This is a genomic window from Pseudomonas sp. GW821-FHT07G06 (assembly GCF_058986625.1).
On sequence record NZ_JBYSVW010000017.1, the window covers coordinates 1 to 57,671 of the forward strand.

The following is a 57,671-nucleotide window of genomic DNA, read 5'->3' on the forward strand; positions in this document are numbered from 1 at the left end:
CTGCGATCTTTTGATCTTGCTTTTTAAAATCAAGATCAAAAGATCGCAGCCTGCGGCAGCTCCTACAGGGGATCGTTTCGATCCAGGTGAGAACCCTTGCCAATTGACGCCCAACCCTCGCCCATGCTCTCCTACGCATCTTGTTACGGGTGCCCTTCACAGGGTGAAACGGGAAACCGGTGAATCATGTGCTTTACTCTAAAGCCATGTCAGTCCGGTGCTGCCCCCGCAACGGTAAGCGAGCGAAGCATCAGATCCACTGTGCCAATACGGCATGGGAAGGTGATGCTTGCAGGATCAGGCTGATGCCTGCGCCCCTCGTGAGCCCGGAGACCGGCCCGCAACATAAAGTGACCATAACGATCACTGAAACAACAAACCCGCGGTGGGCGGGCGCTGTTTGAAACGCTGCGCGCCTGGTCGTGCAGGTTTTTGCATGCGCTCTTGATTCCCCGCTGACAGACCAGAGGGAAACGCCATGTCGATCATCAGCAGCACCGGCCACACTACAGCCAGCACCACTTCTACCCTGACTCAACGTCTGACCGCCGCCGTCTGCGCGTCGATCCTGGGCGCGTGTCTGGTGTATTTCGCCGGTTTCTCGCACATCGAAGCGGTGCACAATGCCGCCCACGATACCCGTCACAGCTCCGCGTTCCCGTGCCATTGAGACCTGCTGACATGATCAAGCGTATTGCGCAAACCGCAGGTTTCACCGGGCTGCTGGCCGCCCTGTTGCTGACCCTGCTGCAAAGCTTCTGGGTCGCCCCCCTGATCCTGCAGGCCGAAACCTACGAAAATGCCGAACCGGCTGCCGTTGAAATGCATGAACACGCCGATGGCGCGATGGCTGCCCACACCCACGACGCCGAAGCCTGGGAGCCGGAAGACGGCTGGCAGCGCGTGCTGTCGACCACTGGCGGTAATCTGGTCGTGGCCGTCGGTTTCGCCCTGATGCTGGCCGGCCTGTACACCTTGCGTGCGCCGACCAAGACCTCCCAGGGCCTGCTCTGGGGCCTGGCCGGCTATGCGACCTTCGTGCTCGCGCCAACCCTCGGCCTGCCACCTGAACTGCCAGGCACTGCCGCCGCCGATCTGGCACAACGGCAACTGTGGTGGATCGGTACCGCCGCCTCCACCGCCGTCGGTATCGCGCTGATCGTGTTCAGCCGTCACTGGCTGATGAAAGTTCTCGGCGTGGCAATCCTCGCTGTTCCCCATGTGATTGGCGCACCGCAACCGGAGGTGCATTCGATGCTCGCTCCGGAGGCACTGGAAACCCAATTCAAAATCGCTTCGCAACTGACCAACGTGGCGTTCTGGCTGGCCCTGGGCCTGATCAGCGCCTGGTTGTTCCGTCGCAAAAGCGATGGCCAATACCACGCATGACTGACGTCAGCACTGAGCCGACCCTGGTGGTCGGCCTGGGCTGCCAAAAGGGCTGCCCCGTCAGCACCTTGCTGGCGCTGCTCGACCAGGCACTGGAGGCGCACCAGATCGCGCGCCATGAAATCAAGGCGCTGGCCAGCATCGATTCGAAGCGCGACGAACCTGCATTGATCGAACTGGCTCAGCAGCTTGGCCTGGAATTGCTGTACTTCAGCAGCGAACAACTGGCCCCCTATGAGCCGCAACTCAGTCATCAATCGCAAATAGCGTTTGAACGCACCGGTTGCTACGGTGTGGCGGAAAGCGCCGCACTGGCCCTGGCCGAACAACTGGCCCAAGCCCCGGCAAAACTGCTGATTCCCCGACAGAAATATGCCCAGGCAACCCTGGCATTGGCCGGCGCGGCATAAAATCCCCGATAATCCCCGCCTCGATCATGAACATTCTTCATCTGAAGCCCTGTTCAGCCCCTTTCATCCCCACAGGAACCGACGATGACCGTCTACTTCATTGGCGCAGGTCCCGGCGACCCCGAACTGATTACCGTCAAGGGCCAGCGGCTGATTCGCAGTTGCCCGGTGATCATTTATGCCGGCTCGCTGGTGCCAGCCGCCGTACTGGAAGGTCATTGTGCCGAGCAGGTGGTCAACAGCGCCGAACTGCACCTGGAACAGATCATCGACCTGTTCAAGGCCGCCCACGCCAAGGGCCAGGACGTGGCCCGGGTACACTCCGGCGATCCGAGCCTGTATGGCGCCATTGGCGAACAGATTCGCTATCTGCGTGAGCTGGGCATTGGCTTCGAAATCGTTCCGGGCGTGACGGCCACCGCCGCTTGTGCAGCGCTTCTGGGTGCAGAGCTGACGCTGCCGGACGTTTCACAGAGCGTGATCCTGACTCGCTACGCCGACAAGACCGCCATGCCACCCGGAGAGGAATTCGCCAGCCTGGCGCAGCACGGCGCGACCATGGCGATTCATTTGGGGGTCAATCACCTGCCGAAGATCGTTGAGGAACTGCTGCCGCACTACGGCGCCGATTGCCCGATTGCGGTGGTTCACCGCGCGAGCTGGCCGGATCAGGATTGGGTGACGGGAACGCTTGAGGACATTGCCGAAAAGGTTGCCGCCAAAGGGTTTCGGCGCACGGCGTTGATACTGGTAGGCCGGGTGTTGGGCAGTGATCATTTCAGCGAATCGTCACTGTATCGCGCGGGGCATGCGCATCTCTACAGACCGTAATCACCCTGTGTAGGAGCTGCCGCAGGCTGCGATCTTTTGACTTTGATTTTTAAAAGACAAGATCAAAAGATCGCAGCCTTCGGCAGCTCCTACACAGGGGTTTCGGTAGGGCATAAAAAAACGGCGCTCACGGGGCGCCGTTTTTTTGTTTCGCAGCGAACACCTTAGTAGTAGGCGTTTTCTTTCTGCGTGTGGTCGGTCACGTCGCGAACGCCCTTGAGTTCGGGAATACGCTCGAGCAGGGTGCGCTCGATGCCTTCCTTGAGCGTCACGTCGGCCTGGCCGCAGCCCTGGCAACCACCGCCGAACTGCAGGACGGCGATGCCGTCTTCGACCACGTCGATCAGGCTGACCTGACCGCCGTGGCTGGCCAGCCCCGGGTTGATCTCGGTTTGCAGGTAGTAGTTGATGCGCTCGTTGACCGGACTGTCGGCGTTGACCATCGGTACTTTGGCGTTTGGCGCCTTGATGGTCAGCTGGCCGCCCATGCGGTCGGTGGCGTAGTCGACAACGGCATCGTCCAGGAAGGCTTCGCTGAAATGGTCGATGTAGGCGGTGAAGCTTTTCAGCCCCAGCGCGGTGTCTTCGGGTTTTTCTTCGCCCGGCTTGCAGTAGGCAATGCAGGTTTCGGCGTACTGGGTGCCAGGCTGGGTGATGAAGACGCGGATGCCGATGCCCGGGGTGTTCTGCTTGGAGAGCAGATCAGCCAGATAATCGTGGGCGGCGTCGGTAATGGTAATAGCGGTCATGGAAACTCCTCGCAGGCTTGGGCGCAGTTTACGCCAATCGGCGCGCCGGACAAAGTCCCAGTATTTTTGTCGGGAAAGATTCCGACGATATCCTCTGTGTAGGAGCTGCCGCAGGCTGCGATCTTTTGATCTTGTCTTTTAAAAATCAAAGTCAAAAGATCGCAGCCTGCGGCAGCTCCTACACAAGGGCTCGGTGATTGGTCAGAGGTTCTCGAAGCGGTTCATGTCCAGCACGCCCTCTTCCACCGGATCGGTCTCCTGGATGTAGCGGCTCAGGTCATGGAAATACTGCCAGAATTGCGGATGACTGCGCCGTATTCCCCAACGTTCGACGATTTTCTCAAAACTGTCGCTATCCTTGGCGTTCTCCATCGCATCCACAAACGCCGGCACTTGCCCGGCCGGAATGTTGAACATGAAGTTCGGGTAGCTGCTGAGCACACCCGGAAAAATCGTCAGGGTATCGAGCCCCGGCTGATAGCGCAGCGATTCGCCGAGCAGGAACGCCACGTTGCTGTGGGCCCGGTTGCGCAGCAGGCTGTAGACCTCACGCTTGCCGCTGCCGGTTTCGATGCGCAGCATGGTCGCTTCCGGCAGTTGATCAATCACTTTCAACCCCGCCGCCGGACGCGAAGCCAGGCGGCTCAACACCTGCTCGGCATTCTGCAGGTCCGGATCAATGTTCGGCCGCGAACAGTAGGCGCCGTCGCAGCGGTTGATCGGGTCGGGCCTGGCATTGAGGTCGCCATAACGGGTGAGCAATTGCTGGGCGAAATCGCGCTTGGGATCCTGCGGATCAAGCTTCAGCGCAGTCGGCTTGTCATCGTCGATGGACTCGTAGTCCAGCCACATCTTGAATTTGCCACTGTTCTGATACCAGTCGTCGAGGTAGCCCTCCCGCGAATCGGCGGGCATCAGGCGCAGGAAATTCTGCTCGGCGCCGTTACGGATCAAGTCGAAATACAGGCGCGTCTGGGCCTGATGGGACACGTTGCCAAACACATCGAAATTGACTGCCAGTTGATAGTAGGTGCGCTCCAGCAGCGGATAGTCGAACAGCCACATCGTCTGCGGCACTTCGCCGATCAGGCCTTTGGTCACCGAGGCGCTGTCGAAATGGCGAAAGATGCTCAGCAGCGCGTTGTCGTTACCGGCCCACAGAGTCGACCAGCTCGGTGCGGGCTCGTCGGAGTAGCTGTCGCGGCGCAGGGCCTCGTACTCGTTGCGTTTGTCGCGGTAGTCGTGCCACAGGCTCAGGACGCTGCCGACATCATCATTCTGCCCCGGCATCGCCAGCAAGGGCGTGGCCTGCCCGCGATAGTTCGGGTCGGTGATGTAGAGGTCGTGTTCAGGTGCCTGGAACAACGCCCAGAAATTATCGCGAATCACGTCCGTGGCGATCTGCCCACGACACACCGGCCCACGGATAAAGGTGCGCACGAAGTACTCGGCGTTATCGAGCATGAACTGATAGCGCGCCTGGGCCGGGATCGCTTCGAAGGTGGCAAAAGGGTTGGCCCGGCTCTGCGGCCCGTAGCCCGGCAATGCATTGACCTCCCAGTTGCCGCTGTAGAACAGGGATTTGACCCGTGCCAGCTTGGTCGCGCTCAGCGGATAGGTGATGTGGGTCTTGTGCACGATCACGCCCTGCACCGGCCACAAGCGGTAGTAAAACTCCGTGCCCGGATCATCGTTGGGGCGCCGGGTATTGATCAGGTCAATCGGCTGGCCGGTCGGCGTGCGCGAACGCACCCACTGGAAGAAATGCCCGGGCTCCCCCTCCTTGAAGTAAAGATGGGCGAGGAACCAGTGTTCATACAGCCAGCGCCCCACCAGGCTTTGCCGTGCGCCCGGCGAATTGAGCAGGTTTTCCCACTGGATCACTTGTTGCGCTTCTTGCGCACTCGGGGCCAGGGCCTGTTGATCGATAGGTGCGCCTGCGGCCAGCCAGCGTTGCAGCGTCTGGTACTGCGGGTCGGTCAGGCCGGTCACCGCCAGCGGCATGCCTTCCTTCGGGTGCGAAGCGGCGTAGCCATCGAACTGCGCGGGCATGGCACACATGTTCTCCCGGTTCAGGCCCAGGACGATGTCTTGCGGCAGCCTGGCGTTGGGTTGCAAGGGGGTGTTGTGGCCCAGTTCCAGCATCCGCGCCATCAATGCAGCCTGGCTGCCCTGGGCATCGAGCACCGAAAAGAAGCCCTTTTGCTGCCAGGCGGCTTTTCCGGACGCGTCCAGAAACAGCCGCGTCGGCGCCACCGCCTTAGTACGGTCACCGTCGTAAACCGGGACTTTCGTCGCGCCGCGTGCCGCGCCCTCGCCGCTGCCCAGGTTGAGCTGACAGGCGGCGTCGTTGCAGGCGTGGCAGGCTACGCACTTTTCAGTGAAGATCGGTTGAATGTCTCGACTGTAGGAAATGGCAGAGGAGTTCGCCGGACTTTGCGCCGCAGCGCCCCAGCTTAAAAGCATCAACACACTGCTGATGACGAAGCGATAAGACATGTCCCTGGTCCTGGATCCTGAAAAAACGCCGCGATTCTACCGGTCTGTCACCCTTGCCAACATGAACGATATTCATGCAAAACCGAGTCATGCTCTAAAAGCGCACAGGTTTGCTATCATCCCGGCCCTTCGTCATGGCCTTACCGAGTAGTCCAAATGTCCGATCGCAGCGTTCGCCTTCAAGCTCTCAAGCACGCCCTCAAAGAGCGCATCCTGATTCTCGATGGCGGTATGGGCACGATGATCCAGAGCTACAAGCTCGAAGAGCAGGATTACCGTGGCAAACGCTTCGCTGACTGGCCGAGCGATGTCAAAGGCAACAACGACCTGTTGGTACTGACGCGCCCGGACGTGATTGGCGGCATCGAGAAAGCCTACCTCGACGCTGGCGCCGACATTCTGGAAACCAACACCTTCAACGCCACCCAGATCTCCCTGGCCGACTACGGCATGCAGGGCCTGGCGTATGAATTAAACGTAGAAGGCGCTCGCCTGGCACGCAAGGTCGCCGACGCCAAGACCCTGGAAACCCCGGACAAGCCGCGCTTCGTCGCCGGCGTGCTCGGGCCTACGAGTCGCACCTGCTCGTTGTCCCCGGACGTGAACAACCCCGGCTACCGCAACGTGACCTTCGATGAGCTGGTGGAAAACTACACCGAATCGACCAAAGGCCTGATCGAGGGCGGCGCCGACCTGATCCTGATCGAAACCATCTTCGACACCCTCAACGCCAAGGCCGCGATCTTCGCCGTGCAAGGCGTGTTCGAAGAACTGGGCGTCGAACTGCCAATCATGATTTCCGGCACCATCACCGATGCCTCGGGCCGCACCCTGTCGGGCCAGACCACCGAAGCCTTCTGGAACTCCGTGGCCCACGCCAAGCCGATCTCCGTTGGCCTGAACTGCGCCCTCGGCGCCAGCGAGTTGCGCCCGTACCTCGAAGAACTGTCGAACAAGGCAGGCACCCATGTGTCGGCGCACCCGAACGCCGGCCTGCCGAACGAATTCGGCGAGTACGACGAACTGCCGTCGCAAACCGCCAAGGTCATCGAAGAGTTCGCCCAAAGCGGCTTCCTCAACATTGTCGGCGGCTGCTGCGGCACCACGCCGGGCCACATCGAAGCCATCGCCAAGGCCGTGGCCGGTTATGCGCCGCGCCAGATCCCGGACATTCCCAAGGCTTGCCGCCTCTCGGGCCTGGAACCCTTCACCATCGATCGCAGTTCGCTGTTCGTCAACGTCGGCGAGCGCACCAACATCACCGGCTCGGCCAAGTTCGCCCGGCTGATCCGCGAGGACAACTACACCGAAGCCCTGGAAGTCGCCCTGCAGCAGGTCGAGGCCGGCGCCCAGGTGATCGACATCAACATGGACGAAGGGATGCTCGATTCGAAGAAGGCCATGGTGACCTTCCTCAATCTGATTGCCGGCGAACCGGACATCTCCCGCGTACCGATCATGATCGACTCCTCGAAGTGGGAAGTGATCGAAGCCGGCCTGAAATGCATCCAGGGCAAGGGCATCGTCAACTCGATCAGCATGAAAGAAGGCGTCGAGCAGTTCATTCACCACGCCAAACTGTGCAAGCGCTACGGCGCCGCGGTGGTGGTGATGGCCTTCGACGAGGCCGGCCAGGCCGACACCGAAGCGCGCAAGAAGGAAATCTGCAAACGCTCCTATGACATCCTGGTCAACGAAGTGGACTTCCCGCCGGAAGACATCATCTTCGACCCGAACATCTTCGCCGTGGCCACCGGCATCGAAGAGCACAACAATTACGCCGTCGATTTCATCAACGCCTGCGCCTACATCCGTGACGAGCTGCCGTACGCGCTGACGTCCGGTGGCGTGTCCAACGTGTCGTTCTCCTTCCGCGGCAACAACCCGGTGCGTGAGGCGATCCACTCGGTGTTCCTGCTGTACGCCATTCGCTCCGGGCTGACCATGGGTATCGTCAACGCCGGGCAACTGGAGATCTACGACCAGATCCCGGTGGAACTGCGCGACGCCGTCGAAGACGTGATCCTCAATCGCACTCCGGAAGGCACCGACGCCCTCCTCGCCATCGCCGACAAGTACAAGGGCGACGGCAGCGTCAAGGAAGCGGAGACCGAAGAGTGGCGCAACTGGGACGTCAACAAGCGCCTGGAACACGCACTGGTCAAAGGCATTACCACCCACATCGTCGAAGACACCGAAGAATCGCGCCTGTCCTTCAGCCGCCCGATCGAGGTGATCGAAGGCCCGCTGATGGCCGGCATGAACATCGTCGGCGACCTGTTCGGCGCTGGCAAAATGTTCCTGCCCCAGGTGGTGAAATCCGCGCGCGTGATGAAGCAGGCCGTGGCGCACCTGATCCCGTTCATCGAACTGGAAAAAGGCGACAAGCCCGAAGCCAAGGGCAAGATCCTGATGGCGACCGTGAAAGGCGACGTGCACGACATCGGCAAGAACATCGTCGGCGTCGTACTCGGTTGCAACGGCTATGACATCGTCGACCTCGGCGTGATGGTCCCGGCGGAGAAAATCCTCCAGGTGGCCAAGGAGCAGAAGTGCGACATCATCGGCCTGTCCGGCCTGATCACCCCGTCGCTGGATGAGATGGTCCATGTCGCCCGCGAAATGCAGCGCCAGGACTTCCACCTGCCGTTGATGATCGGTGGCGCCACCACCTCCAAGGCGCACACTGCGGTGAAGATCGAGCCGAAGTACAGCAACGACGCGGTGATCTACGTCACCGACGCCTCCCGCGCGGTCGGCGTGGCGACCCAGTTGTTGTCCAAGGAGCTCAAGGCCGGTTTCGTCGAGAAAACCCGTCAGGACTACATCGAGGTTCGCGAACGCACCGCCAACCGCAGCGCCCGCACCGAACGCCTGAGCTATGGCGCGGCCATCGCCAAGAAGCCGCAGTTCGACTGGGCGAACTACACGCCGGTCAAACCGACCTTCACCGGCACCCGGGTACTGGACAACATCGACCTCAACGTTCTGGCCGAGTACATCGACTGGACGCCGTTCTTCATATCCTGGGACCTGGCCGGCAAATTCCCGCGCATCCTTCAGGACGAAGTGGTCGGCGAAGCGGCCACTTCGCTGTACAAGGATGCCCGGGAAATGCTCACCAAACTGATCGACGAGAAGCTGATCAGCGCCCGCGCGGTGTTCGGTTTCTGGCCGGCCAACCAGGTGCATGACGACGACATCGAACTCTATGGCGATGACGGCAAGCCAATGGCCAAGTTGCATCATCTGCGCCAGCAGATCATCAAGACCGACGGCAAGCCGAACTTCTCCCTGGCCGACTTCGTCGCGCCCAAGGACAGTGAAGTGACCGACTACGTGGGTGGCTTCATCACCACCGCCGGCATCGGCGCCGAAGAAGTGGCCAAGGCCTACCAGGACGCTGGCGACGACTACAACTCGATCATGGTCAAGGCCCTGGCCGACCGTCTGGCCGAAGCGTGCGCCGAGTGGCTGCACCAGCAGGTGCGTAAAGACTATTGGGGCTACGCAAAGGATGAAGTGCTGGATAACGAAGCGCTGATCAAGGAGCAATACACCGGCATCCGTCCGGCACCGGGTTATCCGGCCTGCCCGGATCACACCGAAAAAGCCCAATTGTTCGCCCTGCTCGATCCCGAAGCTCAGGAAATGCGCGCAGGCCGCAGCGGCGTGTTCCTCACCGAACACTACGCCATGTTCCCGGCAGCAGCGGTCAGCGGCTGGTACTTCGCTCACCCGCAGGCGCAGTACTTCGCCGTAGGCAAGGTCGACAAGGACCAGGTGCAGAGCTACACCTCGCGTAAAGGCCAGGAGTTGAGCGTGACCGAACGCTGGCTGGCGCCGAACCTGGGTTACGACAACCAGGGCAAGATCAAGAGATCGCAGCCTGCGGCAGCTCCTACAGGGGCTGCGATCTTTTGATGTGAATTGTCTATGCTTGCCTCACACACATTCGTGGCGAGGGTTTTATGGACGATCCGGCCGACAACAAGCCGCCGAGCTTCTGGCAAATGCTGCACAGCGTCATGGCGGCGGCGTTCGGGGTGCAGAGCGGGAAGAACCGGGCCCGTGATTTCACGCACGGCAAGCCCAGTCATTTCGTAATTCTGGGGATCCTGTTCACGGTGGTGTTCGCCTTGACGCTGTTCGGCATCGTCAAGCTGGTGCTACTCCTGGCCGGGGTTTGACGCGGCTCAGTGCATCAGGGTTTGCAGGGTGAACGGGTAGCGCCAGGACGCGGGACGGCCCTTGGCCGAGAGTTTGTGAAAATCCACACCGAAGTCCTGCGTGGCCCCCATCGCCAGCAGTCGCCTGGCCTGTGCCCGGTCGATCAGTTGCAGCAACGGAATCTGCCGGTCACGGCCGCCGTACTGGCTGATGTCCACGCCTTCATCGTAGTCGTGCAATTGCACCAGCGCCCAGCCACCCAGACTGAAGTGCCCGCCCAGCAACACACTCAGGCGACGGTCCAGCAGAGCCTTCAACGCCTCGGGTGAATTGTTGATCGCGCCGAACAGCACGCCCTTGCCTGGCACACCGCCGGCCTCGACGTACGCCTGCATCACACCGAACGCCATCTCGTCGTTCGCGGCCCAGACCAGCGACGTCTGCGGGTAGCGCTTGAACAACAACCTGGCCTGCTCGTAGGCGCGTTGCCGGGTCCAGCCGCCGTACACCAGCTGGCGCAAACGCACTTCGGGGTGCTCGGCCAAGGCGCGCCGCAGGCCTTTCTCGCGATATTGCGCGGACGGAGTGATCTTCAAACCGGAAAAGGCCAGCAGTTCAATCGTCTGGCCGGGGGCCACCGGACCGTGCTGCCGGATCAGTTCCTTGAGCATCAGGTAGCCGCCCTCCTCGTCATTGGGCACCAGGCTGCCGAGCAAATCGGGATACTTGTCAGGCCGCGCGCCAATCAGTTTCATCTGATCCGCCGTCAGGGCGTTGTTGACCATGAACAGCTTCACCCCGCTGCCTTTGGCCAGCCGCAGGATCTCGGGGGCGATGTATTGCTCGTTGACGAAGACCAGGTAGTCGGGACGATGGTCGCCCTGAAGGGCTTCACGAGCCTGGCGGATGGTGTTTTCGGAGACGCGGTCGGAATACTGGATACGCAAGTCCATCCCCAGGTCCGTCGCCGCAGCCTGCATGAACTGCGAGTAACTCGCCCAGAAGGCTTCCGTTGGGGTTCCCGGATTCAGGAACAGCACTGACGCCGCTTGGGCACAAGGTCCCACGACCATGCCCAGCGTCAGTAATACGCCATACAGAAACTTCAACATTGGTCGTCCGAGCCCCCGGAAATTCGCCGCGCATTATAGCCAGCGAGTGTCCGTAAAACGGCGATTTTTCCGGTTTTTGTCGGACAATCGTCGGAACCGGGCCCGGACGGGTCGTTTATTGGTGGCTGACCCAGAAAACCGCCGTCCCCACGACCAGGATGATCAGGAACAAGATTGCCCAGGCATCTACGGTGCTATCGCTTTTCCGTGCTTTGGTTGGGTTGCTCATTGCATCGCCTCTTGTCGGTTTTATCGGTGATTGCATAAAGACTCGAGCAGAGTAAAGACGACGATTGCCCGCATCACAAACAGGGTCTTTGCAACAACGATTCTCATTAGGCGATTTGGTTCTTTACATATGCTCAAACATCACTTTTACGCATAACTGCAAACTGGTATCTTGCCCCGGCTCCGTAGGGAGTGCGCGGCCGTGCGCGCAGAATTGCCGAGGTTTTATCGGACGCCAGCCAGCCAAAAAACGCCGCTGTTTCCGACCGGCCCAAGCCTGAGAACAGGACTTATATGTACGTATACGACGAATACGATCAGCGGATCATCGAGGACCGCGTCAAGCAGTTCCGTGATCAGACCCGACGCTATCTGGCAGGCGAGCTGAGCGAAGAAGAATTCCGCCCCCTGCGCCTGCAAAATGGCCTTTACATCCAGCGTTTCGCACCGATGTTGCGAGTCGCCGTGCCTTACGGCCAACTGACTTCGCGGCAAATGCGAATGATGGCCAAGATCGCCCGGGACTACGACAAGGGCTACGCCCACATCAGTACCCGGCAGAACGTGCAGTTCAACTGGCCGGCCGTGGAAGACATTCCGGACATTCTCGCTGAACTGGCCACCGTGCAGATGCACGCGATCCAGACCAGCGGCAACTGCCTGCGCAACGTCACCACCGACCAGTTTGCCGGTGTCGCCGCCGACGAGTTGATCGACCCGCGCCCATGGTGCGAGATCGTGCGCCAGTGGACGACTTTCCACCCGGAATTCGCCTACCTTCCGCGCAAGTTCAAGATCGCCGTCAACGGTTCGACTTCCGACCGCGCCGCCATCGAAGTCCATGACATCGGCCTTGAGCCGGTGCACAACGCCGCTGGCGAACTGGGCTTCCGTGTGCTGGTCGGTGGTGGCCTGGGCCGTACGCCGGTGGTGGGTGCATTCATCAATGAGTTCCTGCCGTGGCAAGACCTGTTGAGCTACCTCGACGCCATCCTGCGGGTCTACAACCGCTATGGCCGTCGTGACAACAAGTACAAGGCGCGGATCAAGATCCTGGTCAAAGCGCTGACGCCTGAAGTCTTCGCGCAGAAAGTCGACGCGGAAATGGAGCACCTGCGCGGTGGCCAGACCACGCTGACCGAAGCCGAAGTGCAGCGCGTCGCCAAACACTTCGTCGACCCGGACTACAAGGCGCTGGACAACCAGACCGCCGCCCTGGCCGAGCTCGACCTGCAGCACCCGGGCTTCGCCCGCTGGCGCGCACGCAACACCCTGGCCCACAAGAAACCGGGCTACGTGGCCGTGACCTTGTCTCTCAAGCCTACCGGCGTTGCACCAGGCGACATCACCGACAAACAGCTCGACGCCGTGGCCGACCTGGCCGAGCGTTACAGCTTCGGTCAACTGCGTACCTCCCACGAGCAGAACATCATTCTGGCCGACGTCGAGCAGGACAAGCTGTTCGTCCTGTGGGGCGAGCTGCGCGAGCAAGGCTTCGCCACGCCGAACATCGGTTTGCTGACCGACATCATCTGCTGCCCGGGCGGCGACTTCTGCTCCCTGGCCAACGCCAAGTCGATCCCGATCGCCGAATCGATCCAGCGCCGTTTCGACGACCTGGACTACCTGTTCGACATCGGCGAGCTGGACCTGAACATCTCCGGTTGCATGAACGCTTGCGGCCACCACCACGTTGGCCACATCGGCATCCTCGGGGTGGACAAGAAAGGCGAAGAGTTCTATCAGGTTTCCCTCGGCGGCAGCGCCAGCCGTGACGCCAGCCTGGGCAAGATCCTCGGCCCGTCCTTTGCCCAGGAAGCCATGCCTGACGTGATCGAAAAGCTGATCGACGTGTACATCGAACAACGTACCGAAGACGAACGCTTCATCGACACCTATCAGCGTATTGGTATCGACCTCTTCAAGGAGCGTGTCTATGCAGCGAATCATTAAGAACAACGAGGTCGTCGACGAGACCTGGCACCTGCTGCCCAAGGACTTCAGCATCGACGAGATCACCAATTGCGACGACTACATCGTCCCGTTGCAGTTGTGGCGCGAACACAGCCGCATGCTCCTGGCCCGCGACGGCGGCCTGGGCATCTGGCTTGACGCCGATGAAGAAGCCGAGGAAATCGGTGAAGACGTCGCGCAGTTCCAGGTCATTGCCCTGAACTTCCCGGCATTCACCGATGGCCGCAACTACTCCAACGCCCGCTTGCTGCGTGACCGCTACGGTTTCAAGGGCGAATTGCGGGCCATTGGCGACGTGCTGCGTGACCAGTTGTTCTACATGCATCGCTGCGGTTTCGATGCCTTTGCTGTACGCCCCGACAAGGATCCGCACGAAGCCCTTGAAGGTCTCAAGGACTTCTCGGTGACCTATCAGGCCGCGACCGACGAACCGCTGCCGCTGTTCCGTCGCCGCTGACCGTCACCCCTTGAACCCCGGCCCCGGGGTTCAAGGGGTTTTACCCTTCGGCTAGGAAACCGGATGATCCGCCAGCGGAATCGGCCGCCCCATGGCGACCCAGTCGCGGTACAGCCGAACTCGATCTTCCAGCACCACGAACATCCTGAACGGGTTTTCCGCATCGCCAACCCGCGTATCGACACTCTGACGCAACCAGCCCCACAACTCTTCTGACGTATCCGCTTCGTGCAGCAAGTGCCACACACGCGCCTGCAGCGACCGATAGCCGACCTGGAAATCCGCCGTCAGGCGCAATCCATCCATGACCCGCAGCAACGTACTGCCCGATGGCTTGACGGCCAGTCGTTGCCAGATCTGTTGCCGCGCCTCGCGCACGCTTTCATCGCCCTCCTCCAGCCAGGGCGTCGCACTGCCGTAATCGGCACCCGGTTCACTCAGCCACAGATTGATGCCGGTACGCTCGCGATGATCGACCAGGCGCAGCAAGGTGTCTTCATCCGTCAGCGGATTACCCCAGAGTTTCACCCGGTCCCGGGAGACCGCCTGATTCAGTATCGATTGGGGAACCCGGCTGATCCGGTTGCCTTGCAAGTCGAGCGAGGTGAAGTACGGCTGATCGGTGATGCCTATCGGACAACGGCTGATCCCGGTGTTTCTCAAGTTCAATACACGCAACTCATTGAGGCCCAGGACAACGGGCGGGACGGTCAAAGGGTTGTCACTCAGGTCCAGCGTTTGCAAGCTCACCAGATCACCAAACTGTGCAGCCGTGTTCTCCTGAAGCTGCAGCAAAGTGGAACTCAGGTTCAGCGTAGTGAGACGGGTCATTTGCCGAATCGGTGGAGGCAGCACACCTTCCAGTACATCGTTTGCGTTGAGACGACGCAGGTCGACACGCTCCAGGTTCAGGGAACGCAGGTTCGGAAAACTTTCGAGAAAAGCGCTCAGGCTCTCGCGCTCGATCAGGTGCAAGCCCAGCATCGATAACTCGACGACTTCATTGAAGCGTACGCTCATCGTCGGCAACCGATGGTAGTCCTCGAAAGCCAGGTCCAGCCTGTACCCGGAGAACACCTCACCCGACATCACTCGATTGATCCGGGGCGGGCATTTTTGCCAGATGCTCATCAGTTCATCGCCCAGCTCGGTTCGAGATTCACGCTCGAAATCGATCACGGTTTGCAGCAGCTCGACATTGTGCGCCGCCACCTGCTCGGGGCTCATGCCCGCTGCATCATCATCGCCCACGGCCAGAAAATCGATGTCCATGTCATCGGCATCCAGCACGGACTGGTGGATCCACTGGCGCAAATCGGCCTGCAACTGCTGCATCTGCGCAATCAGGCGATCCAGCAGTGCCTGAGCCCCGGCACCCGCTTCAGTCAGCAACTCATCCGCCTGGGCATCGGTGAAATCCGGATACAGATCCTTGACCTGCAGACGCATGACTCCATGGGTCAGCGCTGCGGCCTGTGGCGTGTTCGGGAAGCCGCCACCGCGCAATCCCCCGGCTTCGAAAGGCAACCGCGAATCCATTCGATTCAGGCCGAGTATCAACTCGGAACGGGCCAAGGCATGGCCGCCAATGCGCAACCGCAACTCGCTGGCAGCATCCGGCGAACGAAGCGACATCGCCGTACGCTCCTCCACGGACAAGAGGTCGAGCAGCGCGGTAAACAGGTCCGAACCCTCGCTGTCGGTAGCCGCCACGGTGGAATACCGGTAGCGGTCACCGACCTTGATCAATTGCCGGCAATCCGTGGAATCGAGCGGACCGCAGCGGTCGAGGACACGGCCGCTGATTGCCCCGTCGAGCACCTCGATACGCAGGCCTTGCGGCCAGTCGGGCAGGCGCTGCAGGGAGTGCAGTGCCAGGACATCGGTTTCGGGATGCCGGACCGAGCGCAAGTACAAGCCTTCATAGGCCCGGTTGAGTCGCACATGCTGTTGGTAGTCCCGCGATTTGTTGTCCAGTCGCTTGAGCAATTGCAGCGCCTCGTCAGCGTCGAAGGGCCGATGGATATCAACTCCCGAACGGTCGAGGATTTGCTCCACGACGTTTTTCGGCAATCCTTGGTATTCGCGTTGAAACAGACGAACCCATTCCTGCTCCGAGTGCTGGAGCGCCTGATAGCGGGTGTTGAACAATCCGGCCCGTGCTTGCGCATCGGCGACGGTTTCCAGTTCCTGATCGAGCTTGAAGCGTGTGATGGTATCGGCCAGTAACGGCGTTGGTGGGCGTCCCGCCTGCATCAGGCGCAGCATGTCGTCGTCGACCGTGCTGACCCGGGCGATCTGCCCCAGTACCTCATCACTGAAGGCAGCATGGGGTGCGCACACCTCACGCAACAGCGCTATGCGAGTCGACAACGGCGCCGCAACCGATCCGGCTACGGGCTTGGCCGGCGTTCCGGGATGCGGTTCGCTCGCGGGCTCCCCAGGCTCGTGCAGGGTTGCGGCGATTTTTTCTTCGCCCTTGAGTGCCACCACAGCCCCGACCAGCGGGAGCGCATTGAGCAAGCCGAACACGCTGCGCGACACGCCCTCGGAGCGCTGCTCCGGCGTCTTGCCGTTAATGGCCTGATCGAGGCCATAACCGGTATCGATCAGGCCGGCCAGCACCAGCACGCCCTCGCCTCCCGGAATGAACAGTGCCAATGGCCCCAACCGGTTGATCCAGCGCACCAGCGGTTCCACCACCGCGCTCAAGTTGTTGCGATTGACCTGGGCATCGTCACGGATGGTTTTGACGCTGGCCATCGAGGCCTGCTTCATGGACAGCACCAGTTGCGCGAACGGATCGGTGTCGGAGTGAGCTCGCTCAAGATCGATGTAATCCTGCGGGTCCCAGAAACCGTCGTCGTTGAAGAGCCCGGCGCTCCTTTTCAGCCAGTGTTCGTTCGGGTAAACCGCCATGCCCTCCAGTGCGGTCAACACGCCCGCATGGAAGGTGCCGTCTTCCCGATCGTCCTCGGCAAAATGCGCGAGCAGCGCCTGGCGTGTGGCCGGCACCCGGCCCTGGGCCACAATCCATTGGCGCAGGTGCCGCCAGTCGGTGAATTCATGCAAGGGTGAGGAGTTGCCCGGGATATTCAGCAGGATCCGGCCGCTGTGACGGTGGCGATAACACCAGATATCGTCCGAGGTGTAGCGATAGATCGTCAGCCGACCGGCCTCGATCGGCGCGCTGACACGCGTCGGCGCCTGGAGCTGATCGAGGGTCAGCGCACTCCACGCCTGCCCCGCAGGCAAGCCGGCGGCCTGCATGGCCAGGGCCAGGCCTTCCTGACTCAAACTGCCCTCCTGGTGTTGCAGGCAGGCGCTCATGATGAAGGCGGCCTTGGCCGAGGTTCTCAGGTCGTAAGGCTGCGCCTGGACGATTCGCTTGTCAGAGGGCCAGGCACGATCAAGGTAAGCCTGATAACGGGTTTGCAAATCCAGCTCCCACACCCACTGTTTGAACGCCGCCGGCCTGAGGGCAATTTGTGTTGCCGGCCCATATACCTGGGGCGTGGTCCGGCGATAGATGCCTTCGTAGGTATGGTGGTTGCCATTGCCGTGGTCGGCGAATTCATCGACATGCTCCACGATGCGAATGGACGGGCCGACATCGGGCGGTGTGTACAAGCCAAACGCGCTTTCGGCGAAGCGCCCGTCGCCGACGGTCTGGTAGTTCTCCAGCAACGCCTGGACCAGGGTTTGGGTGCTTGCCACCTGACCTTGCTCGATGCCGTCCTGCGGCGGGTGCCCGCGGTAGCGGTAATCCAGGGTGACCAACAGCGCGGTTGGCGGGTCGATGTCTTGCCCCCATTTCTCCCTGATCAACTGTGCACCGAACTGCTCGGGGGACTGCGGTAAAGCCGCGCTCACCACAGACTGCAGTGTTTCGCGCAACGGCGCAGGCTGGGGATTTAGCGGTGTGTGATGATCATTCATGTGCATTCCATGGCAACTATTTTTGGAACACCAACATAACCAGCCGCCGCGTTGCCGAAAGCAGGAACGATCACCTGCTGCCTACAGAGATTTCGCCGCGCCGTGGAAGACATCGGGCAAGCGTTCGCAGGCAAAAAAATTCTTCACCCCCTCCCGAGAAGATGTAGGAGCCAGCCTGCTGGCGATGGACTCAAGCGCGCCGCGTTCATCCAGTTGACCCGCGTTATCGTTAACGACCATCGCTGGCAGGCCAGCTCCTACAAAGGACCGCGTACATCCAGTTCACACGCGTTATCGTTAACAACCATCGCTGGCAAGCCAGCTCCCACAAAGGACCGCGCCCACGCTGAAACTGTAGGAGCCAGCCTGCTGGCGATGGACTCCAGTGCGCCGCGTTCATCCGGCTCACACGCGTTATCGTTAACAACCATCGCTGAAATTGAATTGCCCTCCAAACCAGTGAAAACACCCAAAAAAAACCGGGGCAAATGCCCCGGCTGGATGTTTGGCAAAATTTCCTGGCCTGTTACCAGAAACGTTGCTGGGTCAAACGGCTCCACCAACTCAACAGCACGCGATCGACCGAGCCGCTGGCGGCCATGCCGATGCGCTCCGGCAGGCTTTTGCGTTCGGCGTAATGCAAGTGATAGAGCTCGGACTTGCTGGCGCGCTCGGCGAGGTATTCATCGCTGGTCTTGAGTTCGTCGACCAGATGCTTGTCCAGCGCCGCGACGCCGAGCCAGATTTCGCCGGTGGCCACTTCATCGATCGCCAGTTGCGGGCGGTAGCGCGAGACGAAGTTCTTGAACAGTTGATGGGTGATGTCCAGGTCTTGCTGGAACTTCTCCCGGCCCTTCTCGGTGTTTTCGCCGAACACGGTCAAGGTACGTTTGTATTCACCGGCGGTCAGCACTTCGAAGTCGATGTCGTGCTTTTTCAGCAGGCGATTGACGTTGGGCAACTGCGCCACCACGCCAATCGAGCCGAGGATCGCGAACGGTGCGCTGATGATTTTCTGGCCGATGCACGCCATCATGTAGCCACCGCTGGCCGCGACCTTGTCGATGCACACGGTCAGGGGCACGCCGGCTTCGCGGATACGCGCCAGTTGCGAGGAGGCCAGGCCATAGCTGTGAACCATGCCGCCGCCGCTTTCCAGGCGCAGGACCACTTCGTCCTTGGGTGTGGCGAGGGTCAGCAAGGCCGTGATTTCGTGGCGCAGGCTTTCGGTGGCCGAAGCCTTGATATCGCCGTTGAAATCGAGCACGAACACCCGGGGTTTGACCTCGGTTTTTTTCTTCTGCTTCTTGTCGGTCTTGGCCTGGGTCTTGCGCAGGGCCTTGAGCTGGTCCTTGTCGAGCAAGGTTTGCTCCAGGCGCTCGCGCAACCCTTTGTAGAAATCATTGAGCTTGCTGACCTGCAACTGCCCGGACGACTTGCGCCGCCCCTTGCTGCGCAGGGCCGCAAAACTGGCCAGGACCACCAGAATGGCGATCACCAGGGTCACGGTCTTGGCCAGAAAAATGGCGTACTCGGAAAAAAACTCCACGGGGACTCCTCAAACGATGCGCGGCTCGAACGCGCGCGGGATACCTCCAGCATACCCATGCGCCGACCTTGCGACCAGCCGTGAAACCTCTGGCAACGGGCCTGTAACGAACATTTCAAACAAGCGTATGTTTTTTCATTGACAGCTCACCGCCATCCTCATAACCTCGCCAAACCTTCAACGTACCGGGATGACGCGGACGTGGGCAGTATCTATTTGATTCGACATGGCCAGGCCTCCTTCGGTGCAGACGACTACGACGTCCTGTCGCCGACCGGCATCCGTCAGGCTGAAATCCTTGGCCGGCACCTGGCCGAACTCGGGATCAGCTTCGACCGCTGCCTGGCAGGGGATCTGCGCCGCCAGCAGCACACGGCCAACAGCGCGCTGGAACAATTCGCCGCGGCGGGCCTGCCGGTGCCGCTGCTGGAAACCGACTCCGCCTTCAACGAATTCGACGCCGATGCGGTGATCCGCGCGCTGTTGCCGGCCATGTTGCCGGACGAACCCGAAGCGCTGGACATCCTGCGCAACGCCGCGCAAAACCGTGGTGAGTTCCAGCGTATCTTCGCCCTGATCATCGAACGCTGGCTCGCCGGTACCTACGACACACCGGGCCTGGAAAGCTGGCTGGGGTTTGTCGAGCGGGTGCGGGGCGGCTTGCATCGCATCCTCGACCAGGCCGACAACACCCAGAAAATCGCCGTGTTCACCTCCGGCGGTACCATCACCGCCCTGCTCCACCTGATTACGCAAATGCCTGCCCGGCAGGCCTTTGAATTGAACTGGCAAATCGTCAACACCTCGCTCAACCAGCTGAAGTTTCGTGGTCGCGAGGTGTCGCTGGCTTCCTTCAACAGTCATGCGCACCTGCAACTGTTGAAGGCCCCGGAACTCATCACGTTTCGCTGAGTCCGGACTATTGTGACCCTGGCAGTAATCACCCAGCTCTAATTACCCAAGAAAGGATCGAACCATGACCTCCGTAGCAGACGCCGTACAAGCAATGAAAGCCAAGTTCAACCCAGCCGCTGCTGCCGGTCTGGACCTGGTCTTCGGTTTCCGCATCGACGACACCAAGAACTTCTCGCTGATCGTCAAGAACAGCACTTGCGAGCTGCAGGAAGGCGAGAACCCGGACGCTCAGGTGACTCTGGTGATGGACGGCGAAACCCTGGAAGGCATCGTCGACGGTTCGACCGACGGCATGCAAGCGTTCATGGGCGGTAAACTGCGCGCTGAAGGCGACATGATGCTGGCCATGAAACTGTCCGAGCTGTTCCCGTCCTAAGCACCTGGCTCCCGATCTTCGGGAGCGTGCAAGGCCGCAATCGAATCCCGCCCCTTGTGGCGGGATTCGTCGTTTTTGCCTGCCCTGTGGCGAGGGGGCTTGCCCCCGTTCGGCTGCGAAGCAGTCGTCAATCCGACGCCCCGCTATGTTTGAGCGGGTCTAAAGGGCCGCTTCGCGCCCCAACGGGGGCAAGCCCCCTCGCCACAGGGTATGAGTGGTGCCTGTGAGGTTTGTGCTCTTACAATGCCTCAACCTCCCACACCGGCCGCCCCATGGACATCGACCTCGCCCGCACCTTCCTCGAAATCGTCCGCCATGGCAGCCTGGCTGCCGCCGCGCAAAAGCTCCATGTCACCCAGACCGCGATCACCGCACGGGTGCAGAAACTCGAGAGCCAACTGGGCAGTACCCTGTTCGTACGCAACCGTGCCGGTGCTCGCCTGACGCCCAACGGTGAAGCGTTCGTGGTGTACGCCAACCAACTGGTGCAAACCTGGGACGCCGCGCGGCGTGATCTGCCCTTGCCCGAGGGTTATCGCGATGTGCTGCACATCGGTGGCGAGGTGAGCCTGTGTAACCCGCTGATGCTCGGCTGGGCCGGCGCAATCCGCAAGCAGATCCCCAGCCACGCCCTGCGCATGGAAATCCATGACGGCGAAAACCTCCTGCGCCAACTGGAACTGGGCGTTCTGGATGCCGCGCTGGTGTATCAGCCCGAGTATTGGCCGCGTCTGCAGGTCGAACAGGTGCTCGAAGAAAAACTGATTCTCGTGCGCCTGGCCGACAGACCCGATCCTTATGTGTACATCGATTGGGGCGCCGAATTCCGACGCCAGCACGATGCCGCCCTGCCGGAAAAAGCCAAGGCGGCACTGAGTTTCAATCTTGGTCCGTTGGGCTTGCAGTACCTTCTTGAAAACGGCGGTAGCGGTTACTTCCGCACCCGTGTCGTGCAGAGTTATCTCGATAGCGGTGCCCTGGAACGGGTGCCCAAGGCTCCGGAGTTCAGCTACCCGACCTATCTGGTCTACTCCCGCGATCGTGACTCGCCGACGCTGCAACGCGCCTTCGACCTGCTGCGCGAAGTGATCAATTCCGACGAAGACTGGTCGCAACGCTGGGACCCGCTGACGTGAGACCGGTTTGCACCGGATCATGGCCGTTGTGTCCTCAAGGTTCGCCACGCCAAAACAGCGGAATCGACTAATCTGCAGGAGATAACAATAACGACAGGTGATTGCAGTGAGGCAGACCACCGAAGGATTCCGCAGCCGTTACCGCGCCGCCATTCATCCGCTCTACAACCCTTGGCTGCACGGCGCTTTTGTCCTGTTGTTCGGGGCACTGGCGATCAGCGCTTTCTGGAGCAACGTGCATCAGGTACAGCCGGCGCAATGGCTTGCGGTGCCCGTCACGCTGCTAGTGTTCAACCTCGGCGTGTACGTGGTGCATCGCCACCTGGGGCATCATAAAAAGCGCTTCGCCCGGCTGTTTTATGCCCGTCACGCCGGCGACCACCACAGTTTTTTCACCCCTGGCCACATGACCTACGACAGCGCCCGCGACTGGCGGGTGATCCTGTTTCCGGCCTGGCTGATCGTACTGCACACGCTCGCCGTGGCCCTGCCCCTCTGGTGGCTGCTCAAGCACTTCGATAGCAACGTCGCCGGACTGGTCGGCGGTGTTCTTGTCCTCGGCTACCTGGCCTATGAAGTGTTCCATGCCTGCGAGCATCTGCCGTCGCACAATCCGCTCACACGGCTGCCGTGGATCCGACAGATGCGCCGGCTGCACGAACTGCACCACCGCCGCGAACGGATGCAGGAGCGCAATTTCAACATCGTTTTCCCGCTGATGGACTACCTGTTCGGCACCCTCTATTGGGAGCCGGAACCTGCGCCGCTCAACCCGACGAGAACGCCCATGACCCGCATGCAGCATCAGATTGTCATTGCCGGACACCCGATCGATGTATTGGCCTACGCCAGCACCGTGACCCTTTGGCCGCAATGGCACCCGTCGTCGCTGCATATCGATGGGCCCAAAGGTCCATTGCATGCCGGCGCACGTTTCGAGGAGGACATCCGCGCCGGCGGCCGTGAAGGACACTTGAGCTGGGAAGTGGCGCAGTACCTGCCCGGCCAGCGCTGGAGCGCGCGTGCCCAGGGTGACCATGGCCTGTCGCTGGTGGTGACCTACGAATGCGAAGCCGTGGACAAGGACACACGTTTCGTCCGCACCCTGGAATACCGGTTCAGCGGTCTGGCGATGCGGATTGCCAACCGGTTATTGCTCAAGCAGCGCATCGACCGGGAATCGGCGGCGTCAATGCAAGCGTTGCGCGAGATGGCGCAGAAATACCTGGTGGCAACCGGAGTCAACGCGTGAGCAGAATCCTCAAATGCCTGCTGCTGGTCATGGTCGTCATCGGCGCCTTCCTGCTGCTGATGCCGACCAAGGTGCAACCGGTGGCCTGGACGCCACAACCTGCGCCATCCCTCTCCAGCGGCATCTACGCCGACAATCAACGGCTCAAAGGTGTGGAGCGCGTCGGTGCCGCCGACATCGACGGGCCGGAAGCCCTGCTGCTGGAAAACGACACGCTCATCACCGGCTTGCACGACGGGCGCCTGATCCGCACCAGCCTGGATGGCAAGACCACCAAAGTCCTGGCCGACACCGGTGGCCGGCCACTGGGCCTGGCCCGGCATCCCAATGGTCTGCTGGTGATCGCCGATGCCGTCAAAGGTTTGTTGTCCCTCGACGCCCAGGGTCGCCTGGTGGCCTTGACCACAGAGGCCGGCGGCGTTCCCTTCGGTTTTACCGACGATGTGGTCATCGACAAACCCGGTCACTACGCTTATTTCAGCGATGCTTCGAGCCGCTTCGGTTATGGCCACGACGGTGAGGCCGTGCTCGAACACGGTGGTGACGGTCGATTGCTGCGCTACGACTTCCAGACCGGCAAAACGTCGGTTGTGCTGGACAAGCTGGAGTTTGCCAACGGCGTGACCCTGGGACCGGACGATGCCTACGTGCTGGTCAATGAAACCGGCGCCTACCGCATCAGCCGCTATTGGCTAAGCGGCCCCAAGGCCGGCACCCAAGACCTGTTCATCGACAACCTGCCGGGCTTGCCGGACAACCTGTCGTTCAATGGTCACGACCGGTTCTGGGTGGCATTGTATGCCCCCCGCAATGCCCTGCTTGACGGCACGGCGGCGCATCCGTTCGTGCGCAAGATGATCGTGCGAGCCATGACTGTCCTGCCCAAACCCGTGGAAAAGCGCGGGTTTGCCCTGGGCCTGGACCTTGAAGGCAAGGTGATCGCCAACCTGCAGGACGGCAGCACCGATAACTACTCACCGATTACCACGGTGCGCGAGTATGGGGACTGGTTGTATTTCGGTTCACTGAAGGCGCAGAACATGGCGCGGTTGCCTTTGAACAAGGCGCTGCAATGATCTGTTGAGTTCAACCAAGCACCAATGTGGGAGCGAGCTTGCTCGCGATGGCGCCCGACCAGTCCGCATTTATATCGACTGACCTACCGCTATCGCGAGCAAGCTCGCTCCCACAGGGGACGGTGTTCACTCTGGATCGATGTCGACACCTTCATCCTCCGGCCATTCATCAATGCCCGGCTCTTCCTCGGGATTGACCGTGGTGTGTTCGGGGCTCAGCGGTTCGGGATGAGTGGGTATCGGGTCGTAGCCACCCTGTTGTTCACTGGGATATTTGGGCTGGGTCATGAGGCACCTCGTTGAGAGCCGTGATATCGGTCTCTGAGCATTCGAGGTGCCGGTTCTGGTGGCCGTTCCAACTTTCCAGTCACCGATCGTCGGTGTCAGGCACGCTGGATCAGGACCGCAACTGGAGTTGTTTGACGATCTTGTCCTTGACCTCCAAGCGCTTCGCCTTGAGCTTCGTCACCGCATCATCGCTGGATTTGGCCTCCTCCGCTTTCACCACTTCGGCATCAGCCAGGGAATACTTGTTGATCAGTGAATCCAGTAACGGATCCTTGGTGCGTTTCTGCTGGATTTCTTCCTTTGTGCAACTCAGATCCTGAAAAAGGTCATGGGGCACCGGCATGGAACACCTCCGTTTGTTAATCGGTAGCAAACGCCGACTGATTGCGTTCACCAACTATCAGAATGGCCTCGGTTGGCCCGTTCTGTCGACCATCTGTCAGACCAGCGGTGCCCGTTCGTCGTCCTGTCGCAAATGCGATAAAACCTTTGCCTGCGCCGCCTCCACCGGTTGACGATCACTCGATCACCTTTGAAAACCTGTGCGGAGAATCACCAATGGACCGACTCAACGTGCGTCACCTGGCCCTGGTTATTGCAATGAGCAGCTGCATGGGCAGTGCCCTGGCTGCCACTTCCAATGACTTTGTCGACAAAGCGGCCGCCGGCGGCATCGCCGAAGTCGAGACCAGCCGGCTGGCCCTGGAAAAAAGTGCATCAGCCGACGTCAAGAAATTCGCCAACATGATGATTACCGATCATTCCAAGGCCAACGATGAACTGGCCGCCCTGGCGAAAAAATTCGACATCGAAGTGCCGGACAGCACGACGCTGACCAAGCAAGCCAAGGAAAAAATCCTCGACATGCGCGACGAATCCTTCGACGCGGCCTATGCCGACAACCAGGTCAAGGCCCATGAAGAAACCATCGACCTTTTCAAGAAGGAAGCCAATACGGTGACGGACGACCGGGTCAAGGGCGCCACCGAGCTCAAGGGCTTTGCGCAAAAAATGCTGCCGGCGCTGGAAAAACACCTGAAAATGGCGAAAAAACTCCAGGCGGCCCATCCGAGCAAGTAGCTGCGTCATCCATGCATCCTTGTGGAAGCTGGTTTGCTCATGAAAGCGAGGAAACATCCAACATCATTACTGCCTGACACTCCACCTTCGCGAGCAAGGCCGACCTGGTACTGATGGGAGAGTGTATCCCTGTAGGAGCTGCCGCAGGCTGCGATCTTTTGATCTTGATTTTTGACAATGTCGAAGGGGGGAAGATCAAGATCAAAAGATCGCAGCCTGCGGCAGCTCCTACACGGGGAGTGCGTTTAGCCGAACGGTGTACACAAACGCTCTTCACCACTCAACAGGCCGAGCGTTAGCTCGCCTGCCGCTCTTGATCTTGATCCACCCGCCCCCTCGGCAGGCTGAGCGGAGGTGTTCATCCAGGGATGGGCGCGCAGCGCCGTTCGACGCAGTCGAACTCATTGCATGCAGGTCGAAGCGAAGCCGACCGGAGGGCAATGCCCCCGGATGAATACCGGAGCGAAGGTACCCCGAGCCTCAGCGAGGGGCCGTACGTAAGGGCGAAACCATAAGCCGCCGTTACCGCAGCAATGGATATGTACACAGTCACCAAAAGACAGGCCGCCTGCGGAAATGTTGTCAGCCGCCAAGAACTGTCCGCACCATCTGCGTCAACGCTTCAGGACTGTAGGGTTTGCTGAGCAAATGAGTATCCGGGCTAAGCTGGTGATTACGCGAGATGATGTCGCGGGTATGCCCCGAAGTGAACAGCACCGCCACCGGCGGCTCCTGCACCTTCGCCCAGGCCGCCAGGTCCGAACTCTTGATCAGGCCGGGCATGACCACGTCGGTGAATATCAGGTCCACCGACACCCCTTCCAGCAACATTTGCATGGCGACGTCTGCGTTGGTAGCCGTGAGGACTTGATAGCCCTCCTCACCCAACAACTCCACCGCCGACACTCTCACAGCCTCATTGTCCTCGACCACCAGGATGCGCTCGTGCCCGCCCCGTTGCGGCATATCGGGGCCCGGCGTTTCACTGGGTACCGCGCGCATGGTACGCGGAAAGTACAACTGCACCCGGGTCCCCCGCCCCACGTCACTGGCGATTTCGATATGACCGCCACTCTGCTTGACGAAGCCAAACACCATGCTCAAGCCCAATCCGGTGCCCTGTCCGTCGGCCTTGGTGGTGAAGAATGGCTCGAACACCTGAGCCAGCACCTGCGGCGGCATGCCGACGCCGGTATCCGTCACGGACACCCGCACATAGTCCCCCGGGGCAATACCCCTACCGGCGCAAAACGTGCGATCGAGGACGAGGTTTTCCGCGCACAGGTCAATCCTGCCCTCGCCTTGAAGGGCGTCACGGGCATTGATCGCCAGATTGAGAATGGCGTTTTCCAGTTGGTTGCGATCAACAAACACATTCCAGGAATCTTCGGGTGCCGTCATGTGAACCTGAAGGGTTTCACCCAGTGCACGCAGTAACAACTCCGCCAGGCCATCGAAAATCTCCCGCAATGTGAAGACCGCGGGCGACAACGGTTGGCGGCGGGCGAACGCCAGCAATTGCGAGGACAGCTTGGCACCGCGCTCGACGGCGGCAATCGACGCCGAGACCCGGCGCTGCACATTGGCGTTACCCCGCTCATGGCGCGCCAGCAAGTGCAGGTTGCCGGCGATCACTTGCAACAGGTTGTTGAAGTCATGGGCCACACCGCCAGTGAGGCCGCCGATGGCTTCCAGCTTCTGTGACTGGCGCAATTGATCCTCCGCCGCCAGCCGCGCCTCGACCTCATCGGCCACCCGCTGCTCCAGGTTGCGGGTGAACTTGAGCAAGGACTCTTCGGCGGTCTTGCGTTCGTGGATGTCGATCAGCACGCCGGGGAAACGAAACGCCTCGCCCTGTTCATTGAACTCGCAACAGCCACTGGCGAGTACCCAGAGGTAACTGCCGTCGGGGCGCTGGATGCGGTATTCGACGTTGTAGGGCTCGCCCGTCTCCACCGACAACGTGACGCGTTCCCGGACCCAGCTGCGATCATCTGGATGGATGCGGCTTTCTGCGATTTCCTGGGACAGGTTTTCCAGGTCTTGCCCGAGGGGATAGGAAAACGTGCGGGCAAAACGCTCATCGCCCGACAGCACGTCGGCCTTGATGTCCCAGACAAAGGAGCCGAGCAATGCACCGGCGTTCAGCGCCAGGCGCACCCGTTCGTTGTCGGCGCGGTAGGCGTTTTCAGCCGCCTGTCGCCGTTGTTCGGAGATCACCCGATCCGTGGTTTCCACCACCATGGCCATGACCCCGGACGGGCGTCCGTCATCGTCGGCTACCGGGCTGTAGTAGAGGTCCATCCAGACATCTTCCGGAACCCCGTCACGCAGCAGCACCAGCTCTTTGTTGCGATAGGACAAGGTGCCGCCCGCCAGGCAGGTGTCGACCACGTGGCGATTGAATTCGGCGACTTCTGGCCAACCCAGTTCCACAGTGGAGCCGAGCAGGTACGGATGACGCCCACCGGCAAACTTGGAATAAGCGTCGTTATAGATCATGTACCCGGACTGGCCCCAGAGCATCACCATCGGCAGTGGCGAGGCGAGCATCAACTGCACCGCGCTGCTCAGACTCCTGGACCATGAGTCGAGCGGGCCAAGTTCGGTCTGGCTCCAGTCGAACGCACGAATGCGCCCGGCCATTTCGCCGTTCCACCCGGCACACCCGTGGCTATCCGCTAGAAACTGCATCGGCTGGCTCTATCCCGGTAAATGGCACCCGTTTGTTTCGAGCATTCCGGGCGCGATTCGTTTCATAGAGGTATAGCTGATGCGATGAAATGGGTACCCCCTGTAGGAGCTGCCGCAGGCTGCGATCTTTTGATTTTGATTTTTTAACAACAAGATCAAAAGATCGCAGCCTTCGGCAGCTCCTACACCTCAATCACATGCAGGTATAGCTGATGCAAAGAAATAGGTACCCCTGTAGGAGCTGCCGCAGGCTGCGATCTTTTGATTTTGATTTTTAACAACAAGATCAAAAGATCGCAGCCTTCGGCAGCTCCTACACCTCAATCACATGCAGGTATAGCCGATGCAATGAAATAGGTACCCCTGTAGGAGCTGCCGCAGGCTGCGATCTTTTGACTTTGACTTTTGCCTTCGGCAGCGCCTACACCTCAATCAGGTGCTTGAGCGGGTTGTAACTGCTTTTCAGGGTGGCCGCGACATCGAGAATGGCCTTCTCGATGCCATTCAAATGCATGCAGGTCAGCTCGATGGCCGCGCTCTGGTTGCCCGCTTCGATGTACTCGATCAATCGCAGGTGTTCATCGTCGCGGCAGGCTTCGTGGCTGTCGTCATCGAGCGCGGCGGCATACAGCGAGGCCCGGGAAATCAGCTTCTGGAACCAGTCGAGCAGCACCGGGTTGTTCAGGCTGCGAGCCAGCTTGATGTGGAACTCGCCGAGCAGGTGAATCAGCCGTTCGTGATCACCGCTTTGATGCGCTTCATCTTCCAGCAGCAGGTGATCGCGCAGATCCTGGGTCACCGCCGTATCCCGGCGACGGCACAGTTCACTGACGATGCCGATCTCGACCAGGCGCCGGGTTTCGAACAGCGAGCGAATCTCCTCGTCACTGGGCAATGACACCGATGCACCTTTATTGGGCTCGGTGGTGACCAACCCATCGGCCTCCAACTGCTTGAGCGCGGCCCGCACAGACGTGCGGCTGACGTTGAACAGTTCGGCCAGCGAGGCTTCGCCCAGCTTCATCCCCGGACGCAACGAGCGCTTGCTGATCGCCTCGTAAACCCCTTGGTAGACGCGGTCGACCGTGGTTTCCAGTTTCTTTTCCGTCATTCATCAACTCCTTGCGCCCTGTGCAAACAATCCTGGCGAATGATCAGCCTTTGAAAAAGGGGCTTGCACGGGCAGGTTAATCCGGGTATTTCTAAATTGCATCCAGATTTTGCATACAATAATTAGAGGAATGCACCATTATGGGTCATCCAGTTGCAATTGAAGTGCGAAACGTCTCCAAGCGATATTCCGACGACCCCGGGCTGGCACCAGCCCTGGACAATGTTTCCGTCGACATCGCCGACAACGAATTCTTCACCCTGCTCGGCCCCTCGGGCTGTGGCAAGACCACCCTGCTGCGCACCATTGCCGGCTTCGAACACGTCAGCGACGGTGAGATCCGCCTCGCAGGCGAGCCGGTCAACGATTTGCCGCCGTTCAAGCGTCGGGTCAACACAGTGTTCCAGAGTTACGCGCTGTTTCCGCACATGAGTGTTGCGCAGAATATCGCCTTCGGCCTCGAGATGCAGGGCCTTGATCGTAAACTGATCCCGCAGCGGGTCGAGGAAATGCTCGCGCTGGTGCAAATGCAGCACCTGGCCAAACGCAAACCGGCCGAACTGTCCGGCGGCCAACAGCAACGGGTGGCTCTGGCCCGGGCCCTGGCGCCGAAACCGAAAGTGCTGTTGCTCGACGAGCCGCTGTCGGCGCTGGACCTCAAGCTGCGCAAGGAAATGCAGGTCGAACTCAAGCGCGTGCAAAAAGAAGCCGGGATCACCTTCATTTTCGTCACCCATGATCAGGAAGAAGCGCTGACCCTGTCCGATCGCATTGCCGTGATGTCCGCCGGCAAGATCCTGCAAATCGGTACGCCCAACGAAATCTACGAGCGTCCGCAGCACCAGTTCGTCGCGCAATTCATCGGCGACATCAACTTCCTCCCCGGACACCTCAAGCGCGGCCAGCAGAACGAAAAGCTCTTCGTGCCCAACGGCATGCCCGTGGAAATCCCCTGCCCGGCCCAGGGCTTTGACGGCAGCAAGGTGCAACTGGCGTTCCGCCCCGAGCGTTCGCAACTGGTCGAGCCGTCGCAGCCCCATCACCTGCGCGGCGTGATCGAGGCCGTGCTGTACGTCGGCACGGCCACGCTCTATCAGTGCCGCTTGAACAACGACATCAAGGTCATGCTGCGCGAGAACAACGAAGGCCTGAGCCACGGGCGGGTGGTGGGCGATCGCGTCGCGGTCAACCTGCCGCCCCACGCCTGCCTGTTGATGGAGGCCTGAGATGAGCGTCAGCAGCACTTCCCCGGCCCTCAACCGCGCGCTGTTGCTCAGCCCGGTCGTCCTGACCCTGCTGGCCCTGATCGCCATTCCGCTGGGCATCATGGGCTACATCAGCCTGCTGCCGCGCAACGTCTATGGCGGCGTCGACTGGCAGGCCGACTGGCAATTGCAAAGTTATGTGCAGCTGTTCTTCCAGGAAGGTTTCGACGGCGAACTGGAACTGAACTGGGTCTACGCCCAGGCGTTGCTGCGCTCGGTGTTCCAGGCCGGCGGTACCACGGTCCTTTGTTTCCTGTTCGGCTTCCCAGTGGCGTTGTGGATGTCGAGCCTGACGCCGCGCCGACGCAACCTGATGGTGTTGCTGATCACCATCCCGTTCTGGACCAACCTGCTGATTCGCAACTATGCGTGGCTGATCATCCTGCGCGAACACGGCTGGGTCGCCCAGAGCCTCAACGCGCTGTTCCCCCAGGCCGGTGGCATCACCCTGCTCTACAACGACTTCGCGGTCAGCGTCGGCCTGGTCTACAGCTTCCTGCCGTTCATGATCCTGCCGATCTACTCGACCCTGGAAAAGCTCGACTGGCGCCTGGTGGAAGCCGCCTACGACCTGGGCGCCAATCGCTGGCATGCGTTGCGGCGGATCATCTTGCCGCTGTCGATGCCGGGGGTGATTGCCGGTGCCTTGCTGGTGTTCGTGCCGAGCCTGGGTGCCTTCATTACCCCGGCGATCCTCGGTGGCGGCAAGACGCTGATGATCGGCAACCTGATCCAGCAGCAGTTCGGCACCGCGCGCAACTGGCCGCTGGGCAGTTCGCTGTCGTTCCTGCTGCTGGGGATCATGTTGCTGTCCCTGGTGCTCTACGCCCTCTATAGCCGCAACGCCGCCAGGACCCAACGCCCAGGAGCCCAAGCATGATTGCCCTGCACCTGAAGAAACTGCCGCTGACCCGCGAAGTCAGCCTGTTGATGCTGGCCTATCTGTACCTGCCGATCTTCGTGCTGATCGCCTACAGCTTCAACGCCAACCGTTCGGCGACGGTGTGGACCGAGTTCTCGTTCGCCTGGTACGGACGCATCCTGGCCAACCCGTCGATCCAGACCGCGGCGTTGAACTCGATCATCGTCGCCAGCATCGCCACGGTCTGTGCCACGGCGATTGCCCTGCTCGCGGCGCTGGCGACGTACCGGCCGTTCTACGGACAGAAAATGGTCGAAGGCGGGATCAACCTGCCGCTGATCCTGCCGGAGATCGTCACGGCCGTCGCCACCCTGCTGCTGTTCATGGCGCTGGGAATCAAGCTCGGTCTGCTGACGGTGATCGTCGCCCACATCGGTTTTTGCATCCCCTTTGCCTACCTGCCGATCCGCGCGCGGCTCAATGACCTGGACAAGAGCCTGCTGGAAGCGGCGAACGACCTGTACGCCAACCCCTGGCAGGTGTTTCGCCGGGTGACCTTGCCGCTGCTGTGGCCGGCGGTGCTGTCCGGTTCGGTGCTGGCGTTCGTGGTCAGCCTCGACGATTTCATCATGACCTTCTTTGTCGCCGGGCCGGGTTCAACGACCTTGCCCGTGTACATCTTCTCGGCGATCAAGGCCGGCGTGACGCCGGAGATCAATGCGATCTCGACCCTGATGCTGGTGATATCCATCGTGCTGGTGGTGCTGGCCTTCTGGCTGGGACAGCGCGGCAAAAACCAATGAACCTGGAGCGCGCTCTATGAAAAATAAAAACATGCGTTACGGCATTGCCGGTCTGGCCCTCAGTTGCTTCACCGTTTTTACCGCCCAGGCCGCCGAGCCCAAGGAGCTGTTCTTCTACAACTGGACCGATTATTACCCGGTCGACCTGCTGGCCAAGTTCGAAAAGGAGACCGGCATCAAGGTCACCATGGACGGCTACGACAGCAACGAAACCCTGCTGGCCAAACTGCAGGCCGGCGGCGCGGCGTACGACGTGATCGTGCCGTCGCAATCGATCATGCGCACCCTGATCAACCAGGACCTGCTGCTGGAAATCGACGCCTCGGCCCTGCCCAACTTCCAGTACGTCAAGCCGGCGTTCCGCGACCCGAGTTTCGACCCGGGCCGCAAGTTCTCGGCGCCGTACCTGTGGGGCACCACCGGGTTCTCCTATGACAGCGCCCGGGTGCCCGGCGGCAAGCTCGACGACTCGTGGAAAGAGTTCTTCGAGCCGCGCAAGGAACTGCAAGGCCAGCTCGCCGCCCTCGACACCTCCAGCAGCGTGATCAACGCCGCCAGCCACTACCTGAATGTCGACGAATGCAGCGAAAACCCGCAGGACGCCAAGCGCATCCTCGAACTGCTGCAGAAACAGAAACCCTTCCTGAAGATGTACAGCTCGGACAACACCGTCGACCGCATGGCCTCCGGTGAAGTGATCATGATGCAGAACTGGAACGGCTCCACTGCCCGCGCCACCCTGCAAAAAAGCACCATCAAGTACGTCTATCCGAAGGAAGGCCTGGCGATGTTCCAGGACAACTTCGCCGTACCGAAGAGCGCGCCACACCCCGGCAACGCAAAGATTTTCATCGACTGGATGATGAAACCGGAAAACGCCGCCGCCGTGTCCAACGCCATCGCCTACGACAACGGCATCCAGAGCGACAAGCTGATCGACGCCAAATGGCGGGTGATGGATGCCATCAACATGCCCGACGAATTCGCCTCGCGCCTGCGTCCTGAAAAGGAATGCAGCAACAAGGCGCGGGAACTACAGGACCGCATTTGGGCGAAGCTCAAGGGCTGATCCGAAACCGAGTCGCGGCCTTCGCGAGCAGGCTCGCTCCCACATTTGAAATGCATTCCATTGTGGGAGCGAGCCTGCTCGCGAAGACGCCCGTCCAGACAACATCGAATTTGAGGTTTGTATGACCCACCCCCGCTGGCTACGCAACGTACGCCCCTACGGCACCCCCGCCGAAGACCTGCTGATCGAAAACGGCCGGTTCACCCAACGCCGTCCGGCTTCGAACGAGGCCCTGGCCGCCACCGACATCGACGGCCAGGACCAGTTGCTCACCCCCGCCCTGGTGGAAAGCCACGTACACCTGGACAAAACCCTCTGGGGCCAGCCCTGGCGCCCCAACAGCGCCGGTCCGACCCTCAAGGACTACATCGCCAACGAACGGCGCATCCTGCGTGAAGTCACCACCCCCATCGCCCAACGGGCCGGCGCCCTGCTGGAAAACTGCATCGCCCGTGGCTCGCTGACCATGCGTTGCCACGTCGACATCGACCCGGAATTCGGCCTGCGCCATGTCGAGGCCATGCAGCAACTGCGCGAACAATACCGCGACCTGATCGACCTGCAACTGGTGGTGTTCCCGCAAACCGGCCTGATCAGCCGCCCCGGCACCGCCGAGCTGATGCGCGAAGCCATGGCCCTGGGCGTGGAGAACGTCGGTGGCCTGGACCCGTGCGGCATCGACAACGACCCGATTGCCCAACTGGATTTCGTCTTCCAGCTGGCCAGCGAATTTGACCGTGGCGTCGACATTCACCTGCATGACAAGGGCGAGCTGGGCCTGTGGCAGATCGCCCTGATCGCCGACTACGCCGAGCGTTTCAGCCGTCAAGGTCGAGTGATGATCAGCCATGCCTACTGCCTCGGCATGCTGCCGTGGAGCCAGGTCAAACCGGTGGCCGAGCGCCTGGCGACACTGGGTATTTCGCTGATGAGCTCGGCCCCGGCCGATTGCGCGGTGCCGCCGTTCCTGGCCCTGCACGAAACCGGCGTAAATGTATGTTTGGGCTCGGACGGCATTCGTGATGCCTGGTCGCCCATGGGCAACGGCGACATGCTGGAGCGCGCTATGCTGCTGGCGTTCCGTTTCGATTTGAACAAGGACGAAGAACTGGCAGCGGCGTTCGACGCGGCAACCGTCAATGGCGCCCAGGCGCTGGGTTGCGAAGCCAATCGCCTGCAGATCGGCCAGCCGGCGGACTTCCTGCTGATGCCCGTGCAAACGTTGGGTGAAGCGGTGGTTTCGCGACCGCCGCGTCAAGTCTATCGCGCGGGTCGTTTGATCGCTGCGGGTGGTCGTTTGCTGGAAAGCCGCCTGTGAAGCGCATCGGCTTGCGGGCCAGTTGCGTGGTCGGCTTCGACGGCACGCAGCATGTGCTGTGGCGCGACGGCGAAGTGGTGTTCGAAGGCTCGCGCATCGAGTTTGTCGGGCGCGGTTATCCGGGCCCGGTGGATCAGTGGATCGATTACGGCAACGCACTGATCGGCCCCGGCTTCATCGATCTGGATGCCCTTGGCGATCTCGACTCCACGGTATTGACCCTGGACAACGGCGACGAGCGCGACATGGGCCGGATGTGGTCGGCGCAGTATCTGGCGCGCGGATCGCGGGAAAGTTACAGCCCCGAAGAAGAAGTCTTCAAATACCGCTACGCCTTCACGCAACTGATCCGCAACGGCATCACCACGGCCATGCCGATCACCTCGATGTATTACCGCGAGTGGGCCGAGACCTACGACGAGTTTGCGGCGGTCGCCGGCGTGGCGGCCGAGTTGGGACTGCGCACTTACCTGGGGCCTTGCTATATGAGCGGCATGAGTTACTGGCGCGCCGATGGCACCCTGGCGCACCACTGGGACGAAACCCGGGGCATGGCCGGTCTCGATGCCGCCGAACGGTTTTTCCGGGATTTCGACGGCGCGAACAACGGCCTGATTCGTGGTGCACTGTTGCCCGATCGCATCCAGACCTGCACCCCGGCGCTGCTGCAACGCACCGCCGCGCTGAGTCGGGAACTGAACGCACCAATGCGCCTGCACTGCTGCCAGGGCCTCGGTGAAGTGGCGATGGTCGAGCAACTGCGCGGCACCTCGCCGTTGGGCTGGTTGCAGCAACTCGGGCTGCTGAACCCGCGCAGCCTGCTGCCCCATGGCATCTACACCCAGGGCGATGACGACCTGCAACGTGTGGTGGATGGCGGCGCGAGCCTGGTGCATTGCCCGGTGGTGTTTGCCCGGGACGGCGAGGCCTTGAATTCGTTTGGCCGCTATCGGGCCAGGGGCGTCAACTTCGCCCTCGGTACCGATACCTGGCCGGCGGACTTGCTCGACAACATGCGCCAGGGCCTGAACATCGCCCGACTGATGGAGGGCGGCAACTCACTGACCAGCACACTCGATATGTACAACGCCGCGACCCTCGGCGGCGCCAGGGCTCTGGGCCGCGACGATCTCGGCCGACTGGCACCGGGCTGCAAGGCCGACATCAGCGTGTTCAACCTGCGCGGGATGCACCTTGGGCCTTTGTTCGACCCGCTGAAAAATCTTGTACTGGCCGGTCGCGGCGACGACTGCATCGCCAGCTACATCGATGGCCGCTGTGTGATGCAGGACGGCCAGGTCGAGGGCGTCGACTACCCCACCCTGCAACGCCAGGCCCAACGCCAATTCGAAAAACTGATGCGCAGCCACAGCGACCGGGCCTTCGGCCAACCGGACTGGAAAAGCCTGTTCCAGCCGGCCATCCCGTTCGCCGACGACTACAGCGCACAGACGCCACTGAGCGCGATCGAGCCTCTCCTTTAGGGAATTCTGCCTATGCAAAGCTTTGACTTCAGCACACTGAGCCCACGGGACAAATACAAGATTCTGATCGGCAGCGTCGTGCCCCGACCGATTGCCCTGGTCACCACCGTCGACGGCGAAGGCCGGATCAACGCGGCGCCATTCAGCTTTTTCAATGCACTGTCGGCCGATCCGCCCATCCTCGCCCTTGGCGTGGAAAACTACGGCGACCAAAGTCCCAAGGACACCACCCGCAATATCCAGCTCAATCAGGAATTCACCGTGAACATTGTCAGCGACGCGCTGGTGGAGGCCATGAACGTCTGTGCCGTGCCCTTCGCCCCCGGCTTCGACGAACTGACCGCCGCCGGCCTCACTGCCATCCCCGGCACCACGGTCAAATGCCCGCGCATCGGCGAAGCCCCGGTGGCGCTGGAGTGCCGGCGGATGATGGCGCTGTCCATCGGCCAATCCCGGGAGATCATCTTTGGTGAAGTGTTGATGGCGCATGTGCGTGACGAACTGATCGACCCGAAAACCCTGTACATCGATCAGTTGGGACTTGATGCCATCGGACGCATGGGTGGCCATGGCTATGCGCGCACGCGGGATTACTTCGATTTGCCGACGCGCTCGTTACAGGCGTGGACGGATGCCCCGGGCGGTGGCGAGCGGTTTTGGCCACTGGCCAAATAATTTCTGCATAGATTCCATGTAGGAGCTGCCGAAGGCTGCGATCTTTTGATCTTGCTTCTGGCGGCTTCAAGACCGCTGAAGATCAAAAGATCGCAGCCTCCGGCAGCTCCTACAGAGGTTGCGGCAGGCGCGGGCAGGCTGTCACCCTTAAAGTTGCAACCACTTGCCCATGATCGAACGCCCTGTGGCAACAGGCCAGCTACTCACCGACTTTGCTGCCGACACTCAACGCCCTGAAGCCCTGTGACTCAATGAAAGTCCCGGCTACGCACAGTGATGCCATCGAGCAACGCACTCAGGTCACTCAAGCGCCCGGCTATCAGATGCCGGACCTCGCCCTCCTTCTCCCAGCGCCCATCGACCTTGAGCAGCTGCGAGCCGACCAGCACCTGGCGCTGGCGCTCGGCCAGGTCGCGCCATACCACCACGTTGACGTTGCCGAACTCGTCCTCGAGGGTGACGAAGGTCACGCCGCTGGCGGTGGCCGGGCGTTGCCGGCCGGTGACCAGCCCGGCGACGCTGACCGGCCGACCGTGATCGACGTCCAGCAATTCTTTCGAACTGCGGCAGCGCCGCGCCTTCAACTCACCCCGCAACAGGGCCAGCGGATGCGGCCCGAGGGTGGTGCCGACACTGGCGTAATCGGCTTGCAGGTCCTCGCCCACGGTGGGTTTGGGCAGCGCCACCGCGTCCTCCTCCTGGCTCGGCAGGCCGGCAAACAACCCCAGCTGCTTTTGTACCCCGGCCACTTCCCAGCGTGCCCGGTGGCGGTCGCCGGCCAGGCCACGCAACGCACCGGCATCGGCCAGTTGCTCTTGGGCGCGGGCATCGAGTCGCGCCCGCTCGCCGAGGTCGGCGATGTCGGCGAACGCGCCTTGCGAACGGGCCGCTTCGATGCGTCGGGCATCGTCCTCGCGAAAGCCCTTGATCATGCGCAGCCCCAAGCGAATCGCCGGTTGCGCACCGCTGATCGGTTCCAGGCTGCAGTCCCAGTCACTGGCGCGCACGTCCACCGGGCGAACCTGCAAATGATGACGCCGAACGTCCTGCAGAATCTGGTCCGGGCTGTAGAACCCCATCGGCCAGCTGTTGATCAGCGCACAGGCGAAGGCCGCCGGCTCGTGGCATTTCAACCAGCAACTGGCGTAAGTCAGCAAGGCAAAGCTGGCGGCGTGGGACTCGGGGAAACCGTAGCTGCCAAAGCCCTTGATCTGCTCGAAGATCTGCGCGGCGAACTCGGCGGTGTAGCCGTTTTTCTTCATGCCGGCGGCCAGCCGCTCCTTGTGCGGTTCGAGCCCGCCGTGACGTTTCCACGCGGCCATGGAGCGGCGTAGCTGATCGGCCTCGCCGGGGCTGTAGTCGGCGGCGACGATAGCAATCTGCATCACCTGCTCCTGAAACAGCGGCACGCCCAGGGTACGCTTGAGCACCACTTCCAGTTCCGGCGACGGGTACGCCTCCGGCTCTTCCTTGTTCCGTCGCCGCAGGTACGGGTGCACCATGCCGCCCTGGATCGGCCCCGGCCGAACGATGGCGACCTCGATCACCAGGTCGTAAAACGTCTTGGGCCTGAGCCTCGGCAACATCGACATCTGCGCCCGGGACTCGATCTGGAACACGCCGATGGTGTCGGCCCGACCGATCATTTCGTAGGTGGCCGCATCCTCGGCCGGGATGGTCGCCAGACTCAGGTCCAGGCCCCGGTGCCGGCGCAGCAGATCGAAACATCGACGAATCGCGCTGAGCATGCCCAGCGCCAGGATATCGACCTTGAGCAGGCCCACGGCGTCGAGGTCATCCTTGTCCCACTGGATGATGGTGCGCTCGGCCATGGCGGCGTTTTCCACCGGCACCAGACTGTCCAGCGGCTGCTCGGAAATCACGAAACCGCCGGGGTGCTGGGACAAATGCCGGGGGAAGCCGATCAACTGCCCCGTCAGGCTCAGCACCCGGTGCAGCACCGGGCTCTCCGGGTCAAAACCACCTTCACGCAGGCGTTCGACGGGGGGCGTTTCATCGCTCCAGTGACCGCAGCAATCGGCCAGGGCGTTGATCTGGTCCGGCGGCAAGCCCAATGCCTTGGCCACATCCCGTACCGCACCGGCGGCGTGGTAAGTGCTGACCACCGCCGTCAGCGCGGCGCGAGCCCGGCCATAACGCTGGAACACGTACTGCAAGACTTCTTCGCGGCGTTCATGTTCGAAATCGACGTCGATGTCCGGCGGTTCGTTACGTTCCTTGGACAGAAAGCGCTCGAACAACAACGTGGTGCGATCCGGATCGATTTCGGTGATCCCCAGGGCGAAGCACACTGCCGAGTTGGCGGCAGAACCACGACCCTGACAAAGAATCTGTTGCTGGCGGGCAAAGCGAACGATGTCGTGGACCGTCAGGAAATAACTTTCATAGCCCAGTTCCGCGATCAGTTGCAGCTCTTTATCGATCTGCACCAACACTTCGCTTTTCGGCCCTTTTGGCCAGCGCCACTCGATGCCTTCCTCGGCCAAATGACGCAGCCACGAGGTGGCCGAGTGCCCTTGCGGCACCAGTTCGCGGGGGTATTGATAACGCAGCTGGCCGAGGTCGAAGGTGCAGCGCCGGGCAATGACCAGCGTTTGCGCCAGCAAGTCTGGCGGGTAAAACGCCTGCAGCACATCGAGACTGCGCAGATGGCGCTCGCCGTTGGGGTGCAGGCGCAACCCGGCATCGGCCACCGGCAGGTGGTGACGGATCGCGGTCATGGTGTCCTGCAAGGCCCGGCGCCCGCGTGCGTGCATGTGCACATCGCCACTGGCCACGGCTGGAATTCGCAGTTCCCGAGCCAGTGTGAGCAAATCGTTCAGGCGTTGCCCATCGTCCTGACCGCGATGCAACTGCACCGCCAGCCACAGGCGTTCGCCGAAGACCTGCTTGAGCCAGTGGCCCTGTGCAAAGGCATCGACAGTGTCCGGCACCCACAACGCCAATAGCCCCGGCAACGGTTCGCCGAAGTCTTCGCGCAGCACCTGATACTGGCCTTTGTGCGTGCGGCGCCGGGCGCGGGTGATCAATCGGCACAGCGCCTGATAGCCCTCGAGGCTCTCCACCAGCAGCACCAGTTTCGGACCGTTCTCGATGCGTATTTCACTGCCGATGATCAGCGGCAACTCCACGGACTTCGCCGCTTGCCAGGCACGAACGATGCCCGCCAGGGTGCATTCGTCGGTGATCGCCAGGGCTTGGTAACCCTGTTTTTTCGCGCGCTGGAACAGCTCGAGGGCACTGGAGGCACCGCGCTGGAAACTGAAGTTCGACAGGCAGTGCAATTCGGCATACTCGCGGCTCATGCGAACCAGCCCTGCAACCACAACGGGCCGTCCTCGCCGACCGCCCGGTAGGCCCAGCCCTGTTGGCCGGCACGGGTTTCGATCAGGTAATAGTCGCGGCGTACGTCGTCACCGTCCCACCAGCCGGACTCGATACGCTCCGGCCCCATGAGGATGCGCGCCGACCCCTGATGCACGGCCAGCGGCTCGGTCAGCAGCCAGCCCGGCCGTTTCACGGCGCCCGGCGCTGCGCAAGGCTGGCTGTCGGCACTGGCCTGCCACGCGCACTCGGGGCGGTGATCGGCCTGGAAGCGCAGGCCATGCACCGCGTCATCCCCCAGCCGTGCCCGCAGGCGTTCGCGCAGTTGCTCCCAGGGCAAGGACTGCTGCGGGCGATCGTCGAACAGTTCCTGATGCTGGGGCACGAAGGTCGGCAAATCCTCGGCACACAAGCGAAAGCCGCGCACCGGCGCCTCGACCTGGACGTGCTCCAGCCGCCCCCGGGCCAGTTCGAAGAGCATCGCCGGATCGCGCTCGGCGCTGAGCAGGCCGACCTTGATCAGCGTATCCGGCAACCCGGCGTGCTCCAGACGCAGGTCGAAACGCTGTACGCCGCTGTCGCGACCGCACAGGAACGCCGACAGGTCGCCCGTCAACCGGCGCAACGGAAACAGCAGGGCTTGATGGGACTGCACATCGAAATTGAGCTCGATACGCACATCGAAGCGGTCCGGCGGCAGGTAAAACGCCAGCGCCAGCCGCCGCACACCCAACAGGGCATCCAGATGCTTGAGCACCTGGGCCTCGAAACGCCGGGCCAGGCTCTGCCGGGGCAACGCCTGCACCTGGCTCAAGGTGCGCAGGCCCATGCGCGACAAGGCCGTGGCGACCTGTGCTTCGAGGCCGATCCGGTCGACGGGCATCTGCCCCAGGTGATGCTGCAAGGCTTGATCATCCGGTACCACCAGGCCGTCATAGGCATTGGCCAGCACCCGCGCCGCCACCGGGTTGGGCGCGGCCACGATGCGGTGCCGAAACCCCAGTTCGCCGAGCTCACGGCGCAAAAGCGCTTCGAATTGCGGCCAGGCGCCGAACAGGCCGAGGCTGGATTCGATCTCGAACACCACGGCCCGGGGGTAATGCACGCTGACCTGGGAACTGAAGCGATAGGCCCAGGCGGCGAGAAACTGCTGCCAGCGCTCGATTTCACCGGCGTCGTATTCAGCCGTGGCAAACCCCTTGCTCAAGGCCTGTGCCGCGCTCATGGACTGGCCGGGACGCAAACCCAGCGCCCGCGCCGCAGCGTTGACGGCCTGCAGCACCCGGCGCTGGGCCGGGCCGGTCAGCAACGCCAGGGGCTCATCAGGATCGGCGCGCTGACGCAATGCCGCGTCCAGCGCCAGTTGCGGGAAAACAATGCAGACCCAGCGCATGGCAACCTCAATGCCCCACGGCGAAGGCGATCGGCGCCGAACGGGCCAGGCCGCCACGGCACTTGAGCACGCGCAGCTGTGCCGGCCGGGCATCGATGGCGATGCGCAGGGCCGCCGGCGAAGGGTTGATCGCTTCACTGAGGGGGCGATAGGCGAAGGCCAGGGTCTGGCCGGTTTCCGCCGCCACCTGCAAGCGGCGCAAGGCGCGGTCGTCGGCCTTGTGCGGCCAGCACAGCACCGCGCCGCAACTGCCCGAACGCAGGCATTGCTCCGCGGCCCACAGCGCATCGCGCTCGCTGGCCCGGATGATCGACAGCTGACGCAGATCGACCCCGGCGCCCTGCCACGCCTGGGGATACGGCACATGAGGCGGCGCCACCAGCACGATGCGTTCGCCCGCCGCCGACAGCCGTGCCAGCGTCGGCCACACCAGTTGCAACTCGCCCACGCCCTGCCCGGCCAGCAGGATTTCCGTCAGCGCCGCCTCCGGCCAGCCGCCGCTGGGCAATGCCGCGTCCAGTGCGGCATGCCCGGTGGGCTGCGGGCTGGCGGCCGGCGGCGCAGCCCGGCCCCTCCAGACCTGGCCGCCATTGAACAGCGTATCCAGCGCAACGACGGCCCCCATCAGCCTTGCCTCACCAGGCCACAGAACACGCCTTCGATGGCCAGGTCCTGATCGGCGTGCACAATGATCGGCTGGTAGGCCGGGTTGCGCGGCAGCAGGCGAACCACATCGCCGACCCGCTCGAAGCGCTTGATGGTGACTTCACCGTCGAGCCGCGCCACGACGATCTGGCCGTTGAGCGCCTCGGGGTTGCGGTGCACGCCCACCAGATCGCCGTCGAGAATGCCGTCCTCGATCATCGAGTCACCGCGCACCCGCAACATGTAGTCCGGCACCCGCGAGAAAATCGACGGATCGAGCAGCAAGCGGCTATGGACTTGCGCATCGACCCCGATGGGCGCACCGGCCGCCACCCGACCAAGCACCGGGATGTCCAGCAACTCGGGACGCGGCGGCCGCCCGAGCAGGCGAATGCCCCGGGCCTGATGCGGGTTGACCTCGATAAACCCGGCTTCGGTCAGCGCCAGCACATGCTTGCGCGCCACGCTGCGGGAGGCGAAACCGAACGCCTCGCTGATCTCGGCGAGGCTCGGAGGCTGACCGTGCTCGGCGATGCGATCGCGGATAAAGGTCAGGATGGCGGTACGGCGGGGAGTCAGAGTCGTCATGGAGTACATTTGTACTCTTTTGGCTTTTGCCTGGCAAGAACCGTCAATCATCTGGTGGCAGGACCAGTGACCTGTGGGAGCGAGCTTGCTCGCGATGGTCTTTCATTCAACATGTGTATCGACTGACCGGGCCTCATCGCGAGCAAGCTCGCTCCCACATTGGATTTCAGTGACTCAAGAGGTGAGTTGCGCCAGATACGCCCATGGATAAATCCCCCGCTCATGCCCATCGCTGAAGACCAGTTGCAGGTCATCCCCTGCGAGGGCAACTCGATAACCCGCAGACGTAAAGCCCAGCGCTCCTTACTCGAACAAAACGGACAATCAAAAAACAAGGCCTACCGTTCGTCGCATTTTTTAAAAAAATAGCTTCTGAAGAAAATAAAAATCCATAAAAAAAGTACAAAACGCACATTTACTCCTACAGAAATATTTTACTCAGCACAGCAAGATCATTTCTGCCTTCCGAAAACTAAAATACAGTTTCAAAAAGGAATTCTACAGATCCACACTAGAAACAAACCTCACTAAAACTAAACCAAACCACTAAGGTTCCGAACATCATGTAGGACGTATCTTTAAAACATGCAGGAATCCCCCTACAACACAAAATTCTCTCGCTTGCACCCAACAATAAATTCAACTAATTCTTGCAGCACCACTTAATACCAAGTGGCAAATACAACGAGTAAGAACAAAATGAAAAACAACGAACTTGGAAAAGTGCTATTCAACTTTAGAAGTAATGTTGGATCAAACCCCAATCCGCAAGTCGCTGGTGGCTCTGGAGGTGCAGGAGGTTGCGGGGGCAGCGGTGGATGTGGTGGGGGTGGCGGATGCAGCGGTGGTAGTGGTGGAGGAAATGGTGGCTGTGGCGGAGCAGGAGGCACTGGCGGTGGTGGCACCGGTGGCTGTAGAGGTATGTAGTTGAAGCCGATAATAAAACTGCCTACTAGCTTCCTAGACTAAAAGGATCTTTCAAAGCGGAAGATCCTTTAGGAGGAGATAAATGCAACTGATATTTTCAGAATTTGACATTATAAGCCTACCTAACGAATCACTAATCATATCTACCAATGGCGCATCAAAAACCGACTCAAAAAAACTATTAATCGTACTGCAGGAACTAAAAAAACAACAACCACCCAGGATACCAAAAGCGCTATTCGATAAAATAGTATCCGACCAAAAACTACCTACAAAAGAAACCTATACGTTCTTAAATCTCGCCATAGGACTTAGAGATCAACCATCGGAAATATACTTCAAAAAAGTATTAATAGCACATGACTGGAGCAACCGAGAAGAATTCAAAACGCTCATTGATCAAGAGGTAAAATTCGATCACGAAATAGTGAACGACTTGGAATCATTAGTTGACCGAGCCCGAGACAATTCATTTCTAATTAAAATAGTCTGCATGCAATACAATTATTCGAAACTTAAAAATCTATACTTTTGCTTAGCAGATTCGTCCCCAAACAGCGCCATCTCAATAGCATACTTAAGCGGGGATGTTTTTCGCATAAGTCAACCATACATTCCCAACATTGGAAATGCCTGCCACTTTTGCCTTATAGAGAGGCAATTGCACTATGAAAAGATCAACGAAAGTAAAAACACCTGGTCTGCCTTGTTGAATTTCTGCGCTGACCGAAACATTACTATACCTGCGCAAAACTTAAGCCTGTTACAGAGAAACCTAGCATTAGGTACTCTGATGAAAAAAATCAAGCTTCATACGGAGCATAATCAAGGCTTCAGATATCAAGATAACTCTCTTGCATCGATGACTATAAATTTAAACAGCGGACTGATTACGGAAGAGTTGAGCCCTCACTGGCATTCCTGTACCTGCCTGAGATCTAAACATGAAAAATATCCCACATGATTACTATCTGAAATTTCTCGACCAGAAAGTCATTGAGGACACCCTGGAATTCCACAATAAAGGCAACTTCACAATCCATGACTGCGTTAAAAATATTTCCTTACTGCACAACCTTCCACCACAGCTACTTTCAGATCTAACAGGTAACGAACTGCAATTATATCCCGACATGGATATCACTACAGAAGGGGTAAAACTCGAAGCGCTAGATCCTACAAGCCCTTTACATCGAAATCAATCATGCGATTTCTTCGACGATCGATACATAACATTCGAGTCGATAAAGAAATTAATCAGCCCACTATTAAGCATTGGCGAAAACACTCATAAAAGAGGATACCCCAGCGCAGGAGCTCTATATTCAGTAGAGATATTCTGCTGCTCCCTATCACCTAAAAACATATGGCCATGCCCTGAAAAAATTTTACACCTACTACCACACTCAAGAAAATTTGAAATAATGCAGGGGAGTTACGATACCAGTGTAATAAAAGAGGCTATTTTGCCCACAGGAAGCAAAATTGGAAATCCCAGCCTGGCAATAATTTATGTAATGTACATGCCAAAAACACTCTTCAAATATCGTTATCGCGGATACAGATTAGCGCTAATGGAAACCGGATCAATATATATGCTAGTTGATCTTCAGTGCAAACAATTAAACATCAAAAGCCGTCAGTGGTCTGGGTACACCGACAACATGCTGTGTAAGGCCATCGGTTTAAATCCAACTCTATTTTTTCCTGCATGCGTACACTTGATAGGAGGCTAAATTGAAAATTTCAAGTTACAGCAATGATCCCTCACTGCCTGCGGAAATGTGGTGCCAGCCCCCATGTATTTTCGACTTCCCTTTTTGCTCGGAAATTGGCGATCAATGGAGCTCAATAGGTTCAGGGATAGGCACAAGCTCAACATCAATAAAAACCGCCTTGGGTGAATACTTCGAGAGACGTCACTTCTATTTAGAAATATTACCCGACAGCTTTTCGCCCCTAGAGAATGGTCTTACGCCAAAAGAGGTAGAAAACTTCATCAAAGCGTTCAGTCAAACCGCTGCGAAAAGCACAAACCTAGATAATCTGGCAAGTCGTAAATTTAACATGAACTCCGCCATACGCATTTCTGATTTTTCATGTTGCTCAATTCCTACTGTATGTATCTCTCTGACCCACCATAACAGCGACGACGACAATATCTACCCGAGTCGTGACACTTGTGGATGCAGCTTTCATTGGAATCCAGAACTTGCCGTTCTTGGCTCTATTAAAGAATCATTAGAACGTCAATTTCTCACTCGATTCTGGCTAACTAAGCAATGCATAGGAACGATCAAACCAGCCGAAATATCAACTGCGATAAAAACGCTCCCTTCATATGGCCTATTCAACGCACTGACAAAATCAGGACAACTATTAATAATAGACATCTCTGATGATGATTTTCCAGGAGTATGCCTACTAACAGTTTACGGGAACAATGACCCTACTAGAAACGTTCACTACTGCGCAGGAATGTCTTACTCAGAAAATCGAGCGGAAGCACTAAATAAGTCAATTTTGGAATTATGGCAAACATTTCGATTCATGAATTTATTTAGCGTTTTTCACGGCAACCCAGACTCTCTTAAGGACTCTTATATCCGCCACTTCGTAAAGTGCAACCACTATAAGACATTTGAGGAAATCACATCACAACTAAACTACCACCCACACACCTCACGCAAAAAAATCCAAACTTGCAAACTGGACACTGAAAACTTGATTAAAAGCTTGAGAAACAAAAACCTCGAAGGATACCTCTACATAAAAACAACTCAAATAGATGGAGCCAACTACACATTTTGTAAATTTACTTCGCCATCTTTATTTATGCACATGAACAACTCAGCAGACATAAACATGATCAACGACTACTCAAACACATTTTGCCTCGAAATATACAATGAAAGAAAAAAAACAATGGTTCCATTCCCATAGAGAAATCAATCATGACTAAGAATATTTGCCCCAGAGCTATCTCCCTAACCTCCATATTCATCAAAGAACAACTAAAAGAACCCATCGCCTTTTTCTGGATCATGATATCCCCTTGTGCAATGTTCTATTTTTTTGCAATAACCAGGCAAGACCCCAACTATTTCTCCAGCAATTACATTACGATTTCGGCATGGTTTTATGCCTACATCTCTTCAAGTGTCGCACTATTCGGATTCGCCTTTTATATAATCGGAAGAAGGGAAAGCGGATTCACTCGATCATTCATTTACTCCAGGGAGTCAAAACTGATTTTTCTTTTATCGCACTTCATTGCGTACTCGCTAATATCACTATCTTATTGCGCAACCTTTTACTTGACGACCAAGTTTCCATTTGGAAACTACGCCTTAAATGAACTAATGAACCTCGCACTACGCTTTTATATCTGCTTTATCATGTTCTGCACTCTCGGAGCTGCCTTCTCATTGCTACCGATCAATTTTCAGAACTCGAACACTTTGCTTTCCATTTTTTCGTTCTGCATGTTGATCCTCGGAGTAATGAGTGCCAGCAGACCAAACCCCATCACCGACGCTTTGAACCTCGCAAACCCACTGACACTTGCAAGCCAAATAATGGAACAAGGCCTTGGACCCAACAAACCCATCACAGCCGCAATAGTTCTTTTGTTTATATTTGCACTGTACAAAACGTTCAAGCACCTAAGAATCAATCCCGTATGGAGCCGGTACTGATGAAAAAATTCACGGCGCAGAACATTGACTTCTCCTATACAGACACGCCCCTCTTGACCCGGGCATCTCTTGAGGTTGCTCAAGGCGACATTGTCGGCATTCTGGGGCCCAACGGATCTGGAAAAACAACTTTTTTCGATATCGTCTGCGACCTTAAAAAAGCAAAATCCGGCATCATAAAAAACGACTTCAGTCGCTTTTTATACCTTTCCCAAATCATCTCCACGCCCCCACCGCTGCGCATGCGTGACATTTTTAAAATGGTATCTGCGCTGTCATCAAACGAGCCCATGACACAAGATAAAACCCTGAAAAAGCTAAGTACCTGGAGCCCAGCGATAGTTGACCGATACCAAGACACATGGAACAAAAAATCATCGTTATGCAGCTACGGAGAGACACGCTGGTTCTTTACGCTTTCCCTTCTTTCAATATCTGCAGACTTTGTGATTCTCGACGAACCTACTGCCGGCGTAGATCCAGAATTTCGTCACTATATCTGGCAATGTCTTCACGGCGCTGCCAGGGAGGGCACCGCCATTCTGGTTTCCTCGCACAATGTTGATGAAGTCATTAACCACTGTGATTATTTTTATATGATCAGCCAGCAACGCTTCAATCGCTTTAACAACGGCAGTGAGTTCATGCAAAAGTATGGAGTAAAGACTGTGGACGATGCGTTTATCCGGGCCGTTACTGAACCTGTATTCGCAACATAAACCACTGGAAGCGTACGGGAGAGCTGCCGCAGACCGCGACAACTCCCGAGGAATGGAATTCGATTCAGTCGGTAAGTCCAGCCAGATACGCCCACGGATAAATCCCCCGCTCATGCCCATCGCTGAAGACCAGTTGCAGGCCATAGCCCTGCGGGTTCAACTCAATCACCCGCACCCGGGCATCCACCAACGGCGCCATCCCCCGCATACGAAAGGCCCGGCACTGCGAACACGGGCACTGCCGGCGCAACTCGGCGTGGTCCAGCAGTTGTTCGCGACCATCGGGCCAGTTCAGTCGCAACTGCTGTTTGATACGGGAATTGCCAATCGCCAGCGGATTCATTGCAGTTGACTCAAAGCAATGCGCACGGCCTTGCGCACTTCAGGGTCGCCGTCGTGTTGTGCGGCCTGCAATGGTGCAATGGCCCGTGGGTCGTTGAGTTCGCCCAGAGCCAGCGCGGCCTCCTTGCGCAGGTTGCTGATGCGATGGCCGAGGGTGTCGATCAGCGCTTCGAGCGCCGGTACATAACGCAAGCGACCGAGGCTGCGGGTGGCGCGCAGACGCACCTGCCAGTAATCGTCGCCCAAGGCGTCGACCAGGGCCGGGCCGGCGTCGGGGTGGCCAACCTTGCCCAGGGTGGTGGCGGCTTCTTCGCGGACTTGCCAGGCAGCGTCCCGCAAGGCCTGGCGCAGGGCCGGCAGCACCTGTGCGTCAGACGCCAGGCCCAGCGCCCCGGTGGCGGCCCGCCGCACGTCGGTGTCCGGGTCGGCGCTGGCCAGCCGCGCCAGTGCCGGCAAGGCATCAAGCTGCTTGAGCCAGCCGAGTACGCCCACCGCCTCGCGGCGCACGCTGGCGCTTTCATCGTCCAATGCCCGGGCCGCCGCATCGGCGGCATCGGGGCAACGCAGCTCGCGCAACGCCCTGAACGCGGCAATGCGTACGCCGCTGTCAGCGTGCCCGGTCCACGGCAGAATGACCCGCCCCGCCGCTTCGCTCTTGAGCAGGCTGAGGCTTTGCGCAGCGGCCGCCTGCACCGCCGGGGATGGATCCGTCAGGGCCTGACACAAGGCTTCGACCACGGGCGCGTCCTCCCAGGCTTCCAGCAACCGGGCGGCTTCGGCGCGCACCTCGGCCATCGGGTCTTCGGCCAGTCGATCGATCAACCACTGCAGGCCGTCCGGCTCCTCGAGATCGGCCAGTTCGATCAGCGCGATCCGGCGTACGCCGGGGTCGTCATCGGTCAGCCGTGGTTGCAGGGCCAGAATGTCGTCGTTATCGGTTACATCGAATAGAGAGGTCATAGGGCAAATCGCGGCAGTTTGTTTTCAGGGGGAAGTCCGAGCGGGTTCAGGCGCGGCAGTTGCCGGCCGTCTTCGTGCCGCAGGAGTTCGAGGCAATGGCGCTTCAGATGCGAGAATTCAGGGCGGGTCATCAGTTCCGTGCTGCGCGGCCGGGGAAAGTCCAGGCGCAGGTCTTCGATGATTCGCCCGGGGCGCGAGCTCATGACCAGCAAGCGGTCGGCGAGGAATAGCGCTTCGTCGATGTCATGGGTGACAAACACCACGGTGGTGCGGATGCGCGTCCAGATGTCCAGCAGCAGCTCCTGCATGTTCAACCGGGTCAGGGCATCGAGGGCGCCAAAGGGTTCGTCCATCAGCAACAGGCGCGGACGGTTGACCAGCACCCGGGCGATTTCCACCCGCTGCTGCATGCCACCGGACAATTGATCGGGCCAGCGCCCGGCAAAGCCTTCGAGGCCCACCAGGGCGAGGATTTCATCCGCCGCCTTGTGCCGTTCGACCTTGCCGACGCCACGCATTTTCAAGCCGAACGCCACGTTGTCACGCACCGTCCGCCACGGAAACAGCGTGTGCTGCTGGAACACCATGCCGCGTTGTGGCGATGGCCCCGACACTGGCGTGCCATCCACGTTCAAGGTGCCGGTGCGCGGTTGCAGGTGGCCGGCCAGCGCGCCGAGCAAGGTGGACTTACCGCAACCGGACGGCCCGAGAATGCACACGAACTGGCCCGGTTCAATCTGGCAATCGAGACCCTGCACCGCTTCGAAAGCCGCGTGCCCCTCGCCCAGGCTGATCGACAACCCGCGGATATCGATACGCCCTTCCAGGTATTGAAAAACGCTCATCAGGCTTTTCCTCGCGGTCGGTGCCAAGGCGTGAAGAGCCCGCCCAGGCGCTTGATCAACAGGCTGCTGCCCATGCCGAGCACGCCGATCAGCAACATGCCGACGACGATGTCGGCGTAGTTCTGGATGGTGTAGGACTCCCAGGTGTAATAGCCGATGCCGAATTGACCGGAGATCATTTCCGCCGTCACCAGGCAGAACCACGAGGTGCCCATGCCGATTGCCAGGCCGGTGATGATGCTCGGCGCCGCGCCCGGCAGAACGACCTCCAGCAGGATTGCCCGGCGCCCTGCCCCGAGGCTTTTCGCCGAGGCGATCAGGCGTGGGTCGACGCCTTCGACGCCATGCACGGTGTTGAGCAGGATCGGGAACAGGGCACCGGTGAAGGTGATGAACACCATCGACAGTTCCGACGAGGGAAACATCAGGATCGCCAGGGGAATCCATGCCACGGCCGGGATTGGCCGCAGGACTTCCAGGGGCGGCAGCAACAGATCTTCGGCCCATTTCGAGCGGCCGATGGCCAGGCCCAGAGCCACGCCTATGATCAGCGCCGCGAGGTAGCCGGCGAATACCCGGCCGAGGCTGCTGCCCAGGTGCTGGGCGAGTTTGCCGGAGTCGCCAAGGCCGAGGGCGGCTTCAATGACCGCCAAGGGTGTCGGGACGTTGGCGAAGGTCACCAGGCCAAGGTTCCAGTGGTGGCTGGCGGCGAGTTGCCAGAACAGCAGGCAGAGCAGCAGTGAAGCGGCTCTGGGAATCCAGCGTGCATATGATCGGTACACAATTATTCCTCTCAACCGAGATCCCTGTGGGAGCGAGCCTGCTCGCGAAAGCGGTGGGTCAGTCGACATCGATGCTGAATGTCAGTACGCATTCGCGAGCAGGCTCGCTCCCACAGGAGATCAGTGGTGTTCTAGGGATTAGCGAACTGCTACGGCCTGGGTCGTGGCATCGGTGAAGTCGAATACTTTGCCGCCCTGGGCCGTGGCGAACTGTTGGGCCTGGCCTTTGAGCAGGAACGCGCTCAGCCGCCCTTTCCCGTCGGTGGCAAACCACGCCTGATCCGCCAGCAATTTGATCCCGCTGTCGCTGGCCTGGGTGTACACCGCACGGATGCTCTTGCCTTCCTGCTTCAACGCTGTGAGTGCGGTAAATGCCGATTCTGCCGAGGCGTACTGACGGACTTTCGGCTCGCCACGCACCCAGATTTCCGCCACATGGCTGAATTCGGTGATGGCTTTGCCGCTTGCCGCGTCGACGGCCTTGAGCGGCGTCTGTTGGTAATTCCCAAGCTGCGCGCTGTAGTCCAGGTTCGAGGCCTTGAAGGCGGCGCGGATGTACTGGTCGTCGATGAAGCTGTTGAGATCTAGACCGCGATCGGCCTTCTTCAACAGTTTGAGGGTATCGATGGCGGTGCCCACGGCCTGACGGTATTCCGGCTTCCAGCTCAGATCGCGGGTCTGCACGCCTAGGGGGCCATGGAACAGGTAGTTGACCTCGGCATCGACCCCGGTGACCTTGGCGATCAATTCGCTGTATTTCTCCGGCTCAGCCGCCAGCAGCTGGTTGGCTTCGATGCTTGCCCGCAGGTAAGCGACGACGATTTCCGGGTACTTTTTCGCATAGGCCTGATCCACCAGCGCACCGTGGAAGGTCGGCGCATCGGCCTGGGAACCGTCATAGATCTTGCGGGCGAAACCACGGCTGGGGAACAGCTCGGCGAAGGGTACGAAGTCGGCGTGAGCATCGATCTTGCCGGCCTGTAACGCGGAACCGGCGACTTCCGGCGGCTGGGCGATGATATTCACGTCCTTGAGCGGGTCCCAGCCCTGGGCCGCGACGGCGCGCAGCAGCATGCCATGGGCGGTGGAAGCGAACGGCACGGAAATGGTCTTGCCCTTGAGTTCGGCCAGCGACTGCACGCCCGACGCACTCGGCACCACGATGCCGTTGCCACTGCCCTTGGTGCTGCCCGACAACACGCTGATGAACAGACTGTGCTTGCCCGCCGTTTCGAAGGCCACGCCGTTGAACGCACCGGGGAAATCGGCCATGGCGCCGAAGTCGAGTTTGCCGGCGACCATCTCGTTGGTCAGCGGTGCGCCACTGGTGAAGTTTTTCCACTGCACCTCGTATTGGGCGTCTTTGTAGGGGCCGTCGTGGGGCAGGTATTTGTCCAGCAGGCCGAGTTCGCGAATCAACAATCCGCCGGCGGCGCAGTTGATGGTGGTGTCCTGGGTGCCGATGGCAATGCGGATGGTTTCGGCCGAGGCCGACAGGGTGAAGGAAGCCAGTACCAGACCGGCCAAAGCTGCACGCAACATCATGAGTGTTTCCCCTCGAATCATTTATAGGATGTTCGTCTCCGCCACGATCAGGGCGTGGTGGGAAACGAGGGGTGTTCTGGATCAGGCGTCCGGTGGTTGCCGGATGGCGTTTTGGGTTGTTTGAACTCGATTCACTGTGGGAGCGAGCCTGCTCGCGAAGGCGTCCGATCAGTCAATGGAGATGTCGCCTGTGCCGACCTCTTCGCGAGCAGGCTCGCTCCCACAGGGACGGTGTTTCAGCGCAGCAGGTACGGGATTTCAACTTTCACAGCCCCGGTCGGGCAATCCTTTTCACAGGGCATGCAGTACCAGCATTCGTCGAACGCCATGTAGGCCTTTTGCGTGGCCGGGTTGATCGCCAGCAGGTCCATTGGGCAAACGTCGACGCACACGGTGCAGCCTTTGTGGGCGATGCATTTGTCTTCATCGACCGTGACCGGTGCGTTGGAGCGGAAGAAGATTTCCTGGGGTTGGTAAGCCATGTTCGGTCTCTCTTTTGTGGTCGGCATCAAGCCGCATCGGCACCGACCCGCAGCCGGTCGTAGGCCTGCATCTCGTCGGCATCCAGCGGGATGATGTAAGGCTCGACGGCTTTCCTGAAACTGCTCATCAAACCGTTTTCGTCCTTCTTCAGGTGGCAATGGCAGAACCAGTCGCGGTCGTTGCGTTGCGGGTGATCGACGCGGTGGTGGTAAAGCCCCCAGCGGCTTTCGGCGCGGAACAATGAAGCGCGGGCGGCCATTTCGGCGCAGTCGCGGATCATGCTGACTTCCATGGCGCGCATCAGTTCGTGGGCGTTGTGGGCCTTGATCTGGTCGAGGTCGCGCTGGATGTCGCTGAAGCGTTGCAGGCCGATCTGCATCTTCTTCGTCACTTTTGGCGGTTGCAGGTAGTCGTTGACGAAGCGCCGCAGCTTGTACTCGACCTGGGCCGGTGGCAGGCCGTGTTCGCGGTCCAGCGGTGCATAGACCCGCTGTTTTTCGCTTTCGATCTGCGCGGCATCCAGCGCGGAAAACTCGCGCCCGGCGACAAAATCCGCCGCGTTGTTGCCGGCAAACCAGCCATAGGTGAACGCACCGAGCATGTAGTTGTGCGGCACCGCTGCCATGTCCCCCGCCGAGTACAAGCCCTTGACCGAGGTCTCGGCCTTCTCGTTGACCCACACTCCCGACGCCGAGTGCCCGCTGCAAAAGCCGATTTCCGAGATGTGCATCTCGACCATCTGCGTGCGGTAGTCGGTACCGCGATTGGCATGGAACTGGCCACGGCTCGGACGCTCGTTGCTGTGCAGGATCTCTTCGATGTTCTGGATGGTTTCCTCGGCCAGGTGATCAAGCTTGAGGAACACCGGGCCGTTGCCGCTCTCCAGCTCCTGATGGAACTCCCACATCATCTGCCCGCTCCAGTAGTCGCACTCGATGAAGCGCTCGCCCTTGTTGTTGGCGGTGTAGCCACCCAGGGGGCCGGTGACGTAGGCGCAGGCCGGGCCGTTGTAATCCTTGATCAGCGGATTGATCTGGAAGCATTCCAGGTTCGCCAACTCGGCCCCGGCGTGGTAGGCCATCGAGTAGCCGTCGCCGGCATTGGTCGGGTTTTCGTAGGTGCCCATCAGGTAGCCCGAGGACGGCAGGCCCAGGCGTCCGGCGGCGCCGCAGGCGAGGATCACCGCCTTGGCCTTGATCACATGGAAGTCCGCCGTGCGGCAATCGAAACCCATCACGCCGTTGACCGTGCCCTCTGCATCCGTCAGCAAGCGCGTGCAAACCAGACGATTGGTGATACTCACCCGCGCGCGCTTCAACTGGCGGTACAGGACTTTCTTGATGTCGTGCCCTTCCGGCATCGGCAACACGTAAGCGCCCATGTGGTGGACCTTTTTCACTGCGTAGTCGCCGGTTTCGTCCTTCTCGAATTTCACGCCCCAGCGGTCCAGCTGCTCGATGGTTTCGAAGCTGTGAGTGGCATAGGCGTACACCGCCGCCTGGTTGACGATGCCGTCGTTGGCGATGGTGATTTCCTTGGTGTACTGCTCAGGCGTCGAGTGGCCGGGAATGATCGCGTTGTTCAAGCCGTCCATGCCCATGCTGATCGCGCCGCTGCGCTTGACGTTGGCTTTGTCGATCAACAACACCCGCAAGTCGCGGTTGCGCTCCTTGGCCTTGATCGCTGCCATCGGCCCGGCGGTACCGCCGCCGATGACAACGATGTCGTATTCCTGCTCCAACGTACTGCGCGTCATGCCTGATCCCCTTTTTGCCGGTCGATCCGCAGGCGGTACTGGAAGGCATCGCCACGGTAGTAAAGGTGTTCGAAGTCCACTGGCCGGCCTTCGGCGTCGTGGGTCAGACGCTCGATGCGCATGATCGGTGAGCCGGGTTCAACGTTCAGCGCCTGGGTCAGGTCGCTGTCGGCCAGTACCGCATCGATGGCCAGGTCGGCGTGACCGAGCGCCAGGCCGCAGTCGTTTTCCAGGATCAGGAAAATGTCGCGGGTGACCAGGTCGGCCTTTTCCAGACGCTCGCCAACGGCCTTTGGCAGGTAGGTGATTTCCAGGGAAATCGGCTCGCGATTGATCAGGCGCACCCGTTTGATCTGCGCCACGACCTCGCCTTCCTCGACCTGCAAACGCTCGGCGACCAGCTTGTCGGCAGCAATGAACTTGAAGCTGCGCAGGCGGTTGATCACCTCGTAACCGCGTCCCGTCATGGACTCGGCCAGGCCTTGCAGGGTGCTGACGTTCTGGAAGGTTTTCGGTTTGGCGACGAAAGTGCCCTTGCCATGGATCTTGAAGATCAGCCCTTCCTTTTGCAGGTCACCCAAAGCCTGGCGCACGGTGATGCGGCTGACCTTGAACAAAGCGCCAAGCTCGCTTTCGGAAGGCATCTGGCTGTCTTGCGGGTATTCGCCGTCGAGAATGCGGGCGCGCAGCACGTCTCGCAGCTGGGTGTGCAGCGGGACGCTGCTCAGGGATAGAACATTATCGGTCATGGCAGATCACTTGTTATAACGAGTTATGACGTGATCTTAGAGAAGTTATTACACGCTTGAGAAATACCGAATGCGCATAAGGTTAGATTCACCACCGTCCCTGTGGGAGCGAGCCTGCTCGCGAAAGCGGAGTGTCAACCAACAAAATATTGCCTGACACAATGTCTTCGCGAGCAGGCTCGCTCCCACAGGGGATAGTGTTTGGTCTGAGATCAGTGCCGCTTGAGGATCCGGTCCATCACCCAATCGGTCTTCCGCGCCTCTGCGGCCACCGCCGGATGCTGCGCCTCACCACGAATATGCGCATTCATGCCCAACACGTGGTGCCACTGAATGTGTGCGTGATGCTCGATGGTCAGGCTGAGATGTTCGTCGGCATGCAGTTCGACCGGGTGCTCATCGAACACTGAAAAGCTGATCCGGCCTTGACTGCCAATCACTTCGACCCGGTCTTCTCGGCGATCGGCGGCGAAGTTCCAGCAACCCATCCCCAGTGCCCCGCCGGCAAACCGCCAGGTGGCGCTGACGGCATCTTCGGCCGCGTACAAACCGGCCTGCCGTGCGGTGAACCCGGCGACTTCGACGATATCACCGAACAGGTACTGAAACAGGTCCAGGCCATGGCTGGCCAGATCGGCGAAATAGCCGCCACCGGCAATCGCCGGATCGGTACGCCAGTTGTTCGCGCCCGCAAGATCCGCTGCCGACGGGGCTTTGGTGAGGGTCCAGCTCAAGTGCCGGACCTCGCCGATCCGCCCCTCCTCCAGCCATTGCCGCACTTGCCGGAAGCGTGGCAGCGAACGCCGGTAATAGGACACGAACAGATGCAACCCGGCATCGGCAAACACCTGCTGCATCTCGCGGCTTTGCCCGGCGTTCAGCGCCATCGGCTTCTCGACGCAGCAATGCTTGCCGGCGGCGGCCACCTGCAAGGCATAGGCGTGATGGCTGTCGGGCGGTGTGGCGATGTATACGGCGTCGACCTCGGGATCGTTGATCAGCGCTTGCGCATCGGTATAAACCCTCGCGATGCCGTGGCGCGCGGCGTAGTCGGTGACGGCTTCCAGGCGCCGCCCCATCACCGCCACCAACGCCGATCCGGGCGCCTTGTAGAAGGCCGGCGCGCTTTTGCGTTCAGCGACACTGCCACAACCGATCATGCCCCAGCGCACCAGGTTCATAGGCTCTCCTTGCCGTTCAGCCGATACGCAATGCGCGCAGGTCCAGTCGACCGTCCTTGAGCGGCGGGCACCAGTAGTAGCCACCGGTGACCGGACGGCTGATGCGGTACAGGCCGTCGGTGATGCCGTCTTCCAGGCCACTCATGCGGCGCAGTTGGGCTTCGAAGGCATCGAGGGAGAAACCGAAGGCCAGGAACATCAGGCCGGCGCGGTCACCTTCGATCCACGGCATCGAGCGGCGCACCACGAAGGCCTCAGGCGCAAAACTTTCCTGGGCGGTACGTTTGACGTGGGCGGAAACCGGCGCATCGTCGATCTCTTCGTTATCGCTCAGGCGGCGGCCCATGATGTTGTCTTTCTCATCCGCTGACAGCCCATGGAAACCTTTCAAGTCATGCTGCCACTGCTGGATTGCGGCGAAGCTGCCACCCACCAGGCCGTCCGCGCCTTCAGCCACCAGTGCAGCGGCTACTGCGGCTTCGTCGTGGGGGTTCTCGGTGCCATCTTCGTAGCCGGTCAGGTCATGGCCGGTCATGTGGCGGAAGGTTTCGTTCACCTGCACCAGGCGCAATGCCGGGGCCAGTGCCGCTGCGATGGCGTTGCTGCGGTTGAGCAACTCGCCGCGGTCCTCACCGTGCAGCCAGCACCAGAGCGCGTGTTGGGTCGACGGATTGTCGACACCGACGCCCGTCAGCGCCGGGAACGGCCGCAGACCTTCGATCTGCCCGTCCAGCGCCTTGACCAGGGACTCGCCGAAGCCGGCCACCACCGACTTGCCGTCCACCAGCCCTTGCAGGTTATCGAGCGCGGCCGGCAGTGCAGCGGCGGATTCGAGCGCGAAGAACATATGGCGGGCTTGAGGAGGAACGGGGGTGGCGAGAATGCCCGGCTGGTAATGACTCATATGAACTCCTTGAAAAAGAGCATGGAGTTTAACCGGTGTGTGAGGTTTTGTGTGCCGTCGGAGCTCAGGAACCTGTGGCAAAGGGGGGCTTCTGTGGC

48 protein-coding genes, 2 pseudogenes and 1 riboswitch are annotated in these 57,671 nt (G+C 60.0%); of the genes and pseudogenes, 26 read left to right on the forward strand and 24 right to left on the reverse strand.

Annotation, left to right across the window (positions count from 1 at the left end):
* Window positions 1-130: 130 nt before the first annotated feature.
* Window positions 131-356: riboswitch (cobalamin riboswitch) on the forward strand.
* Window positions 357-478: 122 nt separating this feature from the next.
* The 4 genes from AC3WJW_RS23940 (at window position 479) to cobM (ending at window position 2,630) form a co-directional block, all read left to right on the forward strand.
* Window positions 479-670 carry a CbtB domain-containing protein gene (locus AC3WJW_RS23940; protein WP_007974650.1) on the forward strand — a complete coding sequence of 64 codons (192 nt, stop codon included), beginning with the start codon at window positions 479-481 and terminating at the stop codon, window positions 668-670.
* A gap of 11 nt (window positions 671-681) precedes the next feature.
* Complete coding sequence (locus tag AC3WJW_RS23945; RefSeq protein ID WP_493727651.1) at window positions 682-1,389, forward strand: CbtA family protein; 708 nt, start codon at window positions 682-684, stop codon at window positions 1,387-1,389.
* On the forward strand, window positions 1,386-1,799 hold the full coding sequence (locus tag AC3WJW_RS23950) for a cobalamin biosynthesis protein (protein ID WP_493727652.1): 414 nt from the start codon (window positions 1,386-1,388) through the stop codon (window positions 1,797-1,799). Before AC3WJW_RS23945 ends, AC3WJW_RS23950 begins: the two co-directional genes overlap by 4 nt.
* A gap of 84 nt (window positions 1,800-1,883) precedes the next feature.
* Window positions 1,884-2,630, forward strand: coding sequence for a precorrin-4 C(11)-methyltransferase (gene cobM / locus AC3WJW_RS23955; RefSeq protein ID WP_493727653.1), 747 nt, complete (start codon window positions 1,884-1,886; stop codon window positions 2,628-2,630).
* Window positions 2,631-2,794: 164 nt separating this feature from the next.
* On the opposite strand, the gene nfuA is transcribed toward cobM, so the two are convergent.
* Window positions 2,795-3,379 (reverse strand): Fe-S biogenesis protein NfuA, encoded by a 585-nt coding sequence (nfuA, locus tag AC3WJW_RS23960; RefSeq protein ID WP_007912592.1) that lies wholly within the window; start codon window positions 3,377-3,379, stop codon window positions 2,795-2,797.
* A 201-nt stretch (window positions 3,380-3,580) separates the two neighbouring features.
* A complete protein-coding gene (locus tag AC3WJW_RS23965) occupies window positions 3,581-5,878 on the reverse strand; it encodes a fatty acid cis/trans isomerase (RefSeq protein WP_493727654.1) in 2,298 nt (765 codons plus the stop codon).
* A 156-nt stretch (window positions 5,879-6,034) separates the two neighbouring features.
* Between AC3WJW_RS23965 and metH the strand changes: the two are divergent.
* Together metH and AC3WJW_RS23975 are read left to right on the forward strand one after the other, a co-directional pair.
* Window positions 6,035-9,742, forward strand: a pseudogene (metH, locus tag AC3WJW_RS23970) (methionine synthase); the annotation flags it as partial.
* A 107-nt stretch (window positions 9,743-9,849) separates the two neighbouring features.
* Window positions 9,850-10,068 (forward strand): DUF2970 domain-containing protein, encoded by a 219-nt coding sequence (locus AC3WJW_RS23975; protein ID WP_007980782.1) that lies wholly within the window; start codon window positions 9,850-9,852, stop codon window positions 10,066-10,068.
* Window positions 10,069-10,074: 6 nt separating this feature from the next.
* Here AC3WJW_RS23975 and AC3WJW_RS23980 read toward each other — a convergent pair whose 3' ends face one another.
* On the reverse strand, window positions 10,075-11,160 hold the full coding sequence (locus tag AC3WJW_RS23980) for an ABC transporter substrate-binding protein (RefSeq protein WP_493727655.1): 1,086 nt from the start codon (window positions 11,158-11,160) through the stop codon (window positions 10,075-10,077).
* Window positions 11,161-11,682: 522 nt separating this feature from the next.
* Here AC3WJW_RS23980 and AC3WJW_RS23985 point away from each other — a divergent pair.
* A complete protein-coding gene (locus AC3WJW_RS23985) occupies window positions 11,683-13,341 on the forward strand; it encodes a nitrite/sulfite reductase (protein WP_116580622.1) in 1,659 nt (552 codons plus the stop codon).
* Entirely contained in the window at window positions 13,325-13,819 is a 495-nt protein-coding gene (locus tag AC3WJW_RS23990) for a DUF934 domain-containing protein (RefSeq protein WP_493727656.1), read from the forward strand. Before AC3WJW_RS23985 ends, AC3WJW_RS23990 begins: the two co-directional genes overlap by 17 nt.
* Before the next feature lie 51 nt (window positions 13,820-13,870).
* On the opposite strand, the gene AC3WJW_RS23995 is transcribed toward AC3WJW_RS23990, so the two are convergent.
* Together AC3WJW_RS23995 and sohB are read right to left on the reverse strand one after the other, a co-directional pair.
* A complete protein-coding gene (locus tag AC3WJW_RS23995) occupies window positions 13,871-17,758 on the reverse strand; it encodes a dermonecrotic toxin domain-containing protein (protein ID WP_493727657.1) in 3,888 nt (1,295 codons plus the stop codon).
* A 526-nt stretch (window positions 17,759-18,284) separates the two neighbouring features.
* Window positions 18,285-19,307 carry a protease SohB gene (sohB, locus tag AC3WJW_RS24000; protein WP_007976507.1) on the reverse strand — a complete coding sequence of 341 codons (1,023 nt, stop codon included), beginning with the start codon at window positions 19,305-19,307 and terminating at the stop codon, window positions 18,285-18,287.
* A 201-nt stretch (window positions 19,308-19,508) separates the two neighbouring features.
* Here sohB and AC3WJW_RS24005 point away from each other — a divergent pair, with 201 nt between their 5' ends.
* The 5 genes from AC3WJW_RS24005 (at window position 19,509) to AC3WJW_RS24025 (ending at window position 24,062) form a co-directional block, all read left to right on the forward strand.
* The gene (locus tag AC3WJW_RS24005; RefSeq protein WP_493727658.1) at window positions 19,509-20,219 is read left to right on the forward strand and encodes a histidine phosphatase family protein; all 711 of its coding nucleotides are present in this window, start codon (window positions 19,509-19,511) and stop codon (window positions 20,217-20,219) included.
* A 64-nt stretch (window positions 20,220-20,283) separates the two neighbouring features.
* The gene (locus tag AC3WJW_RS24010; protein WP_007976511.1) at window positions 20,284-20,598 is read left to right on the forward strand and encodes an SCP2 sterol-binding domain-containing protein; all 315 of its coding nucleotides are present in this window, start codon (window positions 20,284-20,286) and stop codon (window positions 20,596-20,598) included.
* Between the two features lie 272 nt (window positions 20,599-20,870).
* Window positions 20,871-21,734 (forward strand): LysR family transcriptional regulator, encoded by an 864-nt coding sequence (locus AC3WJW_RS24015; RefSeq protein WP_493727659.1) that lies wholly within the window; start codon window positions 20,871-20,873, stop codon window positions 21,732-21,734.
* A gap of 106 nt (window positions 21,735-21,840) precedes the next feature.
* Window positions 21,841-22,986, forward strand: coding sequence for an SRPBCC family protein (locus AC3WJW_RS24020; RefSeq protein ID WP_493727660.1), 1,146 nt, complete (start codon window positions 21,841-21,843; stop codon window positions 22,984-22,986).
* Complete coding sequence (locus AC3WJW_RS24025; RefSeq protein WP_493727661.1) at window positions 22,983-24,062, forward strand: SMP-30/gluconolactonase/LRE family protein; 1,080 nt, start codon at window positions 22,983-22,985, stop codon at window positions 24,060-24,062. Before AC3WJW_RS24020 ends, AC3WJW_RS24025 begins: the two co-directional genes overlap by 4 nt.
* Before the next feature lie 126 nt (window positions 24,063-24,188).
* Here the strand turns inward: AC3WJW_RS24025 and AC3WJW_RS24030 are convergent, their stop codons facing one another.
* Both AC3WJW_RS24030 and AC3WJW_RS24035 read right to left on the reverse strand, forming a co-directional pair.
* Window positions 24,189-24,350, reverse strand: coding sequence for a hypothetical protein (locus AC3WJW_RS24030; RefSeq protein ID WP_167399505.1), 162 nt, complete (start codon window positions 24,348-24,350; stop codon window positions 24,189-24,191).
* A gap of 109 nt (window positions 24,351-24,459) precedes the next feature.
* Window positions 24,460-24,693 carry a DUF465 domain-containing protein gene (locus AC3WJW_RS24035; protein ID WP_095966813.1) on the reverse strand — a complete coding sequence of 78 codons (234 nt, stop codon included), beginning with the start codon at window positions 24,691-24,693 and terminating at the stop codon, window positions 24,460-24,462.
* A gap of 215 nt (window positions 24,694-24,908) precedes the next feature.
* Between AC3WJW_RS24035 and AC3WJW_RS24040 the strand changes: the two genes are divergently transcribed.
* Complete coding sequence (locus AC3WJW_RS24040) at window positions 24,909-25,430, forward strand: DUF4142 domain-containing protein (RefSeq protein ID WP_493727662.1); 522 nt, start codon at window positions 24,909-24,911, stop codon at window positions 25,428-25,430.
* 582 nt (window positions 25,431-26,012) lie between these two features.
* Here AC3WJW_RS24040 and AC3WJW_RS24045 read toward each other — a convergent pair.
* Together AC3WJW_RS24045 and AC3WJW_RS24050 are read right to left on the reverse strand one after the other, a co-directional pair.
* Window positions 26,013-28,124, reverse strand: coding sequence for a hybrid sensor histidine kinase/response regulator (locus AC3WJW_RS24045; RefSeq protein ID WP_493727663.1), 2,112 nt, complete (start codon window positions 28,122-28,124; stop codon window positions 26,013-26,015).
* Window positions 28,125-28,545: 421 nt separating this feature from the next.
* Window positions 28,546-29,235: a GntR family transcriptional regulator gene (locus tag AC3WJW_RS24050; protein WP_007973313.1), complete on the reverse strand. Its 690-nt coding sequence runs from the start codon at window positions 29,233-29,235 to the stop codon at window positions 28,546-28,548.
* 140 nt (window positions 29,236-29,375) lie between these two features.
* Here AC3WJW_RS24050 and AC3WJW_RS24055 point away from each other — a divergent pair, with 140 nt between their 5' ends.
* The 7 genes from AC3WJW_RS24055 to AC3WJW_RS24085 all read left to right on the forward strand — a co-directional run bounded on the left by AC3WJW_RS24055 (window position 29,376) and on the right by AC3WJW_RS24085 (window position 36,711).
* Window positions 29,376-30,461, forward strand: a complete 1,086-nt coding sequence (locus tag AC3WJW_RS24055) for an ABC transporter ATP-binding protein (protein WP_104448379.1) — start codon at window positions 29,376-29,378, stop codon at window positions 30,459-30,461.
* Window position 30,462: 1 nt separating this feature from the next.
* Window positions 30,463-31,380 carry an ABC transporter permease gene (locus AC3WJW_RS24060; RefSeq protein ID WP_493727664.1) on the forward strand — a complete coding sequence of 306 codons (918 nt, stop codon included), beginning with the start codon at window positions 30,463-30,465 and terminating at the stop codon, window positions 31,378-31,380.
* The gene (locus tag AC3WJW_RS24065; protein ID WP_429389040.1) at window positions 31,377-32,165 is read left to right on the forward strand and encodes an ABC transporter permease; all 789 of its coding nucleotides are present in this window, start codon (window positions 31,377-31,379) and stop codon (window positions 32,163-32,165) included. Before AC3WJW_RS24060 ends, AC3WJW_RS24065 begins: the two co-directional genes overlap by 4 nt.
* A gap of 16 nt (window positions 32,166-32,181) precedes the next feature.
* The gene (locus tag AC3WJW_RS24070; protein WP_493727665.1) at window positions 32,182-33,234 is read left to right on the forward strand and encodes an extracellular solute-binding protein; all 1,053 of its coding nucleotides are present in this window, start codon (window positions 32,182-32,184) and stop codon (window positions 33,232-33,234) included.
* 121 nt (window positions 33,235-33,355) lie between these two features.
* Window positions 33,356-34,552 (forward strand): amidohydrolase family protein, encoded by a 1,197-nt coding sequence (locus AC3WJW_RS24075; protein WP_493727666.1) that lies wholly within the window; start codon window positions 33,356-33,358, stop codon window positions 34,550-34,552.
* A complete protein-coding gene (locus tag AC3WJW_RS24080) occupies window positions 34,549-36,036 on the forward strand; it encodes an amidohydrolase family protein (RefSeq protein WP_493727667.1) in 1,488 nt (495 codons plus the stop codon). The genes AC3WJW_RS24075 and AC3WJW_RS24080 overlap by 4 nt, the downstream gene beginning before the upstream one ends.
* A 12-nt stretch (window positions 36,037-36,048) precedes the next feature.
* A complete protein-coding gene (locus AC3WJW_RS24085; protein ID WP_007973324.1) occupies window positions 36,049-36,711 on the forward strand; it encodes a flavin reductase family protein in 663 nt (220 codons plus the stop codon).
* A 248-nt stretch (window positions 36,712-36,959) separates the two neighbouring features.
* Here the strand turns inward: AC3WJW_RS24085 and AC3WJW_RS24090 are convergent, their stop codons facing one another.
* The 5 genes and pseudogenes from AC3WJW_RS24090 to AC3WJW_RS24110 form a co-directional block, all read right to left on the reverse strand.
* Window positions 36,960-40,058 carry an error-prone DNA polymerase gene (locus AC3WJW_RS24090; protein WP_493727668.1) on the reverse strand — a complete coding sequence of 1,033 codons (3,099 nt, stop codon included), beginning with the start codon at window positions 40,056-40,058 and terminating at the stop codon, window positions 36,960-36,962.
* A complete protein-coding gene (locus AC3WJW_RS24095) occupies window positions 40,034-41,449 on the reverse strand; it encodes a Y-family DNA polymerase (RefSeq protein ID WP_493727669.1) in 1,416 nt (471 codons plus the stop codon). The genes AC3WJW_RS24090 and AC3WJW_RS24095 overlap by 25 nt, the downstream gene beginning before the upstream one ends.
* Before the next feature lie 7 nt (window positions 41,450-41,456).
* Entirely contained in the window at window positions 41,457-42,074 is a 618-nt protein-coding gene (imuA, locus tag AC3WJW_RS24100) for a translesion DNA synthesis-associated protein ImuA (protein ID WP_493727670.1), read from the reverse strand.
* Window positions 42,074-42,691, reverse strand: coding sequence for a transcriptional repressor LexA (lexA, locus tag AC3WJW_RS24105; protein ID WP_493727671.1), 618 nt, complete (start codon window positions 42,689-42,691; stop codon window positions 42,074-42,076). The genes imuA and lexA overlap by 1 nt, the downstream gene beginning before the upstream one ends.
* 165 nt (window positions 42,692-42,856) lie before the next feature.
* Window positions 42,857-42,969, reverse strand: a pseudogene (locus AC3WJW_RS24110) (gamma-butyrobetaine hydroxylase-like domain-containing protein); the annotation flags it as partial.
* A gap of 461 nt (window positions 42,970-43,430) precedes the next feature.
* Between AC3WJW_RS24110 and AC3WJW_RS24115 the strand changes: the two are divergent.
* The 5 genes from AC3WJW_RS24115 (at window position 43,431) to AC3WJW_RS24135 (ending at window position 48,026) form a co-directional block, all read left to right on the forward strand.
* Entirely contained in the window at window positions 43,431-43,613 is a 183-nt protein-coding gene (locus AC3WJW_RS24115) for a hypothetical protein (RefSeq protein ID WP_157222727.1), read from the forward strand.
* 78 nt (window positions 43,614-43,691) lie between these two features.
* Window positions 43,692-44,573 carry an McbB family protein gene (locus AC3WJW_RS24120; RefSeq protein WP_493727672.1) on the forward strand — a complete coding sequence of 294 codons (882 nt, stop codon included), beginning with the start codon at window positions 43,692-43,694 and terminating at the stop codon, window positions 44,571-44,573.
* Entirely contained in the window at window positions 44,554-45,345 is a 792-nt protein-coding gene (locus AC3WJW_RS24125; RefSeq protein WP_493727673.1) for a nitroreductase family protein, read from the forward strand. Before AC3WJW_RS24120 ends, AC3WJW_RS24125 begins: the two co-directional genes overlap by 20 nt.
* A 1-nt stretch (window position 45,346) precedes the next feature.
* The gene (locus AC3WJW_RS24130) at window positions 45,347-46,552 is read left to right on the forward strand and encodes a YcaO-like family protein (RefSeq protein WP_493727674.1); all 1,206 of its coding nucleotides are present in this window, start codon (window positions 45,347-45,349) and stop codon (window positions 46,550-46,552) included.
* Window positions 46,553-47,306: 754 nt separating this feature from the next.
* Window positions 47,307-48,026, forward strand: a complete 720-nt coding sequence (locus AC3WJW_RS24135) for an AAA family ATPase (RefSeq protein ID WP_493727675.1) — start codon at window positions 47,307-47,309, stop codon at window positions 48,024-48,026.
* A gap of 64 nt (window positions 48,027-48,090) precedes the next feature.
* Here the strand turns inward: AC3WJW_RS24135 and AC3WJW_RS24140 are convergent, their stop codons facing one another.
* From AC3WJW_RS24140 to AC3WJW_RS24185, 10 genes are all read right to left on the reverse strand, one after another.
* The gene (locus AC3WJW_RS24140; protein WP_493727676.1) at window positions 48,091-48,369 is read right to left on the reverse strand and encodes a DUF971 domain-containing protein; all 279 of its coding nucleotides are present in this window, start codon (window positions 48,367-48,369) and stop codon (window positions 48,091-48,093) included.
* Window positions 48,366-49,328, reverse strand: a complete 963-nt coding sequence (locus tag AC3WJW_RS24145) for a HEAT repeat domain-containing protein (RefSeq protein WP_493727677.1) — start codon at window positions 49,326-49,328, stop codon at window positions 48,366-48,368. Before AC3WJW_RS24145 ends, AC3WJW_RS24140 begins: the two co-directional genes overlap by 4 nt.
* Window positions 49,325-50,173 (reverse strand): ABC transporter ATP-binding protein, encoded by an 849-nt coding sequence (locus AC3WJW_RS24150; RefSeq protein ID WP_493727678.1) that lies wholly within the window; start codon window positions 50,171-50,173, stop codon window positions 49,325-49,327. Before AC3WJW_RS24150 ends, AC3WJW_RS24145 begins: the two co-directional genes overlap by 4 nt.
* Complete coding sequence (locus AC3WJW_RS24155) at window positions 50,173-50,955, reverse strand: ABC transporter permease (protein WP_493727679.1); 783 nt, start codon at window positions 50,953-50,955, stop codon at window positions 50,173-50,175. The genes AC3WJW_RS24150 and AC3WJW_RS24155 overlap by 1 nt, the downstream gene beginning before the upstream one ends.
* Before the next feature lie 138 nt (window positions 50,956-51,093).
* Window positions 51,094-52,500: an ABC transporter substrate-binding protein gene (locus tag AC3WJW_RS24160; RefSeq protein WP_493727680.1), complete on the reverse strand. Its 1,407-nt coding sequence runs from the start codon at window positions 52,498-52,500 to the stop codon at window positions 51,094-51,096.
* A gap of 236 nt (window positions 52,501-52,736) precedes the next feature.
* Window positions 52,737-52,982, reverse strand: coding sequence for a 4Fe-4S dicluster domain-containing protein (locus tag AC3WJW_RS24165; protein ID WP_003180418.1), 246 nt, complete (start codon window positions 52,980-52,982; stop codon window positions 52,737-52,739).
* A gap of 26 nt (window positions 52,983-53,008) precedes the next feature.
* A complete protein-coding gene (locus AC3WJW_RS24170; RefSeq protein WP_493727681.1) occupies window positions 53,009-54,739 on the reverse strand; it encodes a fumarate reductase/succinate dehydrogenase flavoprotein subunit in 1,731 nt (576 codons plus the stop codon).
* The gene (locus tag AC3WJW_RS24175; protein WP_116580648.1) at window positions 54,736-55,488 is read right to left on the reverse strand and encodes a GntR family transcriptional regulator; all 753 of its coding nucleotides are present in this window, start codon (window positions 55,486-55,488) and stop codon (window positions 54,736-54,738) included. Before AC3WJW_RS24175 ends, AC3WJW_RS24170 begins: the two co-directional genes overlap by 4 nt.
* A gap of 212 nt (window positions 55,489-55,700) precedes the next feature.
* The gene (locus AC3WJW_RS24180) at window positions 55,701-56,669 is read right to left on the reverse strand and encodes a Gfo/Idh/MocA family protein (protein ID WP_493727682.1); all 969 of its coding nucleotides are present in this window, start codon (window positions 56,667-56,669) and stop codon (window positions 55,701-55,703) included.
* Window positions 56,670-56,685: 16 nt separating this feature from the next.
* Complete coding sequence (locus AC3WJW_RS24185) at window positions 56,686-57,573, reverse strand: Dyp-type peroxidase (RefSeq protein WP_493727683.1); 888 nt, start codon at window positions 57,571-57,573, stop codon at window positions 56,686-56,688.
* Window positions 57,574-57,671: the final 98 nt, after the last annotated feature.

What these genes read in the sequence shown, in the direction of transcription:
- AC3WJW_RS24125 (WP_493727673.1), top strand. Translation starts at nt 44,554, where the DNA reads ATGAAAAATATCCCACATGATTACTATCTGAAATTTCTCGACCAGAAA.
- AC3WJW_RS23965 (WP_493727654.1), bottom strand. Translation starts at nt 5,878, where the DNA reads ATGTCTTATCGCTTCGTCATCAGCAGTGTGTTGATGCTTTTAAGCTGG.
- AC3WJW_RS24050 (WP_007973313.1), bottom strand. Translation starts at nt 29,235, where the DNA reads ATGACGGAAAAGAAACTGGAAACCACGGTCGACCGCGTCTACCAAGGG.
- AC3WJW_RS24185 (WP_493727683.1), bottom strand. Translation starts at nt 57,573, where the DNA reads ATGAGTCATTACCAGCCGGGCATTCTCGCCACCCCCGTTCCTCCTCAA.
- AC3WJW_RS23940 (WP_007974650.1), top strand. Translation starts at nt 479, where the DNA reads ATGTCGATCATCAGCAGCACCGGCCACACTACAGCCAGCACCACTTCT.
- AC3WJW_RS23990 (WP_493727656.1), top strand. Translation starts at nt 13,325, where the DNA reads ATGCAGCGAATCATTAAGAACAACGAGGTCGTCGACGAGACCTGGCAC.
- AC3WJW_RS24045 (WP_493727663.1), bottom strand. Translation starts at nt 28,124, where the DNA reads ATGCAGTTTCTAGCGGATAGCCACGGGTGTGCCGGGTGGAACGGCGAA.
- AC3WJW_RS24175 (WP_116580648.1), bottom strand. Translation starts at nt 55,488, where the DNA reads ATGACCGATAATGTTCTATCCCTGAGCAGCGTCCCGCTGCACACCCAG.
- AC3WJW_RS24145 (WP_493727677.1), bottom strand. Translation starts at nt 49,328, where the DNA reads ATGACCTCTCTATTCGATGTAACCGATAACGACGACATTCTGGCCCTG.
- AC3WJW_RS23975 (WP_007980782.1), top strand. Translation starts at nt 9,850, where the DNA reads ATGGACGATCCGGCCGACAACAAGCCGCCGAGCTTCTGGCAAATGCTG.
- imuA (WP_493727670.1), bottom strand. Translation starts at nt 42,074, where the DNA reads ATGGGGGCCGTCGTTGCGCTGGATACGCTGTTCAATGGCGGCCAGGTC.
- AC3WJW_RS24140 (WP_493727676.1), bottom strand. Translation starts at nt 48,369, where the DNA reads ATGAATCCGCTGGCGATTGGCAATTCCCGTATCAAACAGCAGTTGCGA.
- AC3WJW_RS24180 (WP_493727682.1), bottom strand. Translation starts at nt 56,669, where the DNA reads ATGAACCTGGTGCGCTGGGGCATGATCGGTTGTGGCAGTGTCGCTGAA.
- AC3WJW_RS24120 (WP_493727672.1), top strand. Translation starts at nt 43,692, where the DNA reads ATGCAACTGATATTTTCAGAATTTGACATTATAAGCCTACCTAACGAA.
- AC3WJW_RS23945 (WP_493727651.1), top strand. Translation starts at nt 682, where the DNA reads ATGATCAAGCGTATTGCGCAAACCGCAGGTTTCACCGGGCTGCTGGCC.
- AC3WJW_RS24150 (WP_493727678.1), bottom strand. Translation starts at nt 50,173, where the DNA reads ATGAGCGTTTTTCAATACCTGGAAGGGCGTATCGATATCCGCGGGTTG.
- AC3WJW_RS24160 (WP_493727680.1), bottom strand. Translation starts at nt 52,500, where the DNA reads ATGATGTTGCGTGCAGCTTTGGCCGGTCTGGTACTGGCTTCCTTCACC.
- AC3WJW_RS23980 (WP_493727655.1), bottom strand. Translation starts at nt 11,160, where the DNA reads ATGTTGAAGTTTCTGTATGGCGTATTACTGACGCTGGGCATGGTCGTG.
- AC3WJW_RS24085 (WP_007973324.1), top strand. Translation starts at nt 36,049, where the DNA reads ATGCAAAGCTTTGACTTCAGCACACTGAGCCCACGGGACAAATACAAG.
- AC3WJW_RS24135 (WP_493727675.1), top strand. Translation starts at nt 47,307, where the DNA reads ATGAAAAAATTCACGGCGCAGAACATTGACTTCTCCTATACAGACACG.
- AC3WJW_RS24165 (WP_003180418.1), bottom strand. Translation starts at nt 52,982, where the DNA reads ATGGCTTACCAACCCCAGGAAATCTTCTTCCGCTCCAACGCACCGGTC.
- AC3WJW_RS24035 (WP_095966813.1), bottom strand. Translation starts at nt 24,693, where the DNA reads ATGCCGGTGCCCCATGACCTTTTTCAGGATCTGAGTTGCACAAAGGAA.
- AC3WJW_RS24055 (WP_104448379.1), top strand. Translation starts at nt 29,376, where the DNA reads ATGGGTCATCCAGTTGCAATTGAAGTGCGAAACGTCTCCAAGCGATAT.
- AC3WJW_RS24015 (WP_493727659.1), top strand. Translation starts at nt 20,871, where the DNA reads ATGGACATCGACCTCGCCCGCACCTTCCTCGAAATCGTCCGCCATGGC.
- AC3WJW_RS24065 (WP_429389040.1), top strand. Translation starts at nt 31,377, where the DNA reads ATGATTGCCCTGCACCTGAAGAAACTGCCGCTGACCCGCGAAGTCAGC.
- nfuA (WP_007912592.1), bottom strand. Translation starts at nt 3,379, where the DNA reads ATGACCGCTATTACCATTACCGACGCCGCCCACGATTATCTGGCTGAT.
- AC3WJW_RS24170 (WP_493727681.1), bottom strand. Translation starts at nt 54,739, where the DNA reads ATGACGCGCAGTACGTTGGAGCAGGAATACGACATCGTTGTCATCGGC.
- AC3WJW_RS24075 (WP_493727666.1), top strand. Translation starts at nt 33,356, where the DNA reads ATGACCCACCCCCGCTGGCTACGCAACGTACGCCCCTACGGCACCCCC.
- AC3WJW_RS24010 (WP_007976511.1), top strand. Translation starts at nt 20,284, where the DNA reads ATGACCTCCGTAGCAGACGCCGTACAAGCAATGAAAGCCAAGTTCAAC.
- AC3WJW_RS24070 (WP_493727665.1), top strand. Translation starts at nt 32,182, where the DNA reads ATGAAAAATAAAAACATGCGTTACGGCATTGCCGGTCTGGCCCTCAGT.
- AC3WJW_RS23950 (WP_493727652.1), top strand. Translation starts at nt 1,386, where the DNA reads ATGACTGACGTCAGCACTGAGCCGACCCTGGTGGTCGGCCTGGGCTGC.
- AC3WJW_RS23995 (WP_493727657.1), bottom strand. Translation starts at nt 17,758, where the DNA reads ATGAATGATCATCACACACCGCTAAATCCCCAGCCTGCGCCGTTGCGC.
- AC3WJW_RS24030 (WP_167399505.1), bottom strand. Translation starts at nt 24,350, where the DNA reads ATGACCCAGCCCAAATATCCCAGTGAACAACAGGGTGGCTACGACCCG.
- AC3WJW_RS23985 (WP_116580622.1), top strand. Translation starts at nt 11,683, where the DNA reads ATGTACGTATACGACGAATACGATCAGCGGATCATCGAGGACCGCGTC.
- cobM (WP_493727653.1), top strand. Translation starts at nt 1,884, where the DNA reads ATGACCGTCTACTTCATTGGCGCAGGTCCCGGCGACCCCGAACTGATT.
- AC3WJW_RS24060 (WP_493727664.1), top strand. Translation starts at nt 30,463, where the DNA reads ATGAGCGTCAGCAGCACTTCCCCGGCCCTCAACCGCGCGCTGTTGCTC.
- AC3WJW_RS24040 (WP_493727662.1), top strand. Translation starts at nt 24,909, where the DNA reads ATGGACCGACTCAACGTGCGTCACCTGGCCCTGGTTATTGCAATGAGC.
- AC3WJW_RS24095 (WP_493727669.1), bottom strand. Translation starts at nt 41,449, where the DNA reads ATGCGCTGGGTCTGCATTGTTTTCCCGCAACTGGCGCTGGACGCGGCA.
- lexA (WP_493727671.1), bottom strand. Translation starts at nt 42,691, where the DNA reads ATGTACTCCATGACGACTCTGACTCCCCGCCGTACCGCCATCCTGACC.